The organism is Pseudomonas sp. 67(2021) (assembly GCF_017491835.1).
Lineage (GTDB): Bacteria > Pseudomonadota > Gammaproteobacteria > Pseudomonadales > Pseudomonadaceae > Aquipseudomonas > Aquipseudomonas atacamensis.
Map to the genome: position 1 here is coordinate 1 of NZ_JAFGYL010000010.1, position 55,944 is coordinate 55,944.

Genomic DNA, 55,944 nt, shown 5'->3' on the forward strand with positions numbered 1-55,944 from the left:
GACCTGGTCAGGCGCGAACATCACGCCGAACGTCGACAACACGGCGTCGTAGCTTTCATCGGGAAAAGGCAAAGCCTCGGCATCGGCCACCTGAAAAATCACCTCCAGATGTTCGGCCCGTGCGCGATCCTGACCACGCTCCAGCAGTGCCGCGACGTAATCGGTGGAGGTCACCACACAACCGCGCCGCGCCGCTGCCAGGGTGGCGTTGCCGTTACCGGCGGCGACATCCAGCACCTGTTCATCACAGCGCAGATCGCAGGCCTCGGCGAGGCTTTCACCGACGATCTGCAAAGTCGTGCCGATCACGGCGTAGTCGCCACTGGCCCAAGCGACTTTCTGACGTTCCTTCAGGGCAGTGAGATCAATCGGGGTACTCATGACAGCGAGCTCCGTGGCAGAGAGAAAGCACAGGCTGCGACGCGGACCGTGCTTGCTCACTATCGCGCCGAGGCTGCCCGGCGTCCCTGTCAATCGTCCGGCAACCCCGTAAACCGGGCACTTTGCCGATGAGTGGTGAAGATCTGTCAAGCGCATGAAACACTCAGGCTGCCGGCGCCTTGGCCTCTTCCAGCAACTGCTTGATCATCTGCTCCTGCTCGGCATAGCGACCTTCACCGAAGTGGCTGTAACGCATCTGGCCCTTGGCGTCGATCAGGTAATGCGCCGGCCAGTATTGATTGTCGAAGTTGCGCCAGATCGCGTAGTCGTTGTCGATGGCGACCGGGTAGGTGATGCCGAGTTTTTTCACCTGATCCTTGACGTTGTTGATGATGCGTTCGTAGCCGTATTCGGGGGTGTGCACGCCGATCACTACCAGGCCGTCCTTCTCGTATTTCTTCGCCCAGTCTTTGACGTACGGCAGGGTGTGCTGACAGTTGATGCAGTCGTAGGTCCAGAAGTCGACCAGCACCACTTTGCCGCGCAGGGATTCGGCACTGAGCTCTGGTGAATTGAGCCATTGCACAGCGCCCGACAGCGACGGCATCGCGCCCCGGGCCTCGTCCATCATCGAATCGGCGCGGACCTTGCTGACGAAGTAGTCGACCACTTTCGGCACGTTTTCCAGGACGTTCTTCTCGACGCTGGCCACGCCCTCCGAAGACGTATTGGCGAGCAGGGTTTTGTCGGCGCCCGTCGAGATCACCGCGACCGTAGCAAGCACCGCAACCCCGGCACCGCGACGCAACCAGCCGCTGAACGGGATCGACGGTTTCAGCCGATTGACCAGACCGCGCCCGGCGAAGATCAACGTGCCCAGCGACAAGGCACTGCCGACGCCGTAAGCCAGCAGCAACAGGCTGGTCTGGGCATTGGCGCCTTGCAACATCGCGCCGGTCAGAATCACCCCAAGGATCGGCCCGGCACAGGGCGCCCACAACAGGCCGGTGGCGACACCGAGCATGATCGAGCCCATCGGTCCTGCACGTTTACGCGTGTCCTGATCGAGACGATTGCCCAGCGCGACAAACGGCCTGGTCAGCCAGTCACCGACGCGGGCCGAGATCAGCGACAGGGCGAACAGCGCCATGACCAGCAAGGCGAAGTGGCGGCCGGTGTTGCTGGCCTGAATCACCCACTCGCTGCTGACCACGGCAAGGCTGGAGATCAGCGCAAAGGTCAGCGCCATGCCGGCGAGAGTCAGGAGGATCGAGGAACGGGTACGGTTGGCGCCAGCGAACAGAAACGGCACCACCGGCAGGATGCACGGACTGAGAACGGTCAGCAGACCGCCGAGAAATGCAATGAGGTACATAAGGGGTCACCTTGAAATGGGGGCTGGGCACACAACCGGGCAGCGAGGGAAACATCCCCTCGCTAGCTCGCTTTATTTACGCCGTGGCTCATGCAGTCTGGCCGTCGAGCAACTGCCCTTGAGGCGTACGACTGGCACCGTTTTCCGCGACCAGTTGGCCTTGCGGTGTGCGGCTGGAACCATCCGCGGCAACCATCTGCCCCTGCGGTGTGCGGCTGGAGCCGTCAGCGGCAACCATCTGCCCCTGAGGTGTGCGGCTCGATCCGTCAGCGGCAACCATCTGCCCCTGTGGTGTGCGGCTGGAGCCGTCAGCGGCGATCAAGGCATCGCTGCCCTCCTTCGCCACGGTGGTCAGCTGGAAGCAGGTGCTGCTGGCGCAACTGCTCTGCTCCACAGCACTGTTGGCGTGGGCGGCGGCACCGGTGAAGGCGAAGGCTGCTGCGGTCAGAAAGCGCGAGACGTTGTTCATGGCAAAACTCCTTGCAGAAAAAGTAGGGATGACTCAGTTCTGGTTGTTGCAGCCGTCAGCGAATTTGCTGTAATCCAGCTCGCGGGTTTTGCCCGCGGAATCGAGGTAGGTCATGCGCGCCTCGGTGATGCCGCAGGTCACCGAGGTGTCTTCGGTCATCGACAGCACTTTCTGGATATCCAGATGGGTGCCGTAGGTGTAGGTTTGCCGGCTGACGTCAGCCTCGGCGTGGGCCGACAGGGTGCAGATGTTCAGAGCGGCGAACAGGCAGGCGGCGAATACGGATTTGTTGTTCATGGTGTAGTCCTCAAGGCTTCAGTGGGTTTGAGCCGAGGCGGTCTGTGTGTGCCTCGATGGAGCCTATTTGAGGCCTTCGAGGTATCGCGTCTGTGTCAGGAAAGGACAAGAATCACTCGTTGTGTATCCATGCAGCGTGTAGATACAGAGCGATACAAAACCCCGAAAAAATCGTGATTTTGCGTCGGTGTGTATCCGCCGCTGCGGCAGATACACTGCAATACAAAGGCAGGCAGGCGTGCGGTCTACGGCGCTATAGACTGCACGGCATTCCCCCTTTGACAGAGGCTTGAACCGATGGAACATGTCGATCACATTCTCATCGTCGACGACGACCGCGAGATCCGTGAACTGGTAGGCAACTACCTGAAGAAGAACGGCCTGCGCACAACAGTGGTCGCCGATGGCCGGCAGATGCGCAGCTTCCTTGATGCCAACACCGTCGACCTGATCGTGCTCGACATCATGATGCCCGGTGACGATGGCCTGCAGTTGTGCCGCGAATTACGCGTGGGCAAACACAAGGCGACGCCGGTGCTGATGCTCACCGCGCGCAACGATGAGACCGATCGCATCATCGGTCTGGAAATGGGCGCCGACGATTACCTGACCAAACCTTTCGCCGCCCGCGAACTGCTGGCGCGGATCAATGCCGTATTGCGCCGCACGCGTATGTTGCCGCCGAATCTGGTGGTCACCGAAGCCGGACGCCTGCTGGCGTTCGGTCGTTGGCAGCTGGACACCTCGGCTCGCCACCTGCTCGACAGCGACGGCACCATGGTTGCCCTCAGCGGCGCCGAATACCGCCTGCTGCGGGTGTTCCTCGACCATCCGCAACGGGTGCTCAGCCGCGATCAACTGCTCAACCTGACCCAGGGCCGCGAGGCCGATCTGTTCGATCGCTCGATCGATCTGCTGGTCAGTCGCCTGCGTCAACGCCTGCTGGACGATGCTCGCGAGCCGGCCTATATCAAGACCGTGCGCAGTGAAGGTTATGTGTTTTCGCTGCCGGTCGAACTGCTCGGAGCTTCGGCATGAAACTCAAGCTGCAATGGCCGCGCACCCTCGCCTCGCGCCTGTCGCTGATCTTCCTGATCGGGCTGATTCTGGCGCAGGGCCTGTCGTTCGGCGCGCAGTATTACGAGCGTTACCAGAGCGCGAAAAGCACCATGCTCGGCAACCTCGAAACCGACGTCTCGACGTCGATGGCCATCCTCGATCGCCTGCCCGCGGCCGAACGCGAGGCCTGGCTGCCGCGTCTGGCCCGGCGCAATTATGGCTACCTGCTCAATGAGGGCGAACCGGGCATGCCGGTGACCTCGGCTGAAAAGTCCGTCGCGATCGCCTCGATTACGGCGGCCATCGGCGACACTTATCCAATCGTGTTTACCGAAGTTCCCGGCGGTCCGAGACAACATTTCCAGGGCCACTTGCGCCTGAGCGACGGCAGCCCGGTGACCATCGATATCCGTCCGGCGATGGTGCCGTTGTCGCCGTGGTTGCCGGTGGTGCTGCTCGGCCAACTGGCGTTACTGATCCTCTGCACCTGGCTCGCCGTGCGCATCGCCATCCGCCCCCTCACTCGCCTCGCCAACGCCGTGGAAACCCTCGACCCCAACGCGCACCCGATCAAACTCGACGAGCAAGGGCCGACCGAAGTGGTTCACGCCGCGCGGGCGTTCAACGCCATGCAAACGCGCATCGCCGCCTACTTGAAAGAACGCATGCAACTGCTCGCGGCGATTTCCCACGACCTGCAAACGCCGATCACCCGGATGAAACTGCGCGCAGAATTCATGGACGACTCGGTCGAGAAAGACAAACTGAGCAGCGATCTCGGCGAAATCGAGCATCTGGTGCGCGAAGGCGTGGCTTACGCTCGCAGCGTTCACGGCGCCACCGAAGAAAGCCGGCGTACTGATCTCGACTCGTTCCTCGACAGCCTGGTCTTCGACTATCAGGACATGGGCAAGGACGTGCAGCTCGGCGGCAAAAGCAAAGCGGTAATCGAAACCCGTCCGCAGGCCCTGCGCCGGGTGCTGGTGAACCTGACCGACAACGCCCTGAAATTCGCCGGCGCCGCGCAATTGCAGGTCGAAGCGCAGGGCGACAGCCTGTCGGTGAAAGTCCTCGATCGCGGCCCGGGCATCGCCGAGGCCGAACTGGCGCAGGTGCTGGAACCGTTCTACCGCGTGGAAAACTCGCGCAACCGCGACACCGGCGGCACCGGGCTCGGACTGGCGATCGCCCAGCAATTGGCGTTGGCGCTGGGTGGCTCGCTGCTGTTGAGCAATCGTGAAGGTGGCGGGTTGTGCGCTGAACTGAAGTTGCCGCTGCCACGCTGAGAAAAACACCGACTAGACTCATTCATTACCCAGTCGAGGGGGCCGCAGGACGTCTGCTGTGCCCTGCCCCAATCCGTGACCACCGCCCGGTGGCGCCTGCCTCGACATTCAACGCCGCCGGACGGTGATCCTGTTTCAGGAGCACACGTGATGAATGAGGCGAAGCTCAACGAATTCATGGGCAAACTGGTCAACGACATGGGTGGCGCGGCGATGCTGGCCAATGTCATTGTCGGCGAAGAACTCGGTCTGTACCGGGCAATGGCCGACAGCCAACCGATCAGCCCCGAAGCCCTCGCAGCCAAAACCACCTGCAATCCCCGCCTGGTGCGCGAATGGCTCAGCGCCCATGCCGCATCCGGCTATATGGAACACGTTGACGGTCAGTTTCGCTTGCCGGAAGAACAGGCACTGGCGCTGGCCGTGGAGGATTCGCCGGTGTACGTCGCTGGCGGTCTCGGCGTGGTGGCGTCGTTTTTCCATGACAAGGACAAACTGGTCAAGGCCATGCGCGGCAATGGCGCCTTGTCGTGGGGCGATCACCACCCGTGCATGTTCAGCGGCACTGAACGCTTCTTCCGCCCCGGCTACAAAGGTCACCTGATTGCCGAATGGCTTCCGGCCCTGGACGGCGTGGTGGCCAAGCTGGAACGCGGGGCCAAGGTTGCCGACATCGGCTGCGGTCACGGCGCCTCGACGGTGATCATGGCTCAGGCGTTTCCGAAATCGCAGTTTGTCGGCTTCGACTTCCACGCGCCGTCAGTCACAGTCGCTACGCAACGGGCCGAAGAAGGTGGCGTGGGCAATCGCGCCAGATTCTTCGAGGGCACGGCGAAAAACTATCCCGGCGGCGACTACGACCTGATCTGCTTTTTCGACTGCCTGCACGACATGGGTGACCCGGTCGGCGCCGCTCGCCACGCTTATGAGTCGCTGAAAGATGATGGCACGGTGTTGCTGGTCGAACCGTTCGCCAACGACAAACTGGACGACAATCTCAACGCGGTCGGGCGCCTGTTCTACGCCGCCTCGACGTTTATCTGCACGCCCAATTCGCTGTCCCAGGAAGTCGGCCTCGGGCTTGGTGCGCAGGCTGGGGAAATGCGCCTGCGCAAAGTCTTTGTCGAGGCTGGGTTCAAGCAGTTCCGCCGCGCCACGCAAACGCCGTTCAATCTGATATTGGAGGGAAGGAAATGACTTCATCAAACGGCACATACTGCAGAAGAATCAGCCGATGTGTGCATTTCCAGAACATCGTACGGCACCTTAAAATTCGTTTAATAATGCGATACCCTTTCGTTCAATACAGCTTTTGCAGGGAAGTCCAGAAATGTCGGAATGCGGCGAACAGTATATTGCTGACATTAAATCCATTGAGAATTTGTATACCAATAATCACAACATAGTTTACCAATCAATTCCTTCGGCGAATCAATGGATACCCGAATTGCATCTCGCCGCCTTGGCAAAGGGAGATGAGACTGTCGACAGTGTCAAAAAGTTTGCGTCAGCAGATCACAGCGTGAACTTCAGGGCATTGATTAACGCCATCCTGAAAAGCTATCCCGATTCCCTCTCCGAATTTAAGCCCTCTTACGAGAAAACTCTGGCACTCAAAGAAAAAGCTGAGCACCTTTTCACCTATGAACATGATTTATTACGTATGCTGCATGACGCCTCGTCAGTAAAAGAACGGTTATGGAAAATCGGCCGCCATGCAGAGTCCGGTTACAAAATAGAGATCGCCAGCTCTCGACAACGCACGGCCATGGATTTGCTTTCAGAGAAAGCGGATTACCTGTCGCGCCCCGATTCGATTCGGTACATGTTGGACCATCCAAGGCATGATGCAAACTTTGTGTCTTTCGCGCTCAAGACAAAACTGACCGATCTCAGCCCCATAACGATTGGGACCGAAAGATCCTGGCTGGATTTCCTATCGCGGCTGGGTATTCGCGAGGACGAATTATTGTTGTTCCAGGCGTTACTACCCTATATCCATAAGCGGCAGCGTCATTTCTGGTTTAAAAAGTCAGATCTGGTCAAGATTACCCAGTCGCTCAACAAGCAATATAAAGTGGCGAAAACGTCAAGTGCCCAGATTGAAAATCTGCTGGACAAGCTGATCCCGGATTTAAAAGAAGCTGCCGATTCGGGACTCGCAGTGCCTTTTGTAAAAATCGGTGAGTGGTATATGTTCTGGCCGTTCGCCTATAGTGTCCTCCACCCAAATCTGACATTACTCGCTATTTTGATGAAGCGTTCCCAAGACCATTGGAATAACACCGTCGGATCTCAATCCGCCACCGTCGCAACTTACCTCGCCAGCCAGTTGAAAAAAAGTCCTGACATTGAAGTTACCACTTGCAGAGCCAAGAAAAATACTGGCGACATAGACGTCGCCATTTACAACAAGACCAACAACACACTGGTAATCTGCGAAGTAAAAACCGTTTTCGACCGGTTCAGAACCAATCACCAACACAAAAATTTCAGCCAGCAGCGCGTCAATTACAAAAAAGCTGCGCAACAGCTCATCGCTACCCAAAAAGAAATTGAAAACGAAAACTGGCAGATAAATGACATCTTTCCAACACTCCGACCAGCCACGACACCAAAGATCCTGAAAACAGTACTTACATGGTGGGACATCTTCGACCCTTATAAGGGAACAGAATTTTCAGACATCGCGACTTCAAACTTCATAACGTTTATCTATGCCTTCAACCAGTGCGACGGTGACTTGCAGGGCCTGCATCATTCGTTACTTGAGTTGGCAGCATTGCCATGCCCGGCCATGCGTATTTTCAATGCGATAGACGAACAGGAGTTCCAGTTAAAGTGGTCGATCGACAAGCAAACCGATTGCCTCCCCCCTGACAATGACCCACGCTGTATGGTCCTCTCTGGCTTAAGCAAGCAGTTGCTGAGCGAGATAAAGCGCTTTCCGGAAAACTGGAGGCAGCAAATGGTTGAAAGAAAAGAAGATCCAAACTGTGTCGTGTTTCCCTAAGCTATACGTCGTCACAGGTCTGGCCCATTCTTGACAAGCCGAGGAGTACGGACATGAGCAGTGAGCGAGAACTTGACGCTCTGGCCGAGTGTATGATCAACGGGTCTTTCCTGGTACTTACCGGCGCTGGTATCAGCACGCCATCGGGCATTCCGGACTATCGCGACAGCGACGGCGTGCGTCGTGGGCGGCAGCCGATGATGTATCAGGAGTTTCTCGCCGCCCCGGAATCACGCCGGCGTTATTGGGCGCGAGCGATGCTCGGCTGGCCGCGCGTGCGAAAGGCCCGACCGAATGCCGCGCATGAGGCGCTGGCGACGTTGCAGCAGCGTGGCCGGATCAGCGCTTTGATCACGCAGAACGTCGATACCTTGCACGATCAGGCCGGCAGCCACGATGTGATCGAACTGCACGGCAGCCTGCATCGAGTGCTGTGCCTGGATTGCGGGCAGCGCAGCGAGCGCGACGCGATCCAGCAGCTGATGGAGGCACACAATCCCTACCTGAGTGGTGTTGATGCGGTGCAGGCGCCGGATGGCGATACCTTGCTCGACCCGGCATTTGAAGCGCGCTTTCAGGTACCGCAGTGCCCGCATTGCGCGGGTGAGCGGATGAAACCGGATGTGTTGTTTTTCGGCGAGAACGTGGCGCAACCGACGGCCGCGCGGGCCTTGGCCGCTGCCGAGAATGCGGCGGGGTTGTTGGTGGTGGGATCGTCGTTGATGGCGTATTCCGCGTTTCGCTTGTGTCGGGTGATTGCCGAGCGTGGCAAGCCGTTGATGGCGATCAATCTGGGCAAGACCCGGGCGGATGATCTGCTCGATTTGAAGATTGAAGGCTCGTGTGAGGAGCTTTTGCCGTGGTTGGTGGAGGAGCTGGGGCGGTGAGATTTTGAGTAATGGGTTCGGCTTGAAATCGGCCCCTCACCCTAGCCCTCTCCCGAGGGAGAGGGGACTGACCGAGGTGTTTGTACGGGATTCGTCGACCTGAAATCACTCATCGAACTCAGATCTTTGACTGCCGTGCTGGTGCCGGACTCAATGCGCCCGATCCAGCCCCGCCAGCAATGCGCTGTCGTGGCTGTAGATGTCCGGCGCATAACGTACATGGCCGCTGCTGTCGACTTGCGCCGTCCAGTAGGTCATCAGGATCGGCACCGGCGCCGACAGGCGAAATTCATGGGTGGTGCCGGTTGCCAGCAAAGTCTCGGTGCGAGCTTTTTCTGCCGGGGACAGCAGCAGATCGCGCAGTTGCAGCGGGTGCTCGACGCGCACACAACCGGAGCTGAACGCCCGTGGGCCTTTGTCAAACAGCGCCTTGCTCGGCGTGTCGTGCAGGTAGACCGAGAACGGGTTGGGGAAACGGATGACCATTTGGCCCAGCGGATTGCGCGGGCCGGCGTCCTGACGCAGGAGGATGTTGCCGGGGTTGTCCCAGTCGATGTCCGCTGCCGCCAGAGGCTGACCGTTGGCATCGAGCACTTGCAGGTTCTGGCGGCTGAGGAAAGTCTGGTCCTTGCGGATTTCCGGCAGCTTGTCTTCTTTCCAGATGGTCGGCGGTACGGTCCAGGTCGGGTTCAGCGTCAGGCGGGTGACGCGGGATTTGAGCAGCGGCGTCTGGCGTTCCGCGCGGCCGACCTGGGTGCGGGTCTGCCACACCGGTTGACCGCCCTGATACAGCGTCAGCTCAGCGGCGGCCACGTTGACCACCAGGCCACTGGGCTCCATGTCCTGGGCGATCCAGCGGAAACGTTCGAGATTGACGCGCAACTGATCGCGGCGGGTCAGCGGGCTGATGTTCAGCTCGGCAATGGTGCCCGGCCCGACCACGCCGTCAGCCTGCAACGAATGACTGGCCTGAAAGTGCTTCACCGCTTCCACCAGCACGTCATCGTAGGCGTTGTCCGGTGTCACCAGTGCGTGTGTCAGATAACCTTCGTTGTACAGACGACGGGCCAGTTCCGGCACGCGCGGGTCTGCCATCGCCGGACGCAGCAACGGGCCGTTGCCCACCGGCTGCCATTGCGGCAGGGCTTGCAAGCGTTGCGCGGCGTACAGCTGACGCAGGCTTTGATATTGCGGTAGATGCGGACGCGCCAGGTCGAACGCCGCAGCAATATCGTTCATGCCCGGCACGGCAATACTGAGCAGTTGCGCCTGACGATCGGTCGGCGGGCCGTCGACACGCCACAGCGGTTCGAAATGCGATTGCAACAGACGGCCGTAATGCAGATCCTGCAAGGCCTGCAGGTAGTTGCGGCTGATGTCGATGTCGGCGCACAACTCGCCATCCTGCGGCGGCGTAGTGGCCACGGCGTAGCGATTCGGATTCAACCCATCATCGGCCAGCAGCTGCAATTGCGCGCGCAATGCCGGCAAGCGTGCCGACTCACTCGCCCACACCGGCATCCAGTCCTGCTGTTCATAAAACGCCTGCAATTGGCTCAACGCCGGGCCATTGAGACGCGGAGCGATGGCCGGGCACGACTGCGCCAGGCTGATCAAAACCGCCTGCAACGGGCTGCGCGGCTCGACCGGCAATTGCGTTTCAGGCGTCGGCAGGGTTTCGAGCGGGGGCAGCGGCTCATCGGCGCAAGCGACAAACGGCGCAGCGAGCAAACAAATGCTCAAGTAGCATGCGTACTTTTTGAACAACTGCTTTACTCCAATCCATGGCCGTCCAGATGACGGTCAACCTTACATCAGGTGCGCTAAACAGTCAGGCTCGAACCGCGAGCCTGCGGGTATTGACTGGGAGTCAGGAGCCAAAGTGCCGTTTATGTAGCAAGTTGAGGACACTTTATAAAATGTTGACGTTTTTGCGCCGACTTCTGTTGAGCACCGCGACCCTTGTCGCCGTGACCAGCCCAGTATTTGCCGCCGGCAAGCCATCGCCGGTTCTCTACAACAGCCTCGCCCACGCCGCGCCGGAACTCAATCCCCAGGCGCTCAAAGGTGCATTGAACGCCATGCAATGCGCGGTCAACAACGGCGCGAAACCCTCGCGGCATCTGGCGATCATCGATTATTCGCAACCGTCCACCGAACGCCGCCTGTGGATCTTCGATCTGAGCAAAAAGAAACTGGTGCTGCGTGATCTGGTTGCCCACGGTTCGAACTCCGGGGAAAACTTCGCCACGCAGTTTTCCAATCGCGAAGGCAGTTATCAGTCCAGCCTCGGCCTGTTCCGCACTCAGGAAAGCTACGAAGGTACTCACGGCTATTCGCTGCGCATGGACGGTCTGGAACCCGGTTTCAATGATCTGGCCCGTGATCGCGCGATCGTGATTCATGCCGCCAGTTACGTGAACCCGCTGTGGAGCAAGCGTCAGGGGCGTATCGGCCGCAGTCAGGGTTGCCCCGCCGTACGGCCGCAGATCGCCAAACAGGTGATCGATCGCCTGAAGAACGGCCAGTTCATGTTTTCCTGGTATCCGGATCAGCGCTGGCTGCAAAAGTCACCCTATCTGAACTGCCAGCCGCAACAGGTGGCGAGCATTCTCAATACCCACGCCAGTTAACGCGCGTCGCCGCCGGCGGGTTTGTAGAACAGGAACCTGCCGGTCTGCGCGGTGTTGCGATAGGCCTTGGCCCAGCTCGGGTGCACGCCGCGATCGTGAAAATACAGGGCACCGCGCGTGCGGTCCTTGAGCTGACGGTTCAACGCCTTGCCGGCGATTTCCTTGGCCAGCGCGTATTCGGCGTCTTCCGTGACCTCATCGGGCTTGCCATCGCACCACCAGGAAAACTGGCAATTGCCGCTTTCCGACCCCTGCTTGACGACCGCGCACACCGTGTCGGGAAAGCCGTCGTGGCCGAGGCGATTCATCACCACGCTGGCGACGGCCTCCATTTCCGGGGTGTCCTTGCCCTTGGCTTCCCAGTAAATACTGCGCGCCAGACAGGTCAGCGGATCGTCCAGCGGCGCGGCGCCGGCCGGGTCTACTGCCTGCGCTTCGGTGGGGGTGATGGCCTCGGATTTCGGCGCCGGAGCAGCGCTGACTTTATCCGCCGCTTTCTCCTCCAGCACCTCGGCTTTCTGTTCGGCCTTGGCCTCGATCGGCGCCTGCGCCCCGGCCCATGCTGCACCGGTCAAAAAGATCCACAACAAACCGCCCGCCAAGCCTTTCGATCCCATGTCGGTTCTTCCGTCAGCGCCCGCCCGGGGCAAGATGTTACGTCGGTGAGACGCCCGGTTTGCGGGGTCTTCGCAGAGTGTAGCGAGCAAATGCGCGGGCACACCAGCGCAGAAAAAATCCGCCGCAAAGAAAAACACATTCACTCACCGGGGGCCTTTCGCGCATCATGGGCGCATTCAGCTCAAGGGAGATTTCCATGCGCTTCATGCCGTCCGTTTTGCGTTGTGCCGCATTGTCGCTGGGCGTGGTGTTCGCCACCTCGGCGCTGGCTGCCGATGAACTGCAATTGATCGAGTCGATCAACAGCTATCGCAGCCAGCCGCAGCGTTGCGGCACGCAGGCATCGAACGAGTTGCCACCGCTGTCGGCCGATCCACGTCTGCGCCTGCCCGCCAGCGGCGCGGTCGATCTGCAGCAGGCCATGACCAGCGCCCAGTACCCGATGGTCAACGTGCAGGCGATCACCCTCAACGGCCCGCGCGATGCAGCGGCGGCGATGCAGGCGATCAAGGAAAGCTTCTGTAAGGTGGTGCTCGATCCGCAGTTCGTCGATATCGGCGTCAACCGTGTCGACCGCGACTGGCGCATCGTTCTCGCGCGGCCGTTGCTGACGGCGAAACTCGGCGATGCACAAAGCGAAGGGCAAAAGCTGCTGGCGCAACTCAATACCGCGCGCGGCCAGGCGCGCCAGTGCGGCGGCCAGTCCTTCGCGGCGGCAGCACCGCTGGCCTGGAACGCCACGCTGGGCACGGTCGCTCAGGATCACAGCCGCGACATGGCCAACAACAATTACCTCGACCACAAGGACGGCGACGGCCGCACCCCAGGCGACCGCGCCGAGCTGTCCGGTTACAGTGGGCAACTGGTCGGCGAGAACATCGCCGCCGGGCAAGACACCGTCGGCAAGGTCGTCGACGGCTGGCTCGCCAGCCCCGGGCATTGCGCCAATCTGATGAATCCGCAATATCAGGAACTGGGCGCCGCCTACGCGACCGATCCGAAAAGCAACGCCGGCATTTACTGGACGGCAATGTTTGGCGCACCGTAAGGCATCATCGACGCCGTCAATCACTCGGTCAGCCAGAGTGATTGGACGGCATGGCGAACGCAGCCTACCCTGCGCGATCTGCGCCCGCTGACGGCGCTCCACATCCACGAGGCGAGCCCATGACACAGCGTGAATTGATCGATGGTCACAACCGCCGCGTGGATTATCTGCGCCTGTCGGTTACCGACCGCTGCGATTTTCGCTGCGTCTATTGCATGGCCGAGGACATGCAGTTCCTGCCACGCCAGCAGATCCTCACCCTCGAAGAGCTGTTCCAGGTAGCGCAAAGCTTCGTTGCCCTCGGCACGCGCAAGATCCGCCTCACGGGTGGCGAACCGCTGATCCGCCCCGGCGTCGTGCAACTCTGCGAACAGATCGCCGCCCTGCCCGGCCTGCGCGAACTCTGCCTGACCACCAACGGCTCGCAATTGGGCCGACTGGCCCAGCCGCTGTTCGACGCCGGGGTCAAGCGCCTGAACATCAGCCTCGACAGTCTCGATCCGCAGCGCTTCAAAGAGCTGACCCGCACTGGCGATCTGGCGCAGGTCATCGACGGCATCGATGCCGCACGTGCCGCCGGTTTCACCCGTACCAAGCTCAATTGCGTGGTGATGCAGGGCCGCAACGATCACGAAATCAACGATCTGGTCAGTTTCGCCATCGAGCGTGATCTGGATATTTCCTTCATCGAAGAGATGCCGCTGGGCGCGATCGCCGAACACAGCCGCGCCGAATCCTTCTATTCCAGCGCGCAAGTACGCGAACGCATCGCCGAACGTTTTACCCTGATCGACTCGACCGAATCGACGCAAGGGCCGTCGCGCTACTGGCGCGTGGCCGAAGCACCGAACATTCGCCTGGGCTTCATTTCGCCACACAGCCACAACTTCTGCGGCACCTGCAATCGCGTGCGCCTGACCGTCGAAGGTCGCTTGCTGCTGTGCCTGGGCAACGAGCATTCGATGGACCTCAAAGCGGTATTGCGTGCCCATCCGGGCCACCCGGAACGTCTGGAGAACGCGATCATCGAGGCGATGAAACTCAAGCCGTATCGACACAACTTCGAAGTCAACGACGACGTGCAAGTGGTGCGTTTCATGAACATGACCGGCGGCTGATCCGCCGCGCAACCGGGACCGCGAGATGATCGTCAGACCGAGACCCAATCAGTTCGCCGTGCTGTTCACCCTCAAAGGCTCGATCGCCAAACGCATCGCCGTGCGCACCTTGATGCTGACACTGCTGGCGGCAGCGATTGTGCTGATCGAACTTCTGGTGCCGAGCTACTTCGCCCAGATCAATTCGACGCCGTTCACCCTGCTCGGTCTGTCGCTGTCGATCTTCCTGAGCTTTCGCAACAACGCCTGTTACGACCGTTGGTACGAGGGCCGCAAGGCCTGGGGCGAGGTGCTGCTGCGGGTGCGCTCGGTGATGCGCGAAACCCAAGGCATCGATGACACGCGCCTGCGTGGACAACTGTTGCGCAACCTGTGCGGTTTCGCCCACGCGCTGAATGCGCGGTTGCGTGGAGACAGCGAGGAGCAGGCCAGTGCCGACTGGGTCAGCCCGCCGATCGATGGGTCCGCGCCGGATCACTGCGGCCAGATCATTCATCAGGTCGGGCGCCAGTGTTCCGAGCTGGAAACGGCCGGTGTGCTATCGCCATGGCGTTATCAATTACTGGCCAATCACCTGACCTGCCTGAGCCAGGCCCAGGCCGTGTGCGACCGCATCAAGAACACGCCACTACCCTTCCCTTACACCCTGCTGCTGCATCGCACCATCTACCTGTTCTGCCTGTTGCTGCCGTTCGCCATGGCGCAATCGCTGGGATGGTTGACGCCGCTGTTCACGGCAATTGTCAGCTACACCTTCTTCGGCTTCGACGCGATTGCCGATGAACTCGAAGACCCGTTCGGGCGCGATGAAAACGATCTGCCGACCGATGCACTGGTGCGCACCCTGGAGCGCGATGTGCTGTACGAACTCGGCGTCTCGCCATTGCCGCCCGCGCCGGAGCCGGACGATTACGTGCTGCGCTGAATGGCTCAGCGGCAAACAACGAGATGGCCCGGCGCGTCCGCTCGGAACCGAGGTGCGGCCATTCGCGAGCAGGCTCGCTCCCACAGTTGAAATGCATTCCAATGTGGGAGCGAGCCTGCTCGCGAAAAAGGCAACTCGGTCAAGCAGCCCAAACGCCAGAAAGCGCCACCGACGAATCTTCCATTTACACGCGCGCAAATTCCCCCTTACTATCCGGGCACACCGGTCGCCGGGCCTGCCCTGCCGCCGACGCTTTCCGCCAACGGAAACACGCGTTATGAGTACGTCACCACAACAACCGCAAAGGTTGCACGTCTCTGCTGTACGCGCCCACTGCAACAGGGGCTGCGTATGAACCGCATCGTCAATCTGCCCATGGCCCTGCGCCGCTCCAAGCTGCGTCACTCCGCACGCCCGCCGGATATCGCCGTTCCTGCCTGATCGCGTGAGCTGAAACCGCGACAGTCAATTTCCCGATTTTCCTGATATCCCTGCCGGGACACTTACGCCTTTTTGTCGCGTCGTGTCCGGCCGACTCTGCGCGCCTGTGCGGCGCCACCGTGAGTGATTTGCCATGAAATTCGCAGCCATCGAAGACGCACGCCTGTTCCTCGAACAGAATCCCGATATCGACATGATCGAACTGTTCATTCTCGACGCCAACGGCGTGCCGCGCGGCAAGCTGTTGCATCGCGAAGAACTGCTCGCCGTGTACGAAAGCGGCCGACCACTGCCGAGCACCATCCTCGGCCTGACCGTACAAGGCGAGGACGTCGAGAACTCCGGGCTGGTCTGGGATGTGGGCGACATCGACTGCCGCGCCTATCCGCTGCAAGGCAGTCTGGTACGCCTGCCGTGGCGACAGATTCCAACCGCTGCGGTGCAGGTCAGCATGCACCCGAGCGAGGGCATGCCGGCGAGCATCGCTGACCCTCGGCACCTGCTGATCAAGGTGATCGACGGGCTCAAGGCCGAGGGTTATCACCCGATCATGGCGTGCGAGCTGGAGTTCTATCTGCTCGACGCCAAACGCGATCACAACGGCCGCCCGCAACCGGCGCTGGACGCTGACGGCGGGCGACCGCGACACACGCAAGTCTACGGTTTGCGCGAGCTGGAGCAGATCGAGCCGTTCCTCGCCGACCTCTACAGCGCGTGCAAACTGCACGGTATTCCGGCGCGCACGGCGATCTCCGAATACGCCCCGGGGCAAGTGGAAATCACCCTTGAACACGGCGATGCGCTGGAAGCGATGGATCAGGCGGTGCGCTACAAGCGTCTGGTCAAAGGCGTGGCGCACAAGCACGGCATGCAGGCGACGTTCATGGCCAAGCCGTTCGATGATCTGGCCGGCACCGGCATGCACATGCACGTCAGCCTGGCCGATGCCGGGGGGCGTAATTTGTTCGCTTCTGAAGACCCGGCCGGCACGCCGCTGTTGCGCACGGCGATTGGCGGCATGCTTGCCTCGCTGCTCGATTCGCTGCTGCTGTTCTGCCCCAACGCCAACTCCTACCGGCGTTTCCAGGCCAACAGCTACGCGCCACTGGCGCCGACCTGGGGTGTCGATAACCGCACCGTCAGCCTGCGTGTACCTGGCGGCCCGGCGCCGACACGACACATCGAACACCGCATCTGCGGCGCCGATGCCAACCCTTATCTGGCAGCGGCAGCGATCCTCGCCGGCATTCATCGCGGCATCCGTGAAGAGCTGGATCCGGGGGCACCGGTCGAGGGCAATGGTTACGCTCAGGCAAAGGAATTGTTGCCGACCGATTGGCTGACATCGCTACAAGCGCTGGAAAATTCACAGTGGGCACGGGAGGCGTTAGGGCAGGAATTCCTTGGGGTGTATCTGGCGGTGAAGCGTGCCGAGTATCGGCAGTTCATGGCTGAAGTGGGTGAGCAGGATTGGCGGTGGTACCTGACCGAGGCCTAACGATCCGACACCGAACCTGTGGGAGCGAGCCTGCTCGCGAAGGCGTCATCACATTCAACATTTTGGGTGACTGACACACCGCTTTCGCGAGCAGGCTCGCTCCCACAGGGAATGCACTTCGAACCTGAATTTTTTGTGGACCCCGACATGACCATTCGCTGCAATTCCTACTACACCGCCACCCTCAACCAGGACACCGACTACCCGACCCTTCAGGGCCGGCACAAGGTCGATGTGGTAATCATCGGCGGCGGTTTCACTGGCGTCGCCACTGCCGTCGAACTGGCGGAAAAAGGCCTGAAAGTCGCCATCGTCGAAGGCCACAAGATCGGCTGGGGCGCCACCGGGCGCAATGGCGGGCAAGTCACCGGCAGCCTTTCCGGCGACGGCGCCATGCGCAAACAGATGCGCGCGAAACTGGGCGATGATGTGGACGATTTCATCTGGCATCTGCGCTGGCGCGGGCATGAAATCATCCGCCAGCGCGTCGAGAAATATGGCATCGAGTGCGACCTCAAACACGGCCATCTGCACGCGGCGTACAAGCCGAGCCACATGGTCGATCTGCGCAAGGACTACGACGAAGCCGTGCGCCGAGGTCTGGGCGATGAGGTGAGCCTGCTCGACCGCAGCCAGATTCGCGACCTGCTGCAAAGCGACCTGTACCACGGCGCGATCAAGAACACCCGCAACATGCACCTGCACCCGCTCAACCTGTGCATTGGCGAAGCACGCGCAGCCGAAAGCCTGGGCGCGCAGATCTTCGAAAACAGTGAAGTGCTGGAGATCATTCACGGCGACACACCTGGCGTGCGCACCGCTCACGGTCAGATCGACGCCAATCAGGTGATGCTCGCCGGTGACGTCTATCACAAGCTCGAACCGGGTCAGCTCAAGGGCAAGATCTTCCCGGCCATGGGCGGCATCGTCACCACCGCGCCGCTCGGTGATCTGGCGCAACAGATCAACCCCGAGGACCTCGCCGTGTACGACTGCCGCTTCGTCCTCGATTACTACCGGCTCACCGCCGACGGCCGTTTGCTGTTCGGCGGCGGTGCCAACTACAGCGGCAAGGATTCGCGCGACATCGCCGCCGAACTGCGCCCGTGCATCGAGCGCACGTTCCCGGCGCTAAAAGGTGTGGCGATCGATTACCAGTGGAGCTGCGCGATGGGCATCGTCATCAACCGCATCCCGCAACTGGGCAAGCTTTCGGACAACGTCTGGTATTGCCAGGGCTACTCGGGTCACGGCATTGCCACCACGCACATCATGGGCGAGATCATGAGCCGCGCGATCACCGGGCAAATGGAGCAATTCGACACTTTCGCCGCGTGCCAGCACATTCGCGTGCCAATGGGCGACCTGCTGGGCAACCCGTTGCTGGCGGCGGGGATGTGGTATTACCAGATGCTTGAGCGGTTGCGCTGATCCATTACCTGTAGGAGCTGCCGAAGGCTGCGATCTTTTGATCCTGCTTTTAAAAGTCAAAATCAAAAGATCGCAGCCTTCGGCAGCTCCTACAAAGTCATTTATTCACTGCAGATCCCCTGTGGGAGCGAGCCTGCTCGCGAAGAGGCCCTCAAACCCCACACAAGCTCAATCCGGCAACTGCTCCACGACAATCCCCAACCGCCGATAATCCTCGACATTCCCCGGCCCGGGATGCCGCTCGGTAATCAACGTATGCAGGCGCGTACACGGCGCCACCACAAACGGCTCCACCGCGCCCAATTTGTCCGCCGTGGTCACCGCAATCACCCGCGTTGCACTGTCGAGCATCGCCTGTTTGATCGGCACTTCATCGAAATGCAGCGAGGTGATCCCCACTTCGGGATGAATCGCACACACCCCGGTAATCGCCAGATCCGCCTTGATCCCCGCCAGCAGTCGCAGCGCTTCCTGACCACTGGCCGACATCGAATGAGCATTCAATTCACCACCCGCCAGAATCACTTTCACGCCCTTGTATTCAGACAAGGCAATCGCCGTCAGCGGTGACGCGGTCACCGCGGTGATGCGGATGTCGGCAGGTAATGCGCGCGCCACCTGCAAGGTGGTCGAGCCGGAATCGAACAGCACAATCTGCCCGTCCTCGATGTGCTGCGCCGCCAATTGCGCCAAGCGCACCTTGACCTCGTCGGTCTCATCCAGACGCGTGAAGTAATCCTTGCCTGAGTCCTTCGGTCGCGGCAACGCCCCGCCATGCACGCGCTGCACCAACCCGGCGCTGTCCAGTTCGGCGAGGTCACGGCGGATGGTGTCTTCGGAGACCGCGAAATGCTGGCTCAGCTCGGAGGCCATGACCTTGCCATCACGCTCGAGAAGCAAAAGGATTTTCTGCCGACGCAGGGACGGCAATTCAGCGATGGAATGGTCGTGCATGGTTATGCCTGTTTGTGCTTGTAGTTGCAGGTTTCAGCGACACTAGCGAAAGTCTCAGGCAAATACAAACGCAACGGCTATCAATGCTTTCGATCATTGGAATCAACACGGCGAATTTTTTCTTTGCGCTGCGCCTGTTCACAATGGCCCCACTCTCAAAAGCTCAGGATGAACAGCCCATGAATCTCAACTTCGCCTTCGCCTGCATGATCGTCGTGTCATTCGCGATTGCCTTGGGCCACGCCTGACCTGCACCAACAACGCCGGGGCAAAATGCAGCAGCACCATCCGGCTCAGATGATGCGTCAGGATAAACACCACATTCAGCCCGCCGCCAAACGCGACAATCGCAATCGTCTCGATCGCGCCCGGCATGTACGCCAGCCACAGCGCCAGCGGATCACTGCCCAGCCAGCGCGCAGCCACCTCGGCAAACGCCGCTGCAACGATGATCATCAAGCCGACCGAAACCAGAGCGGTGCGCCCATGACGCGCCAGTTCTGCGATGCCGAGCCCCTGAAAACGTGAGCCGATGCGCACGCCAAGAATCAGTGCGGCCAGGTTCAAACTCCACTCCGGCATGTGAAAGCCGTGCAGCCATCCCGACTTCACAAATACAGCGGTTATGAGAATTGCGGTAAGCATGAATGGCGCCGGGACGCCGACCAGCAACAACAGGCGGCCGAGCAATACGCTCAGCGCGATGACAGAGAACGCGCTCAGCGCCATGCCTGTGGTCAACGGATCGCTGACGACTTCAGCCACCGCTGCTTGCCCGGGAATGAGCAAACTCACCAGCACGGTGATCAACAGCAGTCGCATCAGATGCACGATGATGACTTTGCTCGAAGCCTTTTCCGATTCAAGCAAATCGAACACTGCGGCCAATGCGCCGGGATAGACCGCCAGCAGTGCATCGGTACGGTTCCAACCGGCACCGCGTGTCAGCCACCATCCGGCGAGTGCGATTTGTACGGTCAGGCAGATCAGCAACACGCCAAGGCTGGGCAACATCGTCGCGGCCGTTTCGCTGTCCCATGCTTCGAACATCAGCCCGGTGGCGATGCCCAGCGTGACCTGGATGTAGCCCAGTCCATAAGGAGTTGCCGGGGCGATGCCGGTTTTGCTGGCAAACAATGCGGTAACGACAATCGAACCCAGCAGCAAGCCGTGGGGTACGCCTTCAAACTGCAATAACGCGCCGAAACCGGCCGCAATCAACAAGCACACAATGGATTTCATAGTTCGCCTTCCTGGCTATTTTTTGAGACACCACCATTCCCTGGTAGGAGCTGCCGAAGGCTGCGATCTGATCGTTCCCACGCTCTGCGTGGGAATGCAGCCGGGGACGCTCTGCGTCCCAATAGATCGCAGCCTTCGGCAGCTCCTACAGGGGGATTTGCATTCCTAAGCGCGAAGGCGTGCAATCGCCCGCCGATATTTCTCGATCCGCTCCAGATCCTCCCAACTCGGCGAGGCAATCCGCGAGATATCGCTGTTCTCTTCCAGATCCGCCAGCTTCACCACCCGGCCGATCGGGTTTTGCGCGGCGCGGTCGACAAAATTCTCGTAGGACTCGCCCGGCACTTTGGTCACCGCTGCAATCGCCGCCAGCACCTCTTCGCTGAAGCCTTCCCCGCGTAAATCATCCAGACTCACCCCGCAATCCTCGACCACATCGTGCAGCACCGCGACGATGCGCTCTTCCAGCGTGTGCATGCGCAACATGACTTTCAGCGGATGCAGAATGTACGGCGCCCCGCCCTTGTCCACCTGCCCGGTGTGGGCCGTGGCGGCAATGGCGATAGCGCGTTCGAGGGTTTGGGCCATGGGAATCGAATCCTGCGCTGAATGTTTCTGATTGTTGCGCAGTGTACGCGAAGATCGCTCAGCGCAAACCGATTGAACCTTGCCCGCCCTCGCCGCCTCGAAACCAGACAAGCGCCAAATCACCGATCAGACGCGGCGCCATTGGAGAGGAATTGCCGATGAAAACCCGACTGCTGCTCCTGATCGCCACGTTCGCCATCATCCCCACCTGCGTCATGGCTGAAGGCTGCGACGTGCAGACCCGCTCCTCCAGCGCCTCGGTGCCAGCGGTGGAAACCCACAGCTGCTACGAATACGAAGGCATGCCCGTGGACTCCATCAACTGGTCCTGCAGCAACGAAAGCAAGGACACCCTCAACGCCACCAAGAAAAAAGTCGATCGCTGCGACGACCACTACCAGGCCACCTGCACCGCCCGCCTCACCCAGGAATCCTTGGCCAACCCGCACTCGACCAGCAAAGACAAAAGCGCCAAACCGCTGAACATGCCCGACAACGCCAAAGTCACCACGTATTACTACGACGGCGAGCACCTGGCGCAGGCAAAGATTGATTGTGAGAACAGCGGCGGGAACTGGAAGGCTAAGTAACCTCGGTCATCGAGGATTGCCTGATAGAAAGCCCGGCTTGATGCCGGGCTTGCTGCATCTGCAAACAGCTTCAACCCTCACCAGCACCGTTGCTGGTGCCGCTGTCGTTCGATTGCTTCGAACCACTGGGTTTGGAACCCGAAGGTGTCGAGCCGTCATTGTTGGTGGTGTTGCCCTGCGTGCCTTTGGGCACGGTGGCCCCATTGGAATGAATGTCTTCCGGCGCACTCGGGTTGGTCTGGCTATTGCCGTCGTTAGCGGTGGGTGCCGGGGTGTCGCTGGCGGCTGTTGCGTAGAGCGAAGTGGCCGATACCAATGTAGCTAGCGTCAGTGCGGCGATTTTGGATGGGCGCATGTTGGCGGTTCCTTTGCGGGGGTAAGGTATGCATTGGAATAAGGCGAGCGGCGAAAATGCAGAGGGGCTGACGAATGGCAAAAATAACCAAACCCGGCACCTCGGAAGAGACATCGGATCATCGAAAAAACAAATTCTCATACACAGAAAAAAGCCCGGCTTGATAGGCCGGGCTTTCGAGTACGACATCCCCATCAACCACCGCCGCTGCCCCCACTGCTGCTACCGGATGGTTGCCCCGCGGGGCTGGGTTTGGAGGCAGATGGCACCGGCCCATTGTCGGTTTTGCCACCATCACCACCTTCGGGCAGTGAATCGGCATCCGGGTCGGCATTGGTGGCTGGAGACGCCGGTTCACGAGTCTGGCTGGTGCCGTCGCTCGCCTTCGGAGTCGACGTTTCGCCAGCCGCTAGCGCATACGGCGCGCTGCCGAAAAGCAACGCCGCGAGGGTAATCATCGCAAATCTATGGTTCAGCATGGTTGCTCTTCCTTTGCGTGGGGAGTTACAGCATTGGAAGAGGCTGTGGGGCGAACGTGCGATGCGCCGGACGAGTGGTTATCGGCCAAAGGCTCGCGCAATTTCCACGTCTGAAAACTTCGCAGGAAAACACTGCATGTGGCCCGCGCTGTCCTAACATCAACCTTAATGAAGCAATGCGAAACGCAAGCCCTCAAAAATTCGCCGGCGTATTCGCACTGATAATCTCCGCCTCATCCGCGCCGATATTCCGGAATTTATGCGGCAACGTCGTCGGAAAGTAATAACCATCCCCGGCATTCAGCACACTCACCTGCCCGTCCACGGTCAGCTCCACCGTGCCGCGCGTGACCAGCCCGCACTCTTCGCCTTCGGCATGCACGATCGGCTCTTCGCCGGAGCTGGCGCCGGGGGCGTATTGTTCGCGGAGCAGGCGCATCTGCCGGCTGGGCACCGAGGCGCCGATGAGCAGCAGGCGCAGGCCGTGGCGGCCGAGGTCGGGTTGTTCATTGGCGCGGAACACGTATTGATGTTCGCGCGGGGGCTGGTCGAAGGTGAAGAAGTCGGCCAGGGACATCGGTATGCCTTCGAGCAGCTTTTTCAGCGAGCTGACGGAGGGGCTGACGCGGTTCTGTTCGATCAGCGAGATGGTCGCGTTGGTCACGCCGCTACGCCGGGCGAGCTCGCGCTGGGAGAGTTTGTAGCTTTCGCGTACTAGTTTGAGTCGAGAACCCGTATCCATGACAGCCTTATGTAAGAGCGACTTAAGGGCGATGGGGGTGGGTGGCGGGTGACGCGCAGGTCGCGCGGATCACGTTGCTCCCGTGTCCCGGAACCGTGAAAGGCGGCTATTAAATCACGTTTGCCGGTGTTGCTCAGCAGGTTCGATGGATGGTGATCGAAATGAGCTGGCTGGCGATTATTGCGGACAAATAAAAAACTTGTGGGAGCTGGCTTGCCAGCGATTGGATGGCACATTCAACATCCCTTTTGCTGAAAGACCGCAATCGCTGGCAAGCCAGCTCCCACAGGTTTTGTGTGCTGTTTAGGGAAAAACCGGCGAGGTCTTTCGGACCGTCACCGGTGAGGTCAATCAGACGCCGAAGCGGTCGCGCAGGGAGTAGTAGACGGCGCCGAGTGCGGTGAGCGGTGCGGAGAAGGTGCGGCCGCCGAGCATCGGCATGTGCGGCAGCGAGGCGAAGGCGTTGAAGCGTTCGGCGTCGCCGCGGATCATTTCCGAGATCAGTTTGCCGGCCAGGTGCGAGCAGGTGACGCCGTGGCCGCTGTAGCCCTGCATGTAGTAGGCGTTCTTTTCGATACGGCCGAATTGCGGCATGCGCGACATGGTCAGCAGGAAATTGCCGGTCCAGCGGTAGTCGATCTTCACGTCTTTGAGCTGCGGAAAGGTCTTGAGGATCTTCGGCCGGATCAGTTGCTCGATATCGTCCGGCTCCCGCGCGCCGTAGACCACACCACCACCGTAAAGCAGGCGGTTGTCAGCGGTCAGGCGGTAGTAATCCAGCAGGTAGTTGCAGTCCTCGACGCAGTAATTATTGGTGATCAGACTGCGTGCCTGCTGCTCGGTCAGCGGTTCGGTGACGACGATCTGCGAGCCGCACGGCATGCTTTTCGCGGTGACGCGGTTGTCGAGGCCTTGCGGCAGATAAGCATTGCCGGCGATCAACAGGTATTTGGCGCGGACCAGACCTTTGGCAGTGCGCACGGTGATCGGCTCGCCGTAGGTGATTTCCACCGCCGCCGATTGCTCGTAGATCTTGCCGCCCAAACGCACGATGGCGGCGGCTTCGCCGAGGGCCAAGTTCAATGGATGAACGTGGCCACCCTGCATGTCCAGCAAGCCGCCAACGTAGGCGTCGGAGCCGACTTCGCGACGAATATCCGCAGCATCAAGCATCTTCAGATTGCGGTTGCCGTAGCGTTCCCAGTTGCGCTTCTGCTCGGCCAGGCCGTTGAGCTGTTTCTTGTTCATCGCCGCGAAAATACCGCCCGGGCGGTAGTCGCACTTGATGTCGTAATCCTTGATGCGCGAACGAATGATATCGGCGCCTTCGAAGATCATGCTGCCGAGGATTTCTGCAGTCTTGTCGCCGTAGCGTTCTTCGATGACATCGACGTCGCGGCTGTAGGAGTTGACCAGTTGGCCGCCATTGCGACCGCTGGCGCCGTAGCCGACTTTCGCCGCTTCCAGCACCGTGACTTTGTAGCCGGCTTCGCTGAGGAACAGTGCCGAGGACAGGCCCGTGTAGCCGGCGCCGATGATGCAGACATCGCAGTCCACTGCCTCTTCGAGAACCGGGAAGTCGATGACTTCGTTGCGGGTGGCAGCGTAGTAGCTGTTTACGTGTTGCTGTTTCATAGGTTTCTCCGAGGGCCGCCAGTCAGGGGCGGCCGCCGCTGTAAAAGAATCAGAGCTTGATCCAGGTCGCTTTCAGTTCGGTGTACTTGTCGAACGCGTGCAGCGATTTGTCGCGGCCGTTGCCCGACTGTTTGAAGCCACCGAACGGCGCAGTCATGTCGCCGCCGTCGTACTGGTTGACCCAGACGCTGCCGGCGCGCAGGCCGCGGGCGAAGGTGTGCGCCTTGCTCAGGTTGCTGGTCCACACCCCGGCGGCGAGGCCGAAGATGCTGTCGTTGGCGATTTGCAGGGCTTCTTCGGCAGTGTCGAAGGTGATCAGCGAAAGCACCGGGCCGAAGATTTCTTCCCTGGCGATGGTCATTGCGTTGGTCACGCCGTCGAAAATCGCTGGCTGCACGTAAAGGCCGCCGGTTTCTTCGAGGGTGCGTTGGCCGCCGGCAATCAGCTCGGCGCCCTGCTCGCGGCCGATGCTGATATAGCGCAGCACGTTGTCGAGCTGACGCTGGTCGACCACGGCGCCAACGGTGGTCGCCGGATCCAGCGCATGCCCGGGTTTCCACGCCTGCAGCGCTTCCACCAGCAGCGGGATGAACTGCTCGCGAATCGAGCGCTCGACCAACAGACGCGAGCCGGCAGTGCAGACTTCGCCCTGGTTGAAGGCGATGGCACTGGCTGCTGCCTGGGCTGCCGCGCGCAGGTCCGGGGCGTCGGCGAACACCACGTTCGGGCTCTTGCCGCCGGCCTCGAGCCAGACGCGTTTCATGTTGCTCTGCCCGGCATAGATCATCAGCTGCTTGGCGATCGCCGTGGAGCCGGTGAAGGCCAGCACGTCGACGTCCATGTGCAACGCCAATGCCTTGCCGACGGTGTGGCCGTAGCCCGGCAGCACGTTGAACACGCCCTTCGGAATACCCGCCTCCAGCGCCAGTTGCGCGATGCGGATAGCGGTCAGCGGTGATTTTTCCGAAGGCTTGAGGATGAACGAGTTACCCGCCGCCAGCGCCGGGGCGAATTTCCAGCTGGCCATGATCAGCGGGAAATTCCACGGCACGATCGCCGCGACCACGCCGGATGGCTCGCGAGTCACGAGGCCGAGTTGATCGTGCGGCGTGGCGGCAACTTCGTCGTAGATCTTGTCGATGGCCTCGGCGCTCCAGCGGATCGCGTTGGCGGTCGCCGGGATGTCGATGTTCATCGAATCGCTGATCGGTTTGCCCATATCGAGGGTTTCCAGCAGCGCCAGTTCTTCCTGGTGCTGCAGGATCAGATCGGCGAAGCGGATCAGCACGCGCTTGCGCTCGGCCGGGGCTTTTTTCGCCCAGATGCCGGAGTTGAACGACTGGCGCGCGGCTTCGACGGCCAGGTTGGCGTCGGCTTCATCGGTGCTGGCGACGGCGGCAAGAAAGCGGCCATCGACCGGGCTCAGGCATTCGAAGGTGTCGCCGCTGATCGCCGGGCGATATTCACCGTCGATGAAGGCGCGGGATTCGATGGACAGGGACTGGAAGCGTTGTTCCCAGTCGTTGCGGGTTGTGGTCATTGTTTTTGAGCTCGACAAGGGGGAATTTGGGGGTTGGTCTGGTTGCTTTGCCTGGCCGGGAATCGCTGCCCTCACCCTAGCCCTCTCCCAGAGGGAGAGGGGACCGATCGGGGGATGTCTGGTAACTGCGCCGACCTGAAAAATCTTTGCCGAATCCATCATCGACTGGATCGTTCAGGTCGCCGGATATCTCCAGACGACGCGGTCAGTCCCCTCTCCCTCCGGGAGAGGGTTAGGGTGAGGGGCTTTTGATCTTCAGACCGTATGCAGATACCAGTTGTACTCAAGGTCTGAGATCGAGTTCTCGAACTCGGCCAGCTCGCTTTCCTTGCACGCGACGAATACGTCGATGTACATCGGGTCGATGTAGCGCGCCATGACTTCGCTGTCGTCGAGTTCGCGCAAGGCGTCGCGCAGGTTGTTCGGCAGGCTCTGCTCGTTCTGCTCGTAACTGTTGCCTTCGACCGGGGCGCCGGGCTCGATCTGGTTGGTCAGGCCGTGGTGAATGCCGGCCAACACTGAAGCCATCAGCAGGTACGGGTTGGCATCGGCACCGGCGACGCGGTGTTCGATGCGCACGGCGTCCGCTGAACCGGTCGGCACGCGCACGGCCACGGTGCGGTTGTCGATGCCCCAGCTCGGCGAGTTCGGCACATAGAACTGTGCGCCGAAGCGGCGGTACGAATTGACGTTCGGGCAGAGGAACGCCATTTGCGCCGGCAGGGTCTCGAGCACACCGCCGATCGCGTGACGCAGTGCGGCGTTCTGCTCGGGATCCTCGCTGGCGAAGATGTTGTTGCCTTCTTTATCCAGAATCGAAATGTGCACGTGCAAACCATTGCCGGCCTGGCCCGGATAAGGCTTGGCCATGAAGGTCGTGTCCATCTCGTGGTCGTAGGCGATGTTCTTCACCAGACGCTTGAGCAGGACCGCGTAATCGCACGCCTTGATCGGGTCGGAGACGTGATGCAGGTTGACTTCGAACTGCGCCGGGGCGCTTTCCTTGACGATCGCATCAGCGGGAATGCCCTGCTCTTTCGCGCCTTCGAGGATGTCTTGCAGGCAGTCGACGTATTCGTCGAGGTCGTCGATCAGGTAAACCTGGGTCGACACCGGACGCTTGCCGGATACCGGTGAACGTGGCGATTGCGGACGGCCATTCACGTTGTCCTGGTCGATCAGGTAGAACTCGAGTTCGAACGCCGCGCAGATGGTCAGGCCGAGGTCGTCGAATTTGCGCACAACGTTGGCCAGCACTTCACGCGGGTCGGCGAAGAACGGCTGGCCTTCGATCTCGTGCATGGTCATCAGCAGTTGAGCGGTCGGGCGTTTTTGCCACGGCTCGATGCTCAGGGTGCCGGGGATCGGATAACAGATGCGATCGGCATCGCCGATATCCAGGCCCAGGCCGGTGCTTTCCACCGTCGAGCCGTTGATGTCCAGCGCAAAGAGCGACGCCGGCAGGTTGATGCCTTTTTCGTACACCTTATGAAGACTGGTGCGTTCGATGCGCTTGCCGCGCACCACACCGTTCATATCCGCAATCAGAAGGTCGACGTACAAAACCTCAGGATATTTCTTAAGGAATGCGTTGGCTTCGTTGAGTTGAACGGTACGCAGAGGGACCGACATGATGCACCTATTTAGCTGTTAATTATTATGTTCACCACTGTGTTGCGCAGCCAGTCAATCCGAAAGGCAAAGTGAAGTCAATAGCGAACACCCTGCCCTGCAGCCTTTATTTTTCGGGCCTTTCTTAACACTCTCGTGCCATATCCGCCGGCAAACCCCGGTAAACCTGAGCGATTTGATGAACGGCGTTTAGAATTTTTTACATGGCAGTTGTTAATTAAAATCAACGAGGCTAAGCTCCGGAAAAGCTCGTTCAAGTGACAGACTTCGAGGTGAATAAAAATGGCATTCAAGCCATTGATCGGCGTTACTGCGTGCGTCAAACAGATTGGCCTGCACCCCTATCACATCAGCGGCGACAAGTACGTACGTGCTGTCAGCGTTGGCGCTGAAGGGTTGCCGGTGGTCATTCCTTCCCTCGGCAACCTGACTGAAATCGATGACCTGCTCGGTCAGCTCGACGGTCTGTTGCTCACCGGCTCTCCCTCGAACGTGGAGCCCTTCCACTATCAAGGCCCGGCCAGTGCCCCCGGCACGGATCATGATCCGGCCCGCGACGCCACTACTCTTCCTTTATTGCGTGCAGCCATTGCGGCGGGCGTTCCGGTGCTCGGTATCTGCCGTGGCTTCCAGGAAATGAACGTGGCCTTCGGCGGCAGCCTGCATCAGAAGGTGCACGAGCTGCCCGGCATGCTCGATCACCGTGAAGCCGACAGCCCGGATGTGGCGGTGCAATACGCCCCGGCCCATGCGGTCAGCGTGATCGCTGGCGGTGTGTTCGAAGCGCTGGAGCTGCCCGACGAATTTCAGGTCAATTCGATTCACAGTCAGGGCATCGACCGCCTCGCCCCCGGGCTGCGTGCTGAAGCCGTGGCGCCGGATGGATTGATCGAAGCGATCTCGGTCGAGCACAGCCCGACTTTCGCCCTCGGCGTGCAATGGCATCCGGAATGGCAGGTGCTGGACAACCCGAACTACCTGAGAATTTTCCAGGCGTTCGGCGCAGCGTGCCGGCAACGGGCGGCGAAGCGCAGTCAGCGCTGACGCAATCCCAAACCAGATAACGATTTACTGCCCCCACGGCTGGCGGGTGTGCGTTTGCACATCCGCCCGTCGTGAACTGCAACACCCGTGATAACAACAAGTACGACCCAGGCAGCCAGGACGGCGGCGCCGAACAAGCCGGATCGGTACGGACAAAGGCCACTCAGGTCAACGCATATCCCCTGTGGGAGCGAGCCTGCTCGCGAAAGCGGTGTATCAGCAAACGATGATGTCGACTGACACTCCGTATTCGCGAGCAGGCTCGCTCCCACAGGTTCTGCGCCAGCTGACAGGCATTCCGGACCGTTCCGCAATCCACTTAAGCCCGGCCACATTGGCCAGGCACACGACACCTGTTGGGAGTTTCACATGGCAAACGCCTCCAGCACTTACCGCAAGGCACTCGAAGGTCAGCAGCAACCGAAAAAGGTGCTGGTGAAAGTCGATCGTGTCACCAAGAAGTTCGACGAAACCGTGGCCGTGGACGATGTGTCCCTGGAGATCCATCAGGGCGAAATCTTCGCCCTGCTGGGCGGTTCCGGTTCGGGCAAATCGACGCTGCTGCGCATGCTCGCCGGTTTCGAGCGGCCGACCGAGGGGCGGATTCTGCTCGATGGCGTGGACATCACCGACATGCCGCCATACGAGCGGCCGATCAACATGATGTTCCAGTCCTACGCACTGTTCCCGCACATGACCGTGGCACAGAACATCGCCTTCGGCCTCAAACAGGACCGTTTGCCGGCCATCGAAATCGATGCCCGCGTCGAAGAAATGCTGCGTCTGGTGCACATGACCCAATACGCCAAGCGCCGCCCGCACCAGTTGTCCGGCGGCCAGCGTCAGCGCGTAGCGCTCGCCCGCTCGTTGGCCAAACGGCCGAAACTGTTGCTGCTCGACGAGCCGATGGGTGCGCTGGATAAAAAGCTGCGTTCGCAGATGCAGCTTGAGCTGGTGGAAATCATCGAGCGCGTTGGCGTGACCTGCGTCATGGTCACCCACGACCAGGAAGAAGCCATGACCATGGCCCAGCGCATCGCGATCATGCACCTGGGCTGGATCGCGCAGATCGGCAGCCCGGTGGACATTTATGAGGCGCCGGTCAGCCGCATGGTCTGCGAATTCATCGGTAACGTGAACGCTTTCGACGGCACCGTGGTGGAAGATCTGGAAGGCCACGCGATCATCCACAGCCCGGACTTGCAGCAGAAGATCTATGTCGGTCACGGCGTCAGCACGTCGGTGCAGGACAAGTCGATCACCTACGCCATCCGCCCGGAAAAAATGCTCGTCAGCACCACTCAACCGGAGTTCCGCTACAACTGGTCCGAAGGCAAGGTCCATGACATCGCTTACCTCGGCGGCCATTCGGTGTTCTACGTCGAGTTGCCCGGCGGCAAGATCGTCCAGTCGTTCATGGCCAACGCCGAACGCCGTGGCGCGCGGCCGACCTGGGACGACAAGGTCTACGTCTGGTGGGAAGACGACAGCGGCGTGGTGCTGCGCTCATGAGAACTTTCAATCAGCAATTCTTGCGCCTGGTGCCCAGCGGACGAAAACTGGTGATCGGCATTCCGTTCATCTGGCTGTTCCTGTTCTTCATGCTGCCGTTCTTTCTGGTGATGAAGATCAGCTTCTCGGAAGCCGCGCTGTCGATCCCGCCGTACTCGGAGATCTACACCTTCGCCGAACAGAAATTCCAGCTGCTGCTGAACATCGGCAACTACACCCTGCTCGGCGAAGACGAACTGTACCTGTCGGCGTATCTCGGCTCGCTGAAGGTCGCGGCACTGAGCACGCTGATGTGCCTGGTGATCGGTTTCCCGATGGCCTACGCGATCACCAAGACCGGCAAGGAAACGCAAAACGTCCTGCTGCTGTTGATCATGATGCCGACCTGGACGGCGATCCTGATCCGCGTGTATGCGTGGATGGGCATCCTCAGCAACAACGGTCTGCTCAACGGGTTCCTGATGTGGACCGGGCTCACCGATCACCCGATCGAGATCCTCAATACCAACACTGCGGTGTACATCGGCGTGGTCTATGCCTATCTGCCGTTCATGGTGCTGCCGCTCTACGCCAACCTGGTCAAGCACGACAACAGCCTGCTGGAAGCCGCGCAGGATCTGGGTTCGAGCAACTTCAACAACTTCTGGAAGATCACCGTGCCGCTGGCTAAGAACGGCATCATTGCCGGTTGCATGCTGGTGTTCATTCCGGTGGTTGGCGAGTTCGTGATCCCTGAACTGCTGGGTGGCCCGGAGACGCTGATGATCGGTCGCGTGCTGTGGCAGGAGTTCTTCAATAACCGCGACTGGCCGGTGGCTTCTGCGCTGGCGGTGGTAATGCTGTTGATCCTGATTGTGCCGATTCTGCTGTTCAACCGCAGCCAGGCCAAAGAGATGGAGGCACGGGGATGAAACGCTTCAACTTTTCCAAGTTCATGCTGATCTTTGGCTTGATGTTCATTTATCTGCCGATGCTGATCCTGGTGATCTACTCGTTCAACGCCTCGAAACTGGTGACGGTGTGGGGCGGCTGGTCGATCAAGTGGTATGTCGGCCTGCTCGACAACACGCAACTGATGGGCTCGGTGCTGCGCTCGCTGGAGATCGCCTGCTACACCGCGATTGGCGCTGTGGCACTGGGCACCCTCGCCGCCTTCGTCCTGACGCGGGTGACGCGCTTCAAGGGTCGCACGCTGTTTGGTGGCCTGGTGACCGCGCCGTTGGTGATGCCGGAAGTGATCACCGGTCTGTCGCTGTTGCTGCTGTTCGTGGCGATGGCGCAACTGATCGGCTGGCCGCAGGAGCGCGGCATCGTCACCATCTGGATCGCCCACACCACCTTTTGTGCCGCTTATGTGGCGGTGGTAGTCTCCGCGCGCCTTCGCGAGCTGGATCTGTCGATCGAAGAAGCGGCGATGGACCTCGGCGCCAAACCATTCAAAGTGTTTTTCCTCATCACCATTCCAATGATCGCGCCGTCGCTGGCCGCCGGCGGGATGATGTCGTTTGCCTTGTCGCTGGATGATCTGGTGCTGGCGAGTTTTGTCTCCGGGCCGGGCTCGACGACGCTGCCGATGGAAGTGTTCTCGGCGGTGCGCCTGGGCGTGAAGCCCGAGATCAACGCCGTGGCCAGCCTGATTCTGCTGGCAGTGTCGCTGGTGACTTTCCTGGTCTGGTATTTCGGCCGCAAGGCAGAAGCGAACCGCAAACGGGCGATTCAGGAAGCGATGGATCAGACCGCAAACGAGTCGTGGCAACAGCCGGCAGCGGCGACTGCCTGAGCAACACCGATGAACAACTGTGGCGAGGGGATTTATCCCCGTTGGGCTGCGAAGCGGCCCCTGCAGTTCTACCTGAAGACTCCGTATTCAGGTTTTGCGACTGCTACGCAGCCGAGCGCGGATAAAATCCCCTCGCCACAAGGTTCAAGTGCACCGAGCTTTTGTTTTGTTGAATAAGAAGAAGGGAGTTGTACCGATGAAAATGTTTGGCAGGACTCTGCTGACACTGTCCTTAATGGGCGCGATGGTCATGGGCGCCCAGGCCAACGACAAGGTGCTGCGTGTTTACAACTGGTCCGATTACATCGCGCCGGACACCGTGAAAAAGTTCGAAGACGAGACCGGCATTCGCGTGACCTACGACGTCTTCGACAGCAACGAAACCCTGGAAGCGCGCCTGCTCGCGGGCAAATCCGGCTACGACATCGTCGTGCCGTCGAACAGTTTTCTGGCCAAGCAGATCAAGGCCGGTGTTTATCAGCCGCTGGACAAATCGAAGCTGCCGAACTGGAAGAATCTCAACCCGGTGCTGCTGAAAAACGCCGCCGCCAGTGATCCGGACAACGCGCATGCGTTCCCGTACATGTGGGGCTCGATCGGCATCGGTTTCAACCCGGCGAAGGTCAAGGAAGTACTCGGCGCCAACGCCCCGACCAACTCCTGGGACTTGCTGTTCAAACCGGAGAACGCGGAAAAGCTCAAAGCCTGCGGCATCAGTTTCCTCGATTCGCCGACCGAAATGCTCCCGGCCGCCCTGCACTATCTGGGCTATCCGGTGAACGACAAGGACAAGGCGCACATCGCCGAAGCCGAAGCGCTGTTCATGAAAATCCGCCCTTACGTGGCGTACTTCCACTCCTCGAAGTACATCTCCGATCTGGCCAACGGCAACATCTGCGTGGCGGTCGGTTACTCCGGCGACGTCCTGCAGGCCAAGGCTCGCGCGGTGGAATCGGGCAACAACGTGGTGATCGACTACAGCATTCCCAAGGAAGGCGCCGGCAGTTTCTACGACATGGTCGCCATCCCCCGTGATGCGGCGAACGTCGACAATGCCTACCTGTTCATGGACTTCCTGATGCGCCCGGACATCATCGCCGAAGTCACCAACAGCATCGGCTACAGCAACGCCAACGCAGCGGCCACGCCACTGGTGGACGAAGCGATCCGCAACGAACCGGGCTCGTATCCTTCGCAAGCGGTGATGGCGACCTTGTATGCGGTGCCGGATCAGCCGATTGCCACGCAGCGGATCATGACGCGCGGCTGGACGCGGGTGAAGCTCGGTAAATAAGCCCGTCGGGCAACGCTGATCGACTGATCGTTCCTACGCTCCGCGTAGGAATGCCTCAATGGACGCTCTGCGTCCGCTTTGTGACGCGGAGCGTCCCGGGCTGCATTCCCACGCGGAGCGTGGGAACGATCAATGCAGTGCTGAAAATTTTCCGTTCACGCAGCGCCTTACCACCGCTGCACCCTGCTCTGAACGGCCTCACCCGGCTCCCTCGGCTCGGGTGAATTTGCAGGCGCCTTCGGGCGCCTTTTTTTGTTCGTTCAGATCAACGGCCAGTCCTGCACAACCCGATACCGACCCTTTTGCGATTCGAACAGAGCGAAGCGTTCAGCACGCAGAAAGAACTCCGGCGGCGTGCGCGCTTCCGGCTCCGGCGCGCGGTACTCGCGGGCCAGCGTCAGGTGCGGACGGAACTCGTGGGTGGGCTCGTCAAAACCGAACGGCAGCATCGCCTGTTCCAGCGCGTAGACCAGGCGCAACAACGCTGGCGGCGCCTGTTCTGGTGCCAGCGATAGCACACCGGGGCGATGCCAGACCTGCAAACGATCCAGCGCAATGCGCAACGTTTCGCCGGGAATACGCACACTGCCCGCTGCTTCGCAGACGCCATGGATTTGCGCCAGCGGCACCGCACCGAGAAACAGCAGAGTCAGATGAAAGTTATCCGTCGGCACCGGTTTGCCGCTGCGCAGGCCCAGTTCCGCGCGCCACTGGGCGATTGCCTTGCGCTGCGCCGGCGGGCAGTCCAAAGCGAAAAACAGCCGTTTCGACGGTTCATCCCTGCGCACTTCATCCATCATCGCCCTGCCCCCCATATCGTCATGATCGCGCCGATTCTACACAGCCTGTTCTGACGACTCGCGACAGGAAGCTATAGTTCAAGGATTGCCATCAACCGGAGGCTGCCATGCGCGAGATCCTCAGCAAAGAACCCTGGTGGGCCCGGCCACCACATCCCGGACAGGACGAAAGCGAACTGGAATGGGGCTGGCTGGTGCATTACAGCGAAGGCGAACCGCGCTTCGAATTCGTTCGCGAGAGGCCCAGCGACGAGCAGATTCGCAACCGCAAAAGTTGCCGGGTCACTCCCTCGGCCGAGTGAATAGACCCTGTGAGCACTAATCCTGTGGGAGCGAGCAGGCTCGCTCCCACAGGGTCATGCATTGATCAGTGGGGTTGGGTGTCGCCGGCGGCGGTGTCGATGCTGACAACCACTGACATCCCCGGCCGCAAGCGTTCTTCTTCCTGCTGGTCGGGATCGATGTTGATGCGCACCGGCACGCGCTGGGCGATCTTGACGAAGTTGCCGGTGGCGTTGTCGGCCTGCAGCAAGGCAAATTCCGAGCCGGTGCCCGGCGAAATATGCTGCACGTGGCCGGTGAATCTGCGGTGGTTCAAGGCGTCGACGGTAAAGCGTACCGGTTGCCCGACCCGCACGTTGGCCATCTGGGTTTCCTTCATGTTGGCGATCACCCACTTCTGGTCCGGGACCAACGCCATCAACTGCGCGCCGGAGTTGACGTAGGCGCCGAGGCGCACGCCGATCTGCCCGAGCTGACCGTCGCGCGGGGCGACAATTCGCGTGTTCGACAGATCGATCCGCGCCAGTTGCACCGCCGCTTCGGCACTGGCCACGGCGGCCTCCAGCGAGCCGCGATTGACGATCACCGTTTGCAGATCCTGCCGGGCGATTTCCAGATTGGCCTTGGCCTGCGCCACAGAAGCCGTGCTTTGCGCGTTGGCAGCGAGGGTCACGTCAAATTCGCGCTTGGACACCGAGCCGTCGCGCACCAGCTCCTGATTACGCCGCAGATCCGCCTCGCTCTTGCGCAACTGCGCCTGGCTGTCGGCAAGCACCGCCTGACGCAATTTGATCGTCGCTTCGGCGCTGTTGCGCTGCTGCACGACGTTGGCCAGTCCGGCCTTCTGTACTGCCAGTTGTGCCAAGGACTGGTCGAGGCGTTGCTGATAAATGCGGTCGTCCAGACGCACCAGCAGATCCCCAGCCTTGACGTACTGGAAGTCCTGGACCGGCACCTCGAACACATAGCCGCTGAGCTGCGGCCCGATGATCGTCACCTGCCCGCGAATCAAGGCGTTTTCGGTGGTTTCGACCGCACTGCTGAATGGCGGCAGTTGCCACGCATACAGCACGATCAGCACGCCGACGATGGCGATTGCGGCAAAGCCCAGCGAAGAGATGATCCGCACCCGCAGCGAACGCGGCGCGGTATTCGGTGACGATGGCGGCGCCTCCCCTTCAGGCGTGGCGGCGATGGCGTTGGTGGTTGTGGTGGTCGGTTCGGTCATGAAGAAGTGGCACCGCTGGGTGGTACGGAAGGTGTCGGCTCAATGGCTTTGGTGGTGCTCATCAGCCACAACGCGCGAATCGAAAGCCAGATCATGGTCAGGACGGCAATGACCGCAATCAGCATGAAGACATCGTTATAGGCCAGCACGTTCGCTTCGCGTGTCGCCGCATTGGCGAGGCTGCGCATGCCGGCCAGATTGCGCAGGCTCGGGTCGGCGAGCAAACCGCCGAACGCCGAGCCGCCGCTCTGCACTCGCGCAGCCACCAAGGGATCGGACATCACCAGATGATCGACGATGTGGCTGGAATGGTACTTCTCCCGCACGATCTGAAAAGTGCCAAGCAACGCCGCGCCGAGCAGTCCGCCGAGGTTGTTGCAGATCCCGAACAGCACGGAAAAACTCACCAGGTTGCGCGGATTGGTCAGCACGTTACGCGTGCCGAAGACCATGGTCGGGCCGAGAAAAAACGTACTGCCGAACGCCAGCAGGAACTGGCTGAAATACATGTTTTCGGGGCGGGTCAGGTTGTTCGAGAAGCTGTCCATCACCGAACCGGTGGCCATCAGCGCCAAGGAAATGATCAACGGCATCAGCAGGTGTTTGGGATCGATGGTCAACGCGCTGGTGGCAAGCCCGGCGATGCTGCCGATCAGCATCACCACATACAGACTGTGCAATTGCTCATAGCCCATGTTGAGGTTCTGCATGAAACCGACCGCGCCGGTGGATTGCTCCGAGGTGACCATGCGAATCAGGGTCACCGCCAGCGCGAGGCGGATCATCGTTCCGCTGCCCAGCCAGCGGGTCATCAGCATCGGGTTGCTGCGGTTATGCTCGATGGCCAGGCCCATGATGATCAGCGCGATCGAACAGGCCAGCGCCACGCCGATCCAGTCTGCCTCCAGCCACCAGTCGATCCGCCCCAGCGACAGCACCGCGCACAACAACGCCACACCCGTGGCGAGGATGGCGAAGGTGAGGAAATCGAGTTTTTCAAAGGTCTTGAAGCGGTCACCGGGCGGCAACTTCAGCAGCAACACACAGCCGAGTGACAGCAGGGCCATGCCCAATTCGAACAAGTACAAACCGCGCCATTCGGCGATCTGCAACAGGTCTTCGGAAAACAGCCGCGCCAGCGGTAACGCCAACTGCGACGTGCCGAGGCCGAGTACCAACGCTTTGAGCCGCCATTTCGCCGGGAATGCCTGGACCATGTAATACAGACCCAGCGAGCTCAGCGCCGCACCGACCATGCCGTGCGCTGCTCGCACCGCCACTGCCGAGTTCAGATCGTTGACGAACAAATGGCCGAAGGTCACCAGTGCATACAGCACCAGAAATACTTCGGTGAATGCGCGCAAACCGAACTGCTGGCGAAACTTCACCAACAGCAGGTTCATCGACACGTTGGTCATCACATACGCCGCCGGCAGCCAGGCCATCTCCGCCGTGGTCGCGCCGAGCGAGCCTTGCAGGTAAGGCAGGTTGGCAACCACCAGCGAGTTGCCCAGCCCACCGGTCACCGCCACCAGTACACCGACCGCCGCATACGCCAGGCGCTTGGGCGTGGAGTGCAGTGGTGTCGACGGAGAACCGGGCAGGCTGGGCTTTTCGTGGGGTTGCCAGTTGCGCGGGGCGTATTTATCCATGGATCGGCCTGGTGCTGGGGGTGAGGGAAGTTTGCCGCAATTTGACAGGCAATACACGACTCGACGGACACCAAGGAACCCGGTGGGAGCGAGCCTGCTCGCGAAAGCGCGTGTCAGTCGACAACTTCATTGAAGGAAAGTCCGCAATCGCGAGCAGGCTCGCTCCCACAGGGGTTCGGCGTCGCATGGGAGGTCATCGCTAACTTCCAGTTGACAATCCCCGTAAATCTGGGAAATATCCGCATCGATGTTGTACGACGACGTATGACAAATAATAAAAACAACAAACGATCCAGGGAGCGTCACAGTGAGCCCACTCGCCCGCAATTCCGTCCGCCCGTCACGTTTTGCCCATTTCAAGCCGCGTTCGACCCTCAGCCTGATCGGTTGCAGCAGTCTAGTCCTGGCCCTGCCCATGAGCGCTGATGCCGAAGGCTTTCTCGACGATAGCAAAGCCACGCTGAACCTGCGCAACGCCTACTTCAACCGCAACTTCGTCAACCCGGCCAATCCGCAGGGCAAGGCTGAAGAGTGGACGCAGAACTTCATTCTCGACGCCAAATCCGGCTTCACCCAGGGCACCGTCGGCTTCGGCCTCGACATCCTAGGCATGTACTCGCAGAAGCTCGATGGTGGCAAAGGCACTGGCGGTACGCAGTTGTTGCCGATCCATGATGACGGCCGCCCGGCCGACAACTTCGGTCGCCTAGGCGTGGCGCTGAAAGCCAAAGTCTCGAAGACCGAACTGAAAGTCGGTGAATGGATGCCGGTGCTGCCGATCCTGCGCTCCGACGACGGCCGCTCCCTGCCGCAGACCTTTCGCGGTGGCCAGATCACGTCCACCGAGATCAACGGCCTGACCGTCTACGGCGGCCAGTTCCGTGGCAACAGCCCGCGCAACGACGCGAGCATGGAAGACATGTCGATGAACGGCCGCGGTGCATTCACCTCCGATCGCTTCAACTTCGGCGGCGGCGAATACAGCTTCAACGAAAAACGCACCATGGTCGGCGTGTGGTACGCCGAGCTCACCGACATCTATCAGCAGCAGTATTTCAACCTCAGCCACAGCCAGCCGATGGGCGACTGGACGCTGGGCGCCAACCTCGGTTTCTTCACCGGCAAGGAAGACGGCAGCGCTCAGGCCGGCGACCTCGACAACAAGACCGCGTTCGCCCTGCTCTCGGCCAAGTACGGCGGCAACACTTTCTACGTCGGCCTGCAGAAACTCACCGGCGACGATGCCTGGATGCGCGTCAACGGCACCAGCGGCGGCACCCTGGCCAACGACAGTTACAACGCCAGTTATGACAACGCCAAAGAGCGCTCCTGGCAGGTGCGTCACGACTACAACTTCGTTGCGCTGGGCGTGCCTGGCCTGACCCTGATGAACCGCTACATCAGCGGCGATAACGTACACACCGCCACCACCAATGACGGCAAGGAATGGGGCCGCGAATCGGAACTGGCCTACACCGTGCAGAGCGGCCCGCTGAAGAACCTCAACGTGAAATGGCGCAACGCGACCATTCGCCGGGACTTCAGCACCAACGAATTTGACGAGAACCGGATTTTTATCAGCTATCCGATTTCGTTGTTGTAACGGTTGGCGGTTTACCCTGTGGGAGCGAGCCTGCTCGCGAAAGCGCCGGACCAGTCGATTTGTTCTGACTGGCACACCGCATTCGCGAGCAGGCTCGCTCCCACAAGGGGATTGCATTGCAAGGCAGGTATCGGGTCTTGAGAAAATGAATCGCCCCTTCCGTCATCTACACCAAAAGTCGCGTTGACAAGATCCGGAAACCCTACCGATACTTCAGCGCAGTCATACGACAACCTACAACAAACCTAATAACAATGTGTTCAGGGATTGCCATGACGTCTACCTCTACCCCCCGCACTCCTTTCAACCGCCTGCTGCTGACCGGTGCCGCCGGCGGTCTGGGCAAAGTGTTGCGCGAACGCCTGCGCCCTTACGCCAATGTGCTGCGCCTGTCCGACATCGCCGCCCTCGCCCCGGCCGTCGATGACCACGAAGAAGTCGTGCTCTGCGACCTCGCCGACAAGCAAGCCGTGCATCAACTGGTCGAAGGGGTCGATGCGATCCTGCATTTCGGCGGCGTCTCGGTCGAGCGCCCGTTCGAAGAAATCCTCGGTGCCAACATCTGCGGCGTGTTCCACATTTACGAAGCGGCGCGCAAGCACGGTGTGAAGCGGGTGATCTTCGCCAGCTCCAACCACGTCATCGGTTTCTACAAACAGGACCAACAGCTCGACGCCACTTCGGCGCGTCGTCCCGATGGTTACTACGGCTTGTCCAAGTCCTACGGCGAAGACATGGCCAGTTTCTACTTCGATCGCTACGGCATCGAAACCGTCAGCATCCGCATCGGCTCCTCGTTCCCCGAACCGCAGAACCGCCGGATGATGCACACCTGGCTGAGCTTCGACGATCTCACGCAACTGCTCGAACGCTCGCTGTACACACCAAACGTCGGCCACACCGTGGTCTACGGCATGTCCGCCAACAAAGATGTCTGGTGGGACAACCGCTACGCCAGCCACCTCGGTTTCGAAGCCAAGGACACCTCGGAAGTGTTCCGCGACAAGGTCGAAGCGCAACCGATGCCAGCCGACGATGATCCGGCGCGGATCTATCAGGGCGGCGCTTTCGTCGCAGCAGGCCCGTTCGGCGATTGATCGCTCGACTTGATCCCCCTCCAATAAAAACCAAGGGAATGAGTATGCAAGCCGAATTGATCGTCGACGCCCGCAACGCGGTCGGTGAAAGCCCGGTCTGGGTGCCGCAGGAAAACGCCCTGTACTGGGTCGACATCCCCAACGGCGGACTGCAACGCTGGAGCGCTGACACTGGCCATGTTGCCTCGTGGAAGGCCCCGGAAATGCTCGCCTGCATCACCCGCCACCGCAGTGGTGGCTGGGTCGCTGGCATGGAAAGCGGCTTCTTTCGCCTGCACCCGCACAGCGACGGCAGCCTCGACAGCGAATTGCTCGCCACCGTCGAGCACAGCCGCGCCGACATGCGCCTCAACGACGGTCGCTGCGATCGCCAAGGGCGTTTCTGGGCCGGCAGCATGGTGCTGAACATGGGCCTGAACGCGCTTGAAGGCCGGCTCTATCGCTACGGCGCCGGGCAGACGGGCGTGGTCGAAGCGCAGCTGGATGGCTTCATCGTGCCCAACGGCCTCGCTTTCAGCCCTGACGGCAAGACCATGTACCTGTCGGATTCGCACCCCAACGTGCAACTGATCTGGGCCTTCGATTACGACACCGAGACCGGCACGCCATCGAATCGCCGAATCTTCGTCGACATGAATCATTTCCCCGGCCGCCCCGATGGCGCCGCCGTGGATGCCGAAGGCTGCTACTGGATCTGCGCCAACGACGCCGGCCTGATCCACCGCTTCGCCCCGGACGGCCGACTGGATTTCTCGCTGGAAGTACCGGTGAAGAAACCGACCATGTGCGCTTTCGGCGGCAGCAACCTGGACACCTTGTTTGTCGCCTCGATTCGCCCCGGCGATGACCACGACCCGCAATCCCTGGCCGGCGGCGTGTTCGCCCTGAAGCCAGGCGTCAAAGGCCTCGCCGAACCGCAATTCAACGATTTGCTTTAGACCCTCTGCTGCACCGCTGCGCCTTGAACACAAAAATAACAAGACTGGAGACTCACCCCCCATGAACTTCAAACGCACCTTGCTCGCCGCTGCACTCCCGCTGATGTTCACCTTCGCTGGTGCCGCTCAGGCACTGGAACTTAAAGTCGCCGACATCCACCCCAAGGGTTATCCCACCGTGGAAGCCGAAGAAAGCATGGGCAAGACCCTGACCAAGGAAACCAACGGCGAGCTGACCTTCAAGTACTTCCCGGGCGGTGTACTCGGTTCGGAAAAGGAAGTTATCGAGCAGATGCAATTCGGCGCGATACAGATGTCTCGCGTCAGCCTGGGTATCGTCGGCCCTGTGGTGCCGGATGTGAACGTGTTCAACATGCCGTTCATTTTCCGCGACCAGCAACATATGCGTAACGTCATCGATGGCCCGGTGGGCGATGAGATTCTCGACAAGATCACCAACTCCGAATTCAAATTGGTGGCCCTGGCGTGGATGGACGGCGGTACACGCAACATCTACACCAAAAAACCGGTGCGCAAGCTCGAAGACCTCAAGGGCATGAAAATTCGCGTGCAAGGCAACCCGATGTTCATCGACATGATGAACGCCATGGGTGCCAACGGTATCGCCATGGACACCGGCGAAATCTTCAGCGCCCTGCAGACCGGCGTGATCGACGGCGCGGAAAACAACCCGCCGACCCTGCTCGAACACAACCACTTCCAGAACGCCAAGTTCTACAGCCTGACCGGTCACCTGATCCTGCCGGAGCCGATCGTGATGTCGAAAATCACTTGGGAAAAACTCACTCCGGATCAACAGCAACTGGTGAAAAAAGCTGCCAAGGCTGCCCAGGCTGAAGAGCGCGTACTGTGGGACAAGAAGTCCGCTGCCAGTGAAGAAAAACTCAAGGCCGCCGGCGTCGAGTTCATCACCGTTGACAAGAAACCTTTCTACGACGCTACGGCCTCCGTTCGCGAGAAATACGGCGCGCCTTATGCCGATCTGATCAAAAAGATCGAAGCCGTTCAGTAACGCCTCCTGCTCTGTACTCATGAAAAAGGCCCGGCGCGCCAGCGGTTCAGGCGCGCCCGGTTACGGTGGAACCCGATGAAGAATCTGCTGCTGCGTATCAACGACAAGATCTACATGACGTGCATCTGGGTCGCCGGCCTCTCCGTCCTGGCGATTTCCCTGATGATTCCCTGGGGCGTCTTCGCCCGTTACGTGCTCGGCACCGGCTCCAGCTGGCCAGAGCCGACGGCGATCCTGCTGATGATGGTGTTCACCTTCATCGGCGCCGCCGCCAGTTACCGCGCCGGTGCGCACATGGCCGTGGCCATGCTCACCGACCGCATGCCACCGCAGCTGAAATCCGCAGCGGCGATTTTTTCGCAACTGCTGATGGCGGCCATCTGCATCTTCATGACCATCTGGGGCACCAAGCTGTGCATCTCCACCTGGAACCAGTTCATGGCCGCCCTGCCCGATCTGCGGGTTGGCGTGACCTATCTGCCGATCCCCCTGGGCGGCTTGCTGACGCTGATTTTTGTCGTGGAAAAACTCTTGCTCGGTGACCAGAGCAAACGTCGGGTCGTGCAGTTCGACCTGGTTGAAGAAAGTGAAGGTGCCGTTTAATGGACGCTCTGATCCTGCTGGGCAGTTTTATCGTATTGATCCTGATCGGCATGCCGGTCGCTTACGCGTTGGGCGCCGCTGCGCTGATCGGCGCTTGGTGGATCGACATTCCATTCCAGGCGGTGATGATCCAGGTCGCCTCGGGGGTGAACAAATTCTCGCTGCTGGCCATTCCGTTCTTCGTCCTCGCCGGCGCGATCATGGCCGAGGGCGGCATGTCCCGGCGGTTGGTGGCGTGTGCCGGGGTGCTGGTAGGTTTCGTCCGTGGTGGCCTGTCACTGGTCAACATCGTGGCATCGACCTTCTTCGGTGCGATCTCCGGTTCGTCAGTGGCCGACACCGCGTCGGTGGGTTCGGTACTGATCCCGGAAATGGAACGCAAGGGCTATCCACGCGACTTCTCCACCGCCGTGACCGTCAGCGGTTCGGTGCAAGCTTTGCTGACCCCGCCAAGCCACAACTCGGTGCTCTACTCGCTGGCCGCTGGCGGTACGGTGTCGATCGCTTCGCTGTTCATGGCCGGCATCGTCCCGGGCCTGCTGATGAGCGCCTGCCTGATGGTGCTGTGCCTGATTTTCGCGAAAAAGCGCAACTACCCCAAGGGCGAAGTGATTCCGATGCGCCAGGCGCTGAAGATCGTCGGCGAAGCCCTGTGGGGCATGATGGCGATGGTGATCATCCTCGGTGGCATTCTCTCGGGTATTTTCACCGCCACTGAATCGGCGGCCATCGCGGTACTTTGGTCATTCTTCGTGACCATGTTCATCTACCGCGACTACAAATGGAGCGAACTGCCCAAGCTGATGCACCGCACGGTGCGCACCATCTCCATTGTGATGATCCTGATCGGTTTCGCCGCCAGCTTCGGCTACATCATGACCCTGATGCAGATTCCGGCGAAAATCACCACGCTGTTCCTGACCCTGTCGGACAACCGCTACGTGATCCTGATGTGCATCAACGTCATGCTGCTGTTGCTTGGCACGGTGATGGACATGGCGCCGCTGATCCTGATCCTCACGCCGATCCTGATGCCAGTGATCATGGGTATTGGTGTCGATCCGGTGCAGTTCGGCATGATCATGCTGGTCAACCTGGGGATCGGATTGATAACACCGCCGGTGGGCGCCGTGCTCTTCGTCGGCTCGGCGGTGGGCAAGGTCAGTATCGAAAGCACCGTAAAAGCGCTGCTGCCGTTCTATGGCGTGCTGTTCCTGGTGCTGCTGCTGGTGACCTACGTGCCGGCGATTTCGCTGTGGCTGCCGCACCTGGTGTTGTAACCCGCTGAGAAGATCGCAGCCTCGTGTAAGGAGGCTGCGATCTTTTGCTCTTCACGCCCGCAACAACATGTACCCCGCCACCACCAGACAGACACTGGCAAACCCCACCTGCAACGCCCGCGCCGGCACCTGCGCGCACAGCCTGCGACCGATGAGCATGCCAACGATGCTGGCGACAATGAACGCCGCGCCCTGGCTGTCGATACGCACCCCCGCATGAAACGCGCCGATCACCCCGATCGCGGAAATCAGACTGATCACCATCAATGACGTCGCAACGATGCCGCGCATCTGCACATCGGTCAGTTGCTTGAACGCCGGCACGATCAGAAAGCCGCCGCCGACGCCCAGTAAACCCGAAACCACGCCAGTAACTGCTCCCAGTGCAGCCAGGGTGGCGGTGCATTTGGCGGTCCAGTCGAAGCGCCCGGTCTGCTCGTTGAGCATGCAGTTTTTCTGCCCCCAACTGGCATGGCCGTGATCGCTCGGCCCCGCTTGCTGACGCTCCTTTCTGAACATTCGCCAGGCGACCAGGACCATCAGCAGGCTGAACAGGATCATCAGAATCTTTTCCGGCAACTGATGCGCGAAGTAGATCCCCAGCGGCGAAAACACCGCGCCCAACGCGGCGATCAACAGCGCCGCGCGGTAACGCACCAGGCCATGGCGCAAACCATCGACCGCCCCGACCGCAGCCGCGCTGCCGACCGCAAACAAGGCTACCGGCGCCGCTTGCGTCATCGTCCAGCCGAGCCCGAGCACCAGCGCCGGCACCGCGAGAATCCCGCCGCCCGCGCCGGTCAGGCCGAGGACCAAACCCATCACCACGCCAAACAGACTTGCCAGCAACATAGAAGTTTTCTCAGTCGACCCTGGACAGACGCGTCAGCCACTCGCGGCCCTTGAGCATGCCGTGCCAGTAGAACCACGGCAGCAGCATCGCTTTCAGCCACCATGCCGAACGGCGGGCCACGGTCGGGTCCAGCGGGAAAGTCGGCAGCAGTTTGCCGCCATAGCCGAACTCGGCGAGGATCACCTTGCCCTTCTCCACCGTCAGCGGGCACGAGCCGTAGCCGTCGTACTTGAGCGGCAGCGGCTGTTGTTTGCGCGCGGCCAGCAGGTTCTGCGCAACGACGACCACCTGCTTGCGCACCGCCGCCGCGGTTTTCGCGTTGCTGGTGCCGCAGATATCGCCCAGTGCGAACACCTCGGGATAGCGCGGATGCTGCAGGCTGTGCGGATCGACTTCGCACCAACCGCCGGCATCGGCCAGCGCACTCTGGGCGATGAAATCCGGCGCGACTTGTGGCGGCACGACGTGCAGCAGATCGAAGGTTTTTGCCACGCGGCTGACGTTGCCGTCGGCGTCCTTGACGTCAAACCACGCGGTTTTCGCCGGGCCGTCGACTTTGACAAGATTCGAGTTGAACGCCAGTTGCGCGTCGTACTGTTCGATGTACTTCATCAACGGCGGCACAAAGGTCGGCACGCCAAACAGCGCAGCGCCAGCGAGGTTGAATTCGACATTGATGTCTTTCAGCACGGCGGATTTGCGCCAGTAATCGCAAGACAGATACAGGGCCTTCTGCGGCGCGCCGGCACATTTGATCGGCATCGCTGGTTGGGTGAACAGCGCCCGGCCGTCGCGCAGTTTCTGCACTTGATCCCAGGTGTACTGGGCGTGTTGATAGCTGTAGTTGGAGGTGACGCCGTGCTGGCCGAGGCTTTCCTGCAAGCCTTCGATTTTCTCCCAGGCCAGGCGCAGGCCGGGGCAGACGATCAGGTTCTGATAGCTGACGGTGCGCTGGTCGTCGAGGGTGAGTTGGCGGCTTTGCGGGTCGATGGCGCTGACACTGGCCTGAATCCACGTCGCCTGACGCGGCATGACTTTGCTCATCGGCCTGACGGTGTCTTTCACATCAAACGCACCACCGCCGACCAGCGTCCACGCCGGTTGATAGTAGTGCTGTGAACTCGGTTCGATCACGGTGACTTTGAGCTGCGGGTCACGCTTGAGCAGGCTGGCGACAAAACCGATGCCGGCCGTGCCACCGCCGATGACCACGATGTCCGCACTGATGGATGGGCCCCAGTGTTGATCGTTCATTGCTTGTTCCTTTTGCTGCACGCAAGGATTTGTTCGGGTCAAACCAAAGAACCTGTGGGAGCTGGCTTGCCAGCGAAAGCGGTGTGTCAGTCACATAAATATTGGCTGATAAGTCCTCATCGCTGGCAAGCCAGCTCCCACAGGGTAAGTAAGTGTTAGGGCTGGCATTTATGGCTGTTCCCAGCTCTTGAGTACCGCTCCGCAATACAGCCCCGACAGGGTTTTCATCACCTGGATCACTTCGTGACTGGCCAGGCCATAGAAAATGTATTTGCCTTCACGGCGGGTCGCGACCAGGCCTTCATCGCGCAAGATGCCCAGTTGTTGGGACAGCGTCGGCTGGCGTACGCCGGTCATTTTTTCCAGCTCGCCGACGTTGCGTTCGCCCTGGGTCAGTTGACAGAGGATCAACAGACGATCCTCATTGGCCAGGGCTTTGAGCAAGGCGCAGGCTTTGGACGCCGAGGCGCGCAGTTGGGCGACTTCACATTCGGTCAAACTGGATTGCATTTGCACGAGGCCTTGAAGGTCACTTAAGCTGCGAACATTATGTTTTTACATAAACTGTTGCAACTCGAAATTCCTCAGCACAGGTTTCTGCCATGCCCGCCCTGATTGAAGCGTTCCTCGACCCCGCCTCCTCGACCTACAGCTACGTGGTCTATGAAGCCGACGGCGGCCAGTGCGCGATCGTCGACCCGGTGCTTGACTACGATGGCGCTGCCGGGCGCACCGGCACGGCGCAGGCGGACAAGATCATCGCCTTCGTCCGTACGCACAAGCTGCAAGTGCAGTGGCTGCTGGAAACCCACGCCCACGCCGATCACCTCTCCGCCGCGCCGTACCTGCGTCGTGAACTGGGCGGCAAGATCGCCATCGGTGAATCGATCAGCAAAGTGCAGAGTGTGTTCAAGGCGCTGTTCAATCTGGAGCCGGAATTTTGCGTCGATGGCTCGCAGTTCGATCATCTGTTCGCGCCGAACGAGTCGTTCATGATCGGCAACCTCAAGGCTACCGCCCTGCACGTCCCCGGCCATACGCCAGCGGACATGGCCTACCTGATCGACGGCGAACAGATCCTCGTCGGCGACACGCTGTTCATGCCCGATGTCGGCACCGCGCGCTGTGATTTCCCTGGCGGCAATGCGCAGCAGTTGTTCAAGTCGATTCAGAAGCTGTTGGCTTTTCCGGCCAGCGTGAAGCTTTACGTTTGCCACGATTACCCGCCCGAGGGCCGCGCCTCACAGTGCCAGACCACTGTCGGCGAACAGCGCAAAAGCAATATTCATGTGCATGACGGGATCGATGAAGCGGCGTTCGTGGAGATGCGCACGACACGTGACGCTGGGTTAGGCATGCCGACGTTGCTGCTGCCGGCGATTCAGGTGAACGTGCGGGCGGGGAACATGCCGGCGCCTGAGGACAATGGCGTGGTTTACCTGAAGATCCCGCTGAACAAACTCTGACCCCTAGTCAGGCGCCCTAAGTCTGATCGTTGATCGTTCCCACGCTCCGCGTGGGAATGCATCCCGTGACGCTCTGCGTCACTTCTTGAGGCGGAACGCGGAGCGTCCCTGGCGGCATTCCCACGCGGAGCGTGGGAACGATCGGCGTCTGCAGGTCAGTCGTATCAATTGCCCAACGTCAACCCATTGGCCGGCAACGGCAACGCGGTCTTGTAGCGCACCTGCTTCAACGCAAAGCTCGAGCGGATGTTCGCCACCCCCGGCACCTTGGTCAGAAAATCCATCATGAAGCGTTCCAGCGACTGAATGCTCGGCACCAGCACGCGAATCAGATAATCCGGATCACCCGCCATCAAGTAGCACTCCATCACCTCAGGCCGATCAGAAATCGCTTCCTCGAAATGCTGCAACGCCTCCTCTACCTGCTTTTCCAGGCTGACGTGAATGAACACGTTCACGTGCAGCCCCAGCAGATCGGCATCCAGCAGCGTGACCTGCTCGCGAATCAAGCCCAATTCTTCCATGGCCTTGACCCGGTTGAAGCATGGCGTCGGCGACAGGTTCACCGAGCGGGCGAGGTCGGCGTTGGTGATGCGCGCGTTCTCCTGAAGGCTGTTGAGAATGCCGATGTCGGTACGGTCCAGTTTGCGCATGAGACAAAACCACCTGTTTTTTATGTTTATGCAGAATTTCTATCTGCAAATGGTCCCCAGCGCAACGAAACACAGAGAAATATTCTTCTTGGCCACGCCTATGATTGTTGTAGGACAAGATTTCCTCATCCCGGAATGACTGCCAGCTCACTACAAGAAATTCACAAGATCGAGCGTAGAAGCCATGACCCAAGCGTATGAACCGCTGCGCCTGCACGTCCCTGAACCCTCGGGCCGTCCCGGCTGCAAAACCGACTTTTCCTACCTGCATCTGACCGATGCCGGTACGGTGCGCAAACCTCCTGTCGATGTAGAACCTGCCGATACCGCCGACCTCGCCCGTGGCCTTATCCGCGTGCTCGACGATCAGGGCAACGCCCTCGGCCCGTGGGCCGAAAACGTGCCGGTAGAAATCCTGCGCAAAGGCATGCGCGCGATGCTCAAGACGCGCATCTACGACAACCGCATGGTGGTTGCCCAGCGGCAGAAAAAGATGTCGTTCTACATGCAGAGCCTCGGCGAAGAAGCCATCGGCAGCGCCCAGGCTCTGGCGCTGAACATCGATGACATGTGCTTCCCGACCTACCGCCAGCAAAGCATCCTCATGGCCCGCGATGTGCCGTTGGTCGACCTGATCTGCCAGTTGCTGTCCAACGAGCGCGATCCGCTCAAGGGCCGCCAGTTGCCGATCATGTACTCGGTCAAGGACGCCGGTTTCTTCACCATCTCCGGCAACCTCGCCACTCAGTTCATTCAGGGCGTTGGTTGGGGCATGGCCTCGGCGATCAAAGGCGATACGAAAATTGCCTCAGCGTGGATCGGTGACGGCGCCACTGCCGAATCGGACTTCCACACCGCCCTCACCTTCGCTCACGTTTATCGCGCGCCGGTGATCCTCAATGTCGTGAATAACCAGTGGGCGATTTCCACCTTCCAGGCCATCGCCGGCGGTGAAGCCACGACTTTCGCCGGACGCGGTGTCGGATGCGGCATCGCCTCGCTGCGTGTCGATGGCAACGACTTCTACGCGGTCTACGCCGCTTCCGCCTGGGCTGCCGAACGCGCCCGGCGCAACCTCGGCCCGACCATGATCGAATGGGTCACCTACCGCGCCGGCCCGCACTCGACCTCCGACGATCCATCGAAATACCGCCCTGCCGATGACTGGAGCCACTTCCCGCTCGGCGATCCGATCGCGCGTCTGAAACAGCACCTGATCAAGGTCGGTCACTGGTCGGAGGATGAGCACAGCGCCGTCAGCGCTGAACTTGAAGCCGAAGTGATTGCCGCGCAGAAACAGGCCGAACAGTACGGCACCCTCGCCGGCGGCCAGATTCCAAGCGCCGCGACCATGTTCGAAGACGTCTACAAAGAGATGCCGGAGCACTTGAAGCGCCAGCGTCAGCAGTTGGGGATCTGACATGAACGATCACAACAACAATATTCAGTTGGAAACCGCCATGAGCACGACCACCATGACCATGATCCAGGCCCTGCGCTCGGCCATGGATGTGATGCTTGAGCGCGATGACAACGTCGTCGTCTTCGGTCAGGACGTCGGCTACTTCGGCGGCGTGTTCCGCTGCACCGAAGGCCTGCAGACCAAGTACGGCACCTCGCGGGTGTTCGACGCGCCGATCTCGGAAAGTGGCATCGTCGGCGTCGCCGTCGGCATGGGCGCCTACGGTTTGCGTCCGGTCGCCGAAATCCAGTTCGCCGACTACGTCTACCCCGCCTCCGACCAGATCATTTCCGAAGCGGCGCGCCTGCGTTATCGCTCGGCCGGCGAGTTCACCGCACCGATGACCCTGCGCATGCCTTGCGGCGGTGGCATCTACGGCGGCCAGACCCACAGCCAGAGCATCGAGGCGATGTTCACTCAGGTCTGCGGTCTGCGCACGGTGATGCCGTCCAACCCGTACGACGCCAAAGGCCTGCTGATCGCCTCCATCGAAAACGATGACCCGGTGATCTTCCTTGAGCCGAAACGCCTGTACAACGGCCCGTTCGATGGTCATCACGACCGCCCGGTAACCCCGTGGTCGAAACACCCGCAAGCCCAGGTGCCGGACGGTTACTACACCGTGCCGCTGGACGTCGCTGCGATCACTCGTCCGGGCAAAGATGTGACGGTGTTGACTTACGGCACCACCGTATACGTCTCGCAAGTCGCTGCCGAAGAATCCGGCGTCGATGCCGAAGTCATCGACCTGCGCAGCCTGTGGCCGCTGGACCTGGACACCATCGTCAAGTCGGTGAAGAAAACCGGCCGCTGCGTGGTGGTTCACGAAGCTACCCGCACCTGCGGTTTCGGCGCCGAGCTGGTGTCGCTGGTGCAAGAGCATTGCTTCCATCACCTGGAAGCGCCGATCGAGCGCGTCACCGGTTGGGACACCCCCTACCCGCACGCGCAGGAGTGGGCGTATTTCCCAGGGCCGTCCCGCGTGGGCGCGGCGTTGAAACGGGTCATGGAGGTCTGAATGGGCACGCACGTTATCAAGATGCCGGACATCGGCGAAGGCATCGCAGAAGTAGAACTGTCGCAGTGGCACGTCAAGGTTGGCGATCTGGTGGTTGAAGACCAGGTGCTGGCGGATGTGATGACCGACAAGGCGATGGTCGATATTCCGTCGCCGGTGCATGGCAAGGTGATTGCCCTTGGTGGTCAGCCGGGTGAAGTGATGGCGGTCGGCAGTGTGCTGATCAGCATCGAAGTCGAAGGAGCCGGTAACCTTAAAGAGTGCGCCGCACCCGCGGCTGTCAAAGAAGCACCGGTTGCGCCGAAAGTTGAAGCCGCTGTCGAAAGCAAGCCCGCCGCAGCCGCCGCACCACGTCCGGCTGCCGTTTGCCAAGGCCCGATGGTTGCTCGCGAAGCGGATGAACGCCCGCTCGCATCGCCGGCCGTGCGCAAACATGCGCTGGACCTGGGTATTCAATTGCGTCTGGTGCGCGGCAGCGGCCCGGCGGGTCGCGTGTTGCATGAGGATCTTGAGGCCTATCTGGCGCGAGGTCGGTCGAACGCTTCGGCGCCGGCCGCTGCCGCTTACGCTCAACGCAACGACGAAGAACAGATTCAAGTGATCGGCATGCGTCGCAAGATCGCTCAACGCATGCAGGATGCTACTCAGCGTGCCGCGCACTTCAGTTATGTGGAAGAAATCGACGTCACCGCAATCGAAGAACTGCGCGCGCATCTGAATGAAAAGCACGGTGCCAGCCGAGGCAAGTTGACCTTGTTGCCGTTCCTCGTTCGCGCGCTGGTGGTGGCCCTGCGCGACTTCCCGCAGATGAACGCCCGTTACGACGACGAAGCGCAAGTCATCACCCGCCTCGGTGCGGTGCATGTCGGCGTCGCCACGCAAAGCGATGTCGGCCTGATGGTGCCCGTGGTGCGTCACGCCGAAGCGCGCAGCCTGTGGGACAGCGCCGCGGAAATTTCGCGTTTGGCCAACGCCGCGCGCAATGGCAAGGCCAGCCGCGATGAGCTGTCCGGTTCGACCATTACTCTGACCAGCCTCGGTGCGCTGGGCGGCATTGTCAGCACGCCGGTGCTGAACCTGCCGGAAGTGGCCATCATCGGCGTGAACAAAATCGTCGAACGGCCAATGGTGGTCAAGGGCCAAGTAGTGATCCGCAAGATGATGAACCTCTCCAGCTCCTTCGATCACCGCGTGGTCGACGGCATGGACGCGGCGCTTTTCATCCAGGCCATCCGTGGCTTGCTCGAACAACCCGCCACCTTGTTTGTGGAGTAAGCCCGAATGCAATCTCTGAACACTACGCTGCTGATCATCGGCGGCGGCCCCGGCGGTTACGTCACCGCGATCCGCGCTGGGCAACTGGGCATCCCGACCATCCTGGTCGAAGGCCAATCGTTGGGCGGCACCTGCCTGAATATCGGCTGCATTCCGTCGAAAGCGCTGATTCATGTGGCTGAGCAGTTTCATCAGACGCAGCATCACAGCCAGCATTCGGCGTTGGGCATCAGCGTTGCCGCGCCGACCCTGGATATCAGCAAAAGCGTCGAGTGGAAGGATGGCATCGTTGATCGCCTGACCACTGGCGTCGCCGCGCTGCTGAAGAAAAACAAGGTTCAGGTCATCAACGGCTGGGCGAAAATCATCGACGGCAAAACCGTGGAAGTCGGCGATACCCGAATCCAGTGCGAGCATCTGGTGCTGGCCACCGGCTCGACCAGCGTCAACCTGCCGATCCTGCCGATTGGCGGGCCAATCATCTCCTCCACCGAAGCGCTGGCGCCGATGGCTGTGCCGAAACGCCTGGTGGTGGTTGGCGGTGGTTACATCGGCCTGGAGCTGGGCATCGCCTATCGCAAGCTCGGCGCAGAGGTCAGTGTGGTCGAGGCGCAGGATCGAATTCTTCCGGCTTACGACGCGGAGCTGACACAACCGGTACACGACGCGCTGAAGCCGCTGGGGGTAAAGCTGTACCTCAAGCACAGCGTGCTGGGTTTCGACGGCACGTTGCAGGTGCGCGATCCCGAAGGCGAAACCCTCAATCTGGAAACCGATCAGGTACTGGTCGCGGTCGGACGCAAACCCAATACGCAGGGCTTCAATCTCGAAGCGTTGAATCTGGACATGAACGGTTCGGCTATCAGGATCGACAGCGGTTGCCAGACCAGCATGCGCAACGTCTACGCCATTGGCGACGTGAGCGGCGAACCGATGCTGGCCCACCGCGCCATGGCTCAGGGCGAAATGGTTGCCGAGCTGATCAGTGGCAAGCGCCGCGAATTCAACCCGACCGCCATCGCCGCCGTGTGCTTTACCGACCCGGAACTGGTGGTGGTCGGCAAAACTCCGGACGAGGCCAAGGCTGCCGGACTGGACTGCATCGTTGCAAGCTTCCCGTTCGCCGCCAACGGCCGCGCAATGACCCTGGAATCGAAAAGCGGCTTCGTCCGCGTGGTCGCACGTCGCGACAATCATTTGATTGTTGGCTGGCAAGCGGTGGGGGTCGGTGTCTCCGAATTGTCGACGGCTTTTGCGCAGAGCCTGGAAATGGGCGCGAGACTGGAAGACATCGGCGGCACCATTCATGCCCACCCCACCTTGGGCGAAGCGGTGCAGGAAGCGGCGTTGCGGGCGCTGGGGCATGCGCTGCACCTGTAAATCCGTCAAATTGATCGTTCCCACGCTCCGCGTGGGAATGCAGCCCGGGACGCTCTGCGTCCCAACAGCCGAACGCGGAGCGTCCGATGAGGCATTCCCACGCAGAGCGTGGGAACGATCAATCTGCAACCGCCGAGCGTCAGATATCTGAGCCAAAGGGGCCGCTTCGCAGCCCAGCGGGGATAAATCCCCTCGCCACAAGCTGCGAAACCGCTCAAGAATGAAGTATTGTTGTGCCCATCCAAAAAAACGTCAGAAGCCTTGAACCGTTTCGGCGGTTGTTCAGTGATAGAGGGTGTCATGGGTAACGAAAGCATCAATTGGGACAAGCTGGGTTTTGACTACATCAAGACCGACAAGCGCTATCTGTCGTACTTTCGCGATGGCGAGTGGGACAAAGGCACCCTGACCGAAGATAACGTCCTGCACATCAGCGAAGGCTCCACTGCCCTTCACTATGGTCAGCAGTGCTTCGAAGGCATGAAGGCCTATCGCTGCAAGGACGGCTCGATCAACCTGTTCCGCCCGGACCAGAACGCCCTGCGCATGCAGCGCAGCTGCGCGCGTCTGCTGATGCCGACGGTCGACACCGAGCAGTTCATCGAAGCCTGCAAAGCCGTGGTTCGCGCCAACGAGCGTTTCATCCCGCCGTACGGCACCGGCGGCGCGCTGTACCTGCGCCCGTTCGTGATCGGCGTCGGTGACAACATCGGCGTACGCACTGCGCCCGAGTTCATCTTCTCGATCTTCTGCATCCCGGTCGGCGCCTACTTCAAGGGCGGCCTGACCCCGCACAATTTCCAGATCTCCAGCTACGACCGCGCGGCCCCGCAAGGCACCGGTGCGGCCAAGGTCGGTGGCAACTACGCCGCCAGCCTGATGCCGGGCTCGAAAGCCAAGAAAGCCAACTTCGCCGACGCGATCTACCTCGATCCGATGACGCACACCAAGATCGAGGAAGTCGGTTCGGCCAACTTCTTCGGGATCACCCACGACAACAAGTTCGTCACCCCGAACTCGCCATCGGTCCTGCCAGGCATCACCCGCCTGTCGCTGATCGAACTGGCGAAATCGCGTCTGGGCCTGGAAGTGGTTGAAGGCGACGTGCTGATCGACAAGCTGTCGGACTTCAAGGAAGCCGGTGCCTGCGGTACCGCTGCGGTGATCACGCCGATTGGTGGCATCAGCTACAACGATCACCTGCATGTGTTCCACAGCGAAACCGAGGTAGGCCCGGTAACCCAGCAGCTCTACAAAGAGCTGACTGGCGTGCAGACCGGCGACATCGAAGCGCCAGCGGGCTGGATCGTCAAGGTTTGATCTGACGACTGCTGATGCTCAAAAGCCCTCCACCGAGTGATTGGTGGGGGGCTTTTTTGTAGGGCTGGGCTCTGGTGTCGTATTGAAGAACGTCACCCCCTCACCCCAGCCCTCCCGAAACGTCGGACCGCCCCCAAGGGGGCGAGGGGGAAAGGGAGCCGACTTGTGCGCTTTTCAAAAATCGCGTTCGCCTCGGCCATTCAGGTCGATGGAGTTCGCAAGAACACCTCGGTCGGCTCCCTCTCCCTCCGGGAGAGGGCTGGGGTGAGGGTAGGCTTTTCGCTCTTCAAGGCAATCCGTTTACCAAGTCGATCAGCAATCCCACTCGCCTGCCCATTCTGCTGCTTGCCCATCCGCGCCTGGGTGATCAATCCCGGTATCAACTCGCCCTCCGGCAGATTCTTCCAGAACCGCACCGGCAGATGCCCTTGCATGACCTTCGGGTTCAACCGCGCCGGGTTGAAGATGTGGCTGTAGTAGGTCAGCCATAAATCGCCGTGGGGGTCATCGACGTTCTGTGCCAGTTGCTGCCATTCAATCGGGCATTGCCGCTCGTGAATCAATTGCTCGCCGTCGTAATAAACGCCGTCACGCGGTGTGGCGATCAACCAGCGATGCTGGCCCATGCGCCCGATAAAGTGCTCGCTGGCGCTGTGCAGAATGTCATGCGCCGGTTCGTGCCACGCCACGTATTGTGGACCAGGCAGATCCTTGGGCCGCTCGATGAAACGCACAAACGCATGCAGATGATGGGCCTCGCGGCTGACCTGCTTGATGCGGCGCTGCAATTCGCTGCCGAGCTTGTCGCCCGCCATCATCGCCGTGCGGTCGCCGTGACTGACGCGCCAGAGCACTTCATACAACAGGCTCCAGCGTTGCTC

The 55,944-nt window shown here is 60.5% G+C and carries 52 protein-coding genes and 1 pseudogene (1 of these 53 only partly in view); 30 read left to right on the forward strand and 23 right to left on the reverse strand.

Annotated features, from left to right (window positions below; genetic code table 11):
- The 4 genes from J5M66_RS14090 to J5M66_RS14105 form a co-directional block, all read right to left on the reverse strand.
- On the reverse strand, positions 1-381 hold a 381-nt coding region (locus J5M66_RS14090; protein ID WP_207817490.1), incomplete at its 3' end, for a class I SAM-dependent methyltransferase.
- 163 nt (positions 382-544) lie between these two features.
- Positions 545-1,756: a cytochrome c biogenesis protein DipZ gene (locus J5M66_RS14095; RefSeq protein ID WP_110600978.1), complete on the reverse strand. Its 1,212-nt coding sequence runs from the start codon at positions 1,754-1,756 to the stop codon at positions 545-547.
- A gap of 88 nt (positions 1,757-1,844) precedes the next feature.
- The gene (locus J5M66_RS14100) at positions 1,845-2,225 is read right to left on the reverse strand and encodes a hypothetical protein (protein WP_110600975.1); all 381 of its coding nucleotides are present in this window, start codon (positions 2,223-2,225) and stop codon (positions 1,845-1,847) included.
- Between the two features lie 33 nt (positions 2,226-2,258).
- The gene (locus tag J5M66_RS14105; protein ID WP_016775158.1) at positions 2,259-2,522 is read right to left on the reverse strand and encodes a DUF2790 domain-containing protein; all 264 of its coding nucleotides are present in this window, start codon (positions 2,520-2,522) and stop codon (positions 2,259-2,261) included.
- A gap of 297 nt (positions 2,523-2,819) precedes the next feature.
- On the opposite strand from J5M66_RS14105, the gene J5M66_RS14110 reads away from it, so the two are divergent.
- The 5 genes from J5M66_RS14110 to J5M66_RS14130 all read left to right on the forward strand — a co-directional run bounded on the left by J5M66_RS14110 (position 2,820) and on the right by J5M66_RS14130 (position 8,767).
- Entirely contained in the window at positions 2,820-3,560 is a 741-nt protein-coding gene (locus J5M66_RS14110) for a response regulator (protein WP_039762337.1), read from the forward strand.
- Complete coding sequence (locus J5M66_RS14115) at positions 3,557-4,867, forward strand: ATP-binding protein (RefSeq protein ID WP_207808178.1); 1,311 nt, start codon at positions 3,557-3,559, stop codon at positions 4,865-4,867. Before J5M66_RS14110 ends, J5M66_RS14115 begins: the two co-directional genes overlap by 4 nt.
- A gap of 150 nt (positions 4,868-5,017) precedes the next feature.
- On the forward strand, positions 5,018-6,064 hold the full coding sequence (locus J5M66_RS14120) for a class I SAM-dependent methyltransferase (protein ID WP_207808177.1): 1,047 nt from the start codon (positions 5,018-5,020) through the stop codon (positions 6,062-6,064).
- Between the two features lie 133 nt (positions 6,065-6,197).
- The gene (locus tag J5M66_RS14125; RefSeq protein WP_207808176.1) at positions 6,198-7,880 is read left to right on the forward strand and encodes a hypothetical protein; all 1,683 of its coding nucleotides are present in this window, start codon (positions 6,198-6,200) and stop codon (positions 7,878-7,880) included.
- 53 nt (positions 7,881-7,933) lie between these two features.
- Positions 7,934-8,767: an NAD-dependent protein deacetylase gene (locus tag J5M66_RS14130; protein WP_207808175.1), complete on the forward strand. Its 834-nt coding sequence runs from the start codon at positions 7,934-7,936 to the stop codon at positions 8,765-8,767.
- 150 nt (positions 8,768-8,917) lie between these two features.
- On the opposite strand, the gene J5M66_RS14135 is transcribed toward J5M66_RS14130, so the two are convergent.
- On the reverse strand, positions 8,918-10,534 hold the full coding sequence (locus J5M66_RS14135) for a L,D-transpeptidase family protein (RefSeq protein ID WP_125918735.1): 1,617 nt from the start codon (positions 10,532-10,534) through the stop codon (positions 8,918-8,920).
- A gap of 152 nt (positions 10,535-10,686) precedes the next feature.
- Here J5M66_RS14135 and J5M66_RS14140 point away from each other — a divergent pair, with 152 nt between their 5' ends.
- Positions 10,687-11,400, forward strand: a complete 714-nt coding sequence (locus J5M66_RS14140) for a murein L,D-transpeptidase catalytic domain family protein (RefSeq protein ID WP_016775166.1) — start codon at positions 10,687-10,689, stop codon at positions 11,398-11,400.
- Here the strand turns inward: J5M66_RS14140 and J5M66_RS14145 are convergent.
- Positions 11,397-12,017, reverse strand: coding sequence for a cell wall hydrolase (locus tag J5M66_RS14145; RefSeq protein ID WP_207808174.1), 621 nt, complete (start codon positions 12,015-12,017; stop codon positions 11,397-11,399). The two genes, J5M66_RS14140 and J5M66_RS14145, sit on opposite strands and share 4 nt — an antisense overlap.
- A 197-nt stretch (positions 12,018-12,214) precedes the next feature.
- Between J5M66_RS14145 and J5M66_RS14150 the strand changes: the two genes are divergently transcribed.
- The 5 genes from J5M66_RS14150 to J5M66_RS14170 all read left to right on the forward strand — a co-directional run bounded on the left by J5M66_RS14150 (position 12,215) and on the right by J5M66_RS14170 (position 18,479).
- Positions 12,215-13,066: a CAP domain-containing protein gene (locus J5M66_RS14150; protein WP_207808173.1), complete on the forward strand. Its 852-nt coding sequence runs from the start codon at positions 12,215-12,217 to the stop codon at positions 13,064-13,066.
- 119 nt (positions 13,067-13,185) lie between these two features.
- Positions 13,186-14,184, forward strand: a complete 999-nt coding sequence (gene moaA / locus J5M66_RS14155; protein WP_016775169.1) for a GTP 3',8-cyclase MoaA — start codon at positions 13,186-13,188, stop codon at positions 14,182-14,184.
- A gap of 25 nt (positions 14,185-14,209) precedes the next feature.
- Positions 14,210-15,109, forward strand: a complete 900-nt coding sequence (locus tag J5M66_RS14160; RefSeq protein WP_024013322.1) for a bestrophin family protein — start codon at positions 14,210-14,212, stop codon at positions 15,107-15,109.
- 574 nt (positions 15,110-15,683) lie between these two features.
- Positions 15,684-17,048: a glutamine synthetase family protein gene (locus tag J5M66_RS14165; protein ID WP_207808172.1), complete on the forward strand. Its 1,365-nt coding sequence runs from the start codon at positions 15,684-15,686 to the stop codon at positions 17,046-17,048.
- A 147-nt stretch (positions 17,049-17,195) separates the two neighbouring features.
- Positions 17,196-18,479 (forward strand): FAD-binding oxidoreductase, encoded by a 1,284-nt coding sequence (locus J5M66_RS14170; protein WP_207808171.1) that lies wholly within the window; start codon positions 17,196-17,198, stop codon positions 18,477-18,479.
- A 168-nt stretch (positions 18,480-18,647) separates the two neighbouring features.
- Here the strand turns inward: J5M66_RS14170 and J5M66_RS14175 are convergent, their stop codons facing one another.
- The 3 genes from J5M66_RS14175 to J5M66_RS14185 all read right to left on the reverse strand — a co-directional run bounded on the left by J5M66_RS14175 (position 18,648) and on the right by J5M66_RS14185 (position 21,263).
- The gene (locus tag J5M66_RS14175) at positions 18,648-19,433 is read right to left on the reverse strand and encodes a DeoR/GlpR family DNA-binding transcription regulator (RefSeq protein ID WP_207808170.1); all 786 of its coding nucleotides are present in this window, start codon (positions 19,431-19,433) and stop codon (positions 18,648-18,650) included.
- A gap of 186 nt (positions 19,434-19,619) precedes the next feature.
- Positions 19,620-20,675, reverse strand: coding sequence for an AbrB family transcriptional regulator (locus tag J5M66_RS14180; RefSeq protein ID WP_207808169.1), 1,056 nt, complete (start codon positions 20,673-20,675; stop codon positions 19,620-19,622).
- 165 nt (positions 20,676-20,840) lie between these two features.
- Positions 20,841-21,263, reverse strand: coding sequence for an HD domain-containing protein (locus tag J5M66_RS14185; protein ID WP_207808168.1), 423 nt, complete (start codon positions 21,261-21,263; stop codon positions 20,841-20,843).
- Positions 21,264-21,421: 158 nt separating this feature from the next.
- Between J5M66_RS14185 and J5M66_RS14190 the strand changes: the two genes are divergently transcribed.
- Positions 21,422-21,853, forward strand: a complete 432-nt coding sequence (locus tag J5M66_RS14190; protein ID WP_076563430.1) for a hypothetical protein — start codon at positions 21,422-21,424, stop codon at positions 21,851-21,853.
- 70 nt (positions 21,854-21,923) lie between these two features.
- Here the strand turns inward: J5M66_RS14190 and J5M66_RS14195 are convergent, their stop codons facing one another.
- The 6 genes from J5M66_RS14195 to J5M66_RS14220 form a co-directional block, all read right to left on the reverse strand.
- Entirely contained in the window at positions 21,924-22,208 is a 285-nt protein-coding gene (locus J5M66_RS14195) for a hypothetical protein (RefSeq protein ID WP_123442191.1), read from the reverse strand.
- 194 nt (positions 22,209-22,402) lie between these two features.
- Positions 22,403-22,687, reverse strand: coding sequence for a hypothetical protein (locus J5M66_RS14200; RefSeq protein WP_207808167.1), 285 nt, complete (start codon positions 22,685-22,687; stop codon positions 22,403-22,405).
- Between the two features lie 193 nt (positions 22,688-22,880).
- Positions 22,881-23,429 (reverse strand): cupin domain-containing protein, encoded by a 549-nt coding sequence (locus J5M66_RS14205; protein WP_003226097.1) that lies wholly within the window; start codon positions 23,427-23,429, stop codon positions 22,881-22,883.
- Positions 23,430-23,780: 351 nt separating this feature from the next.
- Positions 23,781-25,064 (reverse strand): FAD-binding oxidoreductase, encoded by a 1,284-nt coding sequence (locus J5M66_RS14210; RefSeq protein WP_122603010.1) that lies wholly within the window; start codon positions 25,062-25,064, stop codon positions 23,781-23,783.
- A gap of 49 nt (positions 25,065-25,113) precedes the next feature.
- On the reverse strand, positions 25,114-26,604 hold the full coding sequence (locus J5M66_RS14215; protein ID WP_207808166.1) for an aldehyde dehydrogenase: 1,491 nt from the start codon (positions 26,602-26,604) through the stop codon (positions 25,114-25,116).
- A gap of 255 nt (positions 26,605-26,859) precedes the next feature.
- Complete coding sequence (locus J5M66_RS14220) at positions 26,860-28,236, reverse strand: glutamine synthetase family protein (protein WP_007918694.1); 1,377 nt, start codon at positions 28,234-28,236, stop codon at positions 26,860-26,862.
- Between the two features lie 282 nt (positions 28,237-28,518).
- Here J5M66_RS14220 and J5M66_RS14225 point away from each other — a divergent pair, with 282 nt between their 5' ends.
- The 5 genes from J5M66_RS14225 to J5M66_RS14245 all read left to right on the forward strand — a co-directional run bounded on the left by J5M66_RS14225 (position 28,519) and on the right by J5M66_RS14245 (position 33,866).
- The gene (locus J5M66_RS14225; RefSeq protein ID WP_207808165.1) at positions 28,519-29,280 is read left to right on the forward strand and encodes a gamma-glutamyl-gamma-aminobutyrate hydrolase family protein; all 762 of its coding nucleotides are present in this window, start codon (positions 28,519-28,521) and stop codon (positions 29,278-29,280) included.
- Between the two features lie 369 nt (positions 29,281-29,649).
- A complete protein-coding gene (gene potA, locus J5M66_RS14230; protein ID WP_207808164.1) occupies positions 29,650-30,792 on the forward strand; it encodes a polyamine ABC transporter ATP-binding protein in 1,143 nt (380 codons plus the stop codon).
- On the forward strand, positions 30,789-31,703 hold the full coding sequence (locus J5M66_RS14235) for an ABC transporter permease subunit (RefSeq protein WP_024013334.1): 915 nt from the start codon (positions 30,789-30,791) through the stop codon (positions 31,701-31,703). Before potA ends, J5M66_RS14235 begins: the two co-directional genes overlap by 4 nt.
- A complete protein-coding gene (locus J5M66_RS14240; protein WP_207808163.1) occupies positions 31,700-32,572 on the forward strand; it encodes an ABC transporter permease subunit in 873 nt (290 codons plus the stop codon). Before J5M66_RS14235 ends, J5M66_RS14240 begins: the two co-directional genes overlap by 4 nt.
- Before the next feature lie 196 nt (positions 32,573-32,768).
- Positions 32,769-33,866, forward strand: a complete 1,098-nt coding sequence (locus tag J5M66_RS14245; protein ID WP_095182000.1) for a polyamine ABC transporter substrate-binding protein — start codon at positions 32,769-32,771, stop codon at positions 33,864-33,866.
- A gap of 260 nt (positions 33,867-34,126) precedes the next feature.
- On the opposite strand, the gene thpR is transcribed toward J5M66_RS14245, so the two are convergent.
- A complete protein-coding gene (gene thpR / locus J5M66_RS14250) occupies positions 34,127-34,666 on the reverse strand; it encodes an RNA 2',3'-cyclic phosphodiesterase (RefSeq protein ID WP_207808162.1) in 540 nt (179 codons plus the stop codon).
- A 107-nt stretch (positions 34,667-34,773) separates the two neighbouring features.
- Here thpR and J5M66_RS14255 point away from each other — a divergent pair, with 107 nt between their 5' ends.
- Positions 34,774-34,968, forward strand: a complete 195-nt coding sequence (locus tag J5M66_RS14255) for a hypothetical protein (protein WP_110600946.1) — start codon at positions 34,774-34,776, stop codon at positions 34,966-34,968.
- A 65-nt stretch (positions 34,969-35,033) separates the two neighbouring features.
- Here J5M66_RS14255 and J5M66_RS14260 read toward each other — a convergent pair whose 3' ends face one another.
- Both J5M66_RS14260 and J5M66_RS14265 read right to left on the reverse strand, forming a co-directional pair.
- The gene (locus J5M66_RS14260) at positions 35,034-36,176 is read right to left on the reverse strand and encodes an HlyD family secretion protein (RefSeq protein ID WP_207808161.1); all 1,143 of its coding nucleotides are present in this window, start codon (positions 36,174-36,176) and stop codon (positions 35,034-35,036) included.
- A complete protein-coding gene (locus tag J5M66_RS14265; RefSeq protein WP_073471236.1) occupies positions 36,173-37,828 on the reverse strand; it encodes an MFS transporter in 1,656 nt (551 codons plus the stop codon). The genes J5M66_RS14260 and J5M66_RS14265 overlap by 4 nt, the downstream gene beginning before the upstream one ends.
- Positions 37,829-38,207: 379 nt before the next feature.
- Here J5M66_RS14265 and J5M66_RS14270 point away from each other — a divergent pair, with 379 nt between their 5' ends.
- The 6 genes from J5M66_RS14270 to J5M66_RS14295 all read left to right on the forward strand — a co-directional run bounded on the left by J5M66_RS14270 (position 38,208) and on the right by J5M66_RS14295 (position 44,382).
- Complete coding sequence (locus tag J5M66_RS14270; RefSeq protein ID WP_243432857.1) at positions 38,208-39,431, forward strand: OprD family porin; 1,224 nt, start codon at positions 38,208-38,210, stop codon at positions 39,429-39,431.
- Positions 39,432-39,703: 272 nt separating this feature from the next.
- Positions 39,704-40,528 carry an NAD(P)-dependent oxidoreductase gene (locus J5M66_RS14275; RefSeq protein ID WP_207808159.1) on the forward strand — a complete coding sequence of 275 codons (825 nt, stop codon included), beginning with the start codon at positions 39,704-39,706 and terminating at the stop codon, positions 40,526-40,528.
- Between the two features lie 44 nt (positions 40,529-40,572).
- Positions 40,573-41,466: an SMP-30/gluconolactonase/LRE family protein gene (locus tag J5M66_RS14280; protein ID WP_206421941.1), complete on the forward strand. Its 894-nt coding sequence runs from the start codon at positions 40,573-40,575 to the stop codon at positions 41,464-41,466.
- Between the two features lie 61 nt (positions 41,467-41,527).
- Entirely contained in the window at positions 41,528-42,499 is a 972-nt protein-coding gene (locus tag J5M66_RS14285) for a TRAP transporter substrate-binding protein (protein ID WP_151552482.1), read from the forward strand.
- Between the two features lie 75 nt (positions 42,500-42,574).
- Positions 42,575-43,102 (forward strand): TRAP transporter small permease, encoded by a 528-nt coding sequence (locus J5M66_RS14290; RefSeq protein ID WP_207808158.1) that lies wholly within the window; start codon positions 42,575-42,577, stop codon positions 43,100-43,102.
- Entirely contained in the window at positions 43,102-44,382 is a 1,281-nt protein-coding gene (locus tag J5M66_RS14295; RefSeq protein WP_016775191.1) for a TRAP transporter large permease, read from the forward strand. Before J5M66_RS14290 ends, J5M66_RS14295 begins: the two co-directional genes overlap by 1 nt.
- Positions 44,383-44,433: 51 nt before the next feature.
- Here the strand turns inward: J5M66_RS14295 and J5M66_RS14300 are convergent, their stop codons facing one another.
- From J5M66_RS14300 to J5M66_RS14310, 3 genes are all read right to left on the reverse strand, one after another.
- Positions 44,434-45,234 carry a sulfite exporter TauE/SafE family protein gene (locus J5M66_RS14300; RefSeq protein WP_071172845.1) on the reverse strand — a complete coding sequence of 267 codons (801 nt, stop codon included), beginning with the start codon at positions 45,232-45,234 and terminating at the stop codon, positions 44,434-44,436.
- A 10-nt stretch (positions 45,235-45,244) separates the two neighbouring features.
- Complete coding sequence (locus J5M66_RS14305; protein WP_207808157.1) at positions 45,245-46,489, reverse strand: FAD/NAD(P)-binding oxidoreductase; 1,245 nt, start codon at positions 46,487-46,489, stop codon at positions 45,245-45,247.
- 168 nt (positions 46,490-46,657) lie between these two features.
- A complete protein-coding gene (locus tag J5M66_RS14310) occupies positions 46,658-46,999 on the reverse strand; it encodes a metalloregulator ArsR/SmtB family transcription factor (protein WP_016775194.1) in 342 nt (113 codons plus the stop codon).
- Between the two features lie 92 nt (positions 47,000-47,091).
- Between J5M66_RS14310 and J5M66_RS14315 the strand changes: the two genes are divergently transcribed.
- Positions 47,092-47,955 (forward strand): MBL fold metallo-hydrolase, encoded by an 864-nt coding sequence (locus tag J5M66_RS14315; RefSeq protein ID WP_207808156.1) that lies wholly within the window; start codon positions 47,092-47,094, stop codon positions 47,953-47,955.
- Between the two features lie 164 nt (positions 47,956-48,119).
- Here the strand turns inward: J5M66_RS14315 and bkdR are convergent, their stop codons facing one another.
- The gene (bkdR, locus tag J5M66_RS14320) at positions 48,120-48,608 is read right to left on the reverse strand and encodes a Bkd operon transcriptional regulator BkdR (RefSeq protein WP_016775196.1); all 489 of its coding nucleotides are present in this window, start codon (positions 48,606-48,608) and stop codon (positions 48,120-48,122) included.
- A gap of 184 nt (positions 48,609-48,792) precedes the next feature.
- Between bkdR and J5M66_RS14325 the strand changes: the two genes are divergently transcribed.
- From J5M66_RS14325 to J5M66_RS14345, 5 genes are all read left to right on the forward strand, one after another.
- Positions 48,793-50,028, forward strand: a complete 1,236-nt coding sequence (locus J5M66_RS14325) for a 3-methyl-2-oxobutanoate dehydrogenase (2-methylpropanoyl-transferring) subunit alpha (RefSeq protein WP_207808155.1) — start codon at positions 48,793-48,795, stop codon at positions 50,026-50,028.
- A 1-nt stretch (position 50,029) separates the two neighbouring features.
- Positions 50,030-51,088, forward strand: a complete 1,059-nt coding sequence (locus J5M66_RS14330; protein ID WP_207808154.1) for an alpha-ketoacid dehydrogenase subunit beta — start codon at positions 50,030-50,032, stop codon at positions 51,086-51,088.
- On the forward strand, positions 51,089-52,363 hold the full coding sequence (locus J5M66_RS14335) for a dihydrolipoamide acetyltransferase family protein (RefSeq protein ID WP_207808153.1): 1,275 nt from the start codon (positions 51,089-51,091) through the stop codon (positions 52,361-52,363). It abuts the gene before it with no gap.
- A gap of 6 nt (positions 52,364-52,369) precedes the next feature.
- Positions 52,370-53,743 carry a dihydrolipoyl dehydrogenase gene (gene lpdA, locus J5M66_RS14340; protein ID WP_207808152.1) on the forward strand — a complete coding sequence of 458 codons (1,374 nt, stop codon included), beginning with the start codon at positions 52,370-52,372 and terminating at the stop codon, positions 53,741-53,743.
- Between the two features lie 300 nt (positions 53,744-54,043).
- On the forward strand, positions 54,044-55,063 hold the full coding sequence (locus J5M66_RS14345; protein ID WP_016775201.1) for a branched-chain amino acid aminotransferase: 1,020 nt from the start codon (positions 54,044-54,046) through the stop codon (positions 55,061-55,063).
- Positions 55,064-55,347: 284 nt separating this feature from the next.
- On the opposite strand, the pseudogene J5M66_RS14350 reads toward J5M66_RS14345, so the two are convergent.
- Positions 55,348-55,944 (reverse strand): annotated as a pseudogene (locus tag J5M66_RS14350) (TIGR03915 family putative DNA repair protein) (its annotated part continues 222 nt past the right edge of the window); the annotation flags it as partial.

What these genes read in the sequence shown, in the direction of transcription:
- J5M66_RS14265 (WP_073471236.1), bottom strand. Translation starts at nt 37,828, where the DNA reads ATGGATAAATACGCCCCGCGCAACTGGCAACCCCACGAAAAGCCCAGC.
- J5M66_RS14335 (WP_207808153.1), top strand. Translation starts at nt 51,089, where the DNA reads ATGGGCACGCACGTTATCAAGATGCCGGACATCGGCGAAGGCATCGCA.
- J5M66_RS14300 (WP_071172845.1), bottom strand. Translation starts at nt 45,234, where the DNA reads ATGTTGCTGGCAAGTCTGTTTGGCGTGGTGATGGGTTTGGTCCTCGGC.
- J5M66_RS14105 (WP_016775158.1), bottom strand. Translation starts at nt 2,522, where the DNA reads ATGAACAACAAATCCGTATTCGCCGCCTGCCTGTTCGCCGCTCTGAAC.
- J5M66_RS14205 (WP_003226097.1), bottom strand. Translation starts at nt 23,429, where the DNA reads ATGGATACGGGTTCTCGACTCAAACTAGTACGCGAAAGCTACAAACTC.
- J5M66_RS14275 (WP_207808159.1), top strand. Translation starts at nt 39,704, where the DNA reads ATGACGTCTACCTCTACCCCCCGCACTCCTTTCAACCGCCTGCTGCTG.
- J5M66_RS14185 (WP_207808168.1), bottom strand. Translation starts at nt 21,263, where the DNA reads ATGGCCCAAACCCTCGAACGCGCTATCGCCATTGCCGCCACGGCCCAC.
- bkdR (WP_016775196.1), bottom strand. Translation starts at nt 48,608, where the DNA reads ATGCGCAAACTGGACCGTACCGACATCGGCATTCTCAACAGCCTTCAG.
- J5M66_RS14160 (WP_024013322.1), top strand. Translation starts at nt 14,210, where the DNA reads ATGATCGTCAGACCGAGACCCAATCAGTTCGCCGTGCTGTTCACCCTC.
- J5M66_RS14215 (WP_207808166.1), bottom strand. Translation starts at nt 26,604, where the DNA reads ATGACCACAACCCGCAACGACTGGGAACAACGCTTCCAGTCCCTGTCC.
- J5M66_RS14210 (WP_122603010.1), bottom strand. Translation starts at nt 25,064, where the DNA reads ATGAAACAGCAACACGTAAACAGCTACTACGCTGCCACCCGCAACGAA.
- J5M66_RS14125 (WP_207808176.1), top strand. Translation starts at nt 6,198, where the DNA reads ATGTCGGAATGCGGCGAACAGTATATTGCTGACATTAAATCCATTGAG.
- J5M66_RS14170 (WP_207808171.1), top strand. Translation starts at nt 17,196, where the DNA reads ATGACCATTCGCTGCAATTCCTACTACACCGCCACCCTCAACCAGGAC.
- J5M66_RS14165 (WP_207808172.1), top strand. Translation starts at nt 15,684, where the DNA reads ATGAAATTCGCAGCCATCGAAGACGCACGCCTGTTCCTCGAACAGAAT.
- J5M66_RS14175 (WP_207808170.1), bottom strand. Translation starts at nt 19,433, where the DNA reads ATGCACGACCATTCCATCGCTGAATTGCCGTCCCTGCGTCGGCAGAAA.
- J5M66_RS14290 (WP_207808158.1), top strand. Translation starts at nt 42,575, where the DNA reads ATGAAGAATCTGCTGCTGCGTATCAACGACAAGATCTACATGACGTGC.
- J5M66_RS14220 (WP_007918694.1), bottom strand. Translation starts at nt 28,236, where the DNA reads ATGTCGGTCCCTCTGCGTACCGTTCAACTCAACGAAGCCAACGCATTC.
- J5M66_RS14115 (WP_207808178.1), top strand. Translation starts at nt 3,557, where the DNA reads ATGAAACTCAAGCTGCAATGGCCGCGCACCCTCGCCTCGCGCCTGTCG.
- moaA (WP_016775169.1), top strand. Translation starts at nt 13,186, where the DNA reads ATGACACAGCGTGAATTGATCGATGGTCACAACCGCCGCGTGGATTAT.
- J5M66_RS14240 (WP_207808163.1), top strand. Translation starts at nt 31,700, where the DNA reads ATGAAACGCTTCAACTTTTCCAAGTTCATGCTGATCTTTGGCTTGATG.
- J5M66_RS14095 (WP_110600978.1), bottom strand. Translation starts at nt 1,756, where the DNA reads ATGTACCTCATTGCATTTCTCGGCGGTCTGCTGACCGTTCTCAGTCCG.
- J5M66_RS14225 (WP_207808165.1), top strand. Translation starts at nt 28,519, where the DNA reads ATGGCATTCAAGCCATTGATCGGCGTTACTGCGTGCGTCAAACAGATT.
- lpdA (WP_207808152.1), top strand. Translation starts at nt 52,370, where the DNA reads ATGCAATCTCTGAACACTACGCTGCTGATCATCGGCGGCGGCCCCGGC.
- J5M66_RS14190 (WP_076563430.1), top strand. Translation starts at nt 21,422, where the DNA reads ATGAAAACCCGACTGCTGCTCCTGATCGCCACGTTCGCCATCATCCCC.
- J5M66_RS14305 (WP_207808157.1), bottom strand. Translation starts at nt 46,489, where the DNA reads ATGAACGATCAACACTGGGGCCCATCCATCAGTGCGGACATCGTGGTC.
- J5M66_RS14120 (WP_207808177.1), top strand. Translation starts at nt 5,018, where the DNA reads ATGAATGAGGCGAAGCTCAACGAATTCATGGGCAAACTGGTCAACGAC.
- J5M66_RS14260 (WP_207808161.1), bottom strand. Translation starts at nt 36,176, where the DNA reads ATGACCGAACCGACCACCACAACCACCAACGCCATCGCCGCCACGCCT.
- J5M66_RS14180 (WP_207808169.1), bottom strand. Translation starts at nt 20,675, where the DNA reads ATGAAATCCATTGTGTGCTTGTTGATTGCGGCCGGTTTCGGCGCGTTA.
- J5M66_RS14280 (WP_206421941.1), top strand. Translation starts at nt 40,573, where the DNA reads ATGCAAGCCGAATTGATCGTCGACGCCCGCAACGCGGTCGGTGAAAGC.
- J5M66_RS14100 (WP_110600975.1), bottom strand. Translation starts at nt 2,225, where the DNA reads ATGAACAACGTCTCGCGCTTTCTGACCGCAGCAGCCTTCGCCTTCACC.
- J5M66_RS14295 (WP_016775191.1), top strand. Translation starts at nt 43,102, where the DNA reads ATGGACGCTCTGATCCTGCTGGGCAGTTTTATCGTATTGATCCTGATC.
- J5M66_RS14145 (WP_207808174.1), bottom strand. Translation starts at nt 12,017, where the DNA reads ATGGGATCGAAAGGCTTGGCGGGCGGTTTGTTGTGGATCTTTTTGACC.
- potA (WP_207808164.1), top strand. Translation starts at nt 29,650, where the DNA reads ATGGCAAACGCCTCCAGCACTTACCGCAAGGCACTCGAAGGTCAGCAG.
- J5M66_RS14140 (WP_016775166.1), top strand. Translation starts at nt 10,687, where the DNA reads ATGTTGACGTTTTTGCGCCGACTTCTGTTGAGCACCGCGACCCTTGTC.
- J5M66_RS14285 (WP_151552482.1), top strand. Translation starts at nt 41,528, where the DNA reads ATGAACTTCAAACGCACCTTGCTCGCCGCTGCACTCCCGCTGATGTTC.
- J5M66_RS14315 (WP_207808156.1), top strand. Translation starts at nt 47,092, where the DNA reads ATGCCCGCCCTGATTGAAGCGTTCCTCGACCCCGCCTCCTCGACCTAC.
- J5M66_RS14325 (WP_207808155.1), top strand. Translation starts at nt 48,793, where the DNA reads ATGACCCAAGCGTATGAACCGCTGCGCCTGCACGTCCCTGAACCCTCG.
- thpR (WP_207808162.1), bottom strand. Translation starts at nt 34,666, where the DNA reads ATGATGGATGAAGTGCGCAGGGATGAACCGTCGAAACGGCTGTTTTTC.
- J5M66_RS14200 (WP_207808167.1), bottom strand. Translation starts at nt 22,687, where the DNA reads ATGCTGAACCATAGATTTGCGATGATTACCCTCGCGGCGTTGCTTTTC.
- J5M66_RS14330 (WP_207808154.1), top strand. Translation starts at nt 50,030, where the DNA reads ATGAACGATCACAACAACAATATTCAGTTGGAAACCGCCATGAGCACG.
- J5M66_RS14195 (WP_123442191.1), bottom strand. Translation starts at nt 22,208, where the DNA reads ATGCGCCCATCCAAAATCGCCGCACTGACGCTAGCTACATTGGTATCG.
- J5M66_RS14310 (WP_016775194.1), bottom strand. Translation starts at nt 46,999, where the DNA reads ATGCAATCCAGTTTGACCGAATGTGAAGTCGCCCAACTGCGCGCCTCG.
- J5M66_RS14150 (WP_207808173.1), top strand. Translation starts at nt 12,215, where the DNA reads ATGCGCTTCATGCCGTCCGTTTTGCGTTGTGCCGCATTGTCGCTGGGC.
- J5M66_RS14235 (WP_024013334.1), top strand. Translation starts at nt 30,789, where the DNA reads ATGAGAACTTTCAATCAGCAATTCTTGCGCCTGGTGCCCAGCGGACGA.
- J5M66_RS14110 (WP_039762337.1), top strand. Translation starts at nt 2,820, where the DNA reads ATGGAACATGTCGATCACATTCTCATCGTCGACGACGACCGCGAGATC.
- J5M66_RS14255 (WP_110600946.1), top strand. Translation starts at nt 34,774, where the DNA reads ATGCGCGAGATCCTCAGCAAAGAACCCTGGTGGGCCCGGCCACCACAT.
- J5M66_RS14245 (WP_095182000.1), top strand. Translation starts at nt 32,769, where the DNA reads ATGAAAATGTTTGGCAGGACTCTGCTGACACTGTCCTTAATGGGCGCG.
- J5M66_RS14345 (WP_016775201.1), top strand. Translation starts at nt 54,044, where the DNA reads ATGGGTAACGAAAGCATCAATTGGGACAAGCTGGGTTTTGACTACATC.
- J5M66_RS14130 (WP_207808175.1), top strand. Translation starts at nt 7,934, where the DNA reads ATGAGCAGTGAGCGAGAACTTGACGCTCTGGCCGAGTGTATGATCAAC.